Here is a 55,113-nt window from a genome sequence, read left to right as displayed (position 1 = left end):
GACGGCGACGTTGTCGTCCGGGGCCTCGATGGTGACGTCGTAGGTCGCCTTGTCGGTCGGGTGGTCGTTGGCCGGGAACCACCAGGCGGAGCTCTGCGGCTCGTCGACGCCGAGCGCGCCGAAGGAGCCCTTCTTCCACGCGTTGATGCCGTCGACCTTCTCGGTCGACGGGGTGTCCGAGTAGGCGACGACGACGGTCGCGGTCTGGCCCTTGAGCAGCGGCTGCGCCGGCGTGACGACGAGCTCGCCGTTGCCGGTCTGGTTCGTGAACTGCGCGGGCCGGTTGTTCACCAGCACGCTGGACGCCTTGAGCGCGAAGTCCAGGTCGAACCGCGACAGGTCCTGCGTGGCGGTGAGCAGCAGCGTGGTGGTGCCCGCGAGGACGTCGGTCGCGGGCTGGTAGGTCAGGCGGATGTCGTAGTGCAGCACGTCCGTCCCGCCGTTGCCGGCGTTCGGGTAGTACGAGTCACCGACGCCAGGAGCACCGGGCGCCGGGGCCGCACTGGCGGTACCGGCGAGCAGCACCGAGGCGACCCCGGCCGCGAGCACACCGAGGCCGGTGCGAGTTCTTGCACGCATTCGAATCCCTCCAACGGGTGAGGTTCAGCGCGGTCGAACGTAACCAGCCAAGGAGGTGCCAGGTACAGCCAAAGGAAGGTTCTTGCCTACTGGGATCAAGATCGGAAACCGCTTGACGTGGTGGTTTGTCCCGGTCGGCCGACCGGAACCCCAGCCGGTCAGGCCGCCGAGACGGCCGCCCCGACCGCCGCCCGCAGGCGGCCGTGCAGGTCCCGGTGCCGCGACCGGTCCACCCGCACCTCGACCACCCGCAACCCCGGCGCCGGCCGCAGCGCCGCGCGGAACTCCGTCAGCGTCTCCGCCACCACGTGCGGGACCCGGTACCCCGCGCACAACGCGCCCAGGTCCGCGCCGTGCGGTGTCCCGAACACCCGCTCGAAGCTCGCCGAGTGCTCCGGTGCGCCCTGCTCCAGCAGCGAGAAGATCCCGCCGCCGTCGTCGTTGCACACCACGATCGTCAGGTCCGGGCGCTGCTCCGCCGGGCCCGTCAGCAGCCCCGACGCGTCGTGCAGGAACGTCAGGTCACCCAGGAGCGCGTACGACGGCCCGCGGTGGACGTACGCCGCGCCGATCGCCGTCGAGACCGTTCCGTCGATGCCCGCCACCCCGCGGTTGCGGTGCACCAGGACGTCCGGGCGCAGCCGGCCCGCCAGCGCGACGTCGCGCGTCGGGTTGGACGAGCCCACCACCAGCAGCGAGTCGGCCGGCAGCGCGTCCACCAGCTCGGACGCCACCCGCAGCCCCGACGGCCACGGCTCCGCGTCCAGCACCGCCGAAACCGCCGCGGACGCCGCCGCGTCGGCGTGGCGCCAGCTCGCCAGCCACTCCGGGTCGGCCGGCTTGGTCGGCTCGTCGAACCACTGCCCGACCTGCCGGACGTTGTGCGCGGGCGCCGGCCAGTCCGAGTCCGGGCGCACCAGCAGGACCTCGATCGACGGGTCCGAAATCACCTTCTGGATCTGCCGGAACACCGTCGGCCGGCCGAGGCACAGCACCTGCTCGGGCTTGTGCTTCGCGATGAACTCCTCGACGCCCAGCAGCCACGCGCCGGACGAGATCGCCGTGCCGCCGGACAGGCCCAGCCCGCCCGTCTCCGACACCACCGGCCAGCCGTGCTGCTCGGCCCACTCGCTGGCCGCCTGGACGCCGGTGTCGCACGCGATCACCAGGCCGTGGCGCGCCGAAGGCACCACGAACGACGGCAGTGCGCCGAAGTCGGGCAGCTCGGTCCAGCGGGAGCCGTCGGCGCGGCCGTCCAGGGACTCGTACCACTCGCCGTCATCGTCCAAATCGGGCACGAGCGGCTCGCGGAACGGGATGTTCAGGTGCACCGGCCCGCAGCGCCACTCGCCGTAGGCGGCGTTCCACGCCCGGCAGATCTGGCTGCGCCAGTACGAGTTCTGGCCGGCCCGGCGCTCGGCGACGGCCAGCTCGTCGAAGTAGCGGGCGGCGTTGCCGAACAGCCGGTGCTGGTCGATGACCTGCGACGCACCCGCGGCCCGCAGCTCGGGCGGCCGGTCGGCGGTCAGCACGATCAGCGGGACGCCGGCGCGGTCGGCCTCCAGCACGGCCGGGTGGAAGTTCGCGGCCGCGGTGCCGGACGTGCAGAGCACGGCCACCGGGCGGCCGGTGCGCGCGGCGATGCCGAGGGCGAGGAAGGCGGCCCCGCGCTCGTCGATGCGGACGTGCAGCCGGAGTTTCCCGGCGGCGGCCGCGTCATACAGCGCGATCGACAGCGGCGCGTTGCGGGAGCCCGGGCAGAGGACGACGTGCGAAACGGTGTTGCGGACGAGTTCGTCGACGATGACCCTGGCCTGCGCGGTGGAAGGGTTCACCGGCAGGCTCCAGACTGATCGCTTGTGTCCACAGGTTCTATTCTCCCAAACGTGGATGACGCCCGAGTTTCCGAGCTGTTCGACCCCGCCGCGTGGACCGAGGTCGAAGGGTTCGCCTTCACCGACATCACCTACCACCGCTCCGCTGAGAGCCGCGGCGGCAAACGCGTGGTGCGCATCGCGTTCGACCGCCCGGAGGTTCGCAACGCCTTCCGCCCGCACACCGTCGACGAGCTCTACCGGGCCCTCGACCACGCCCGGATGAGCTCCGACGTCGGCTGTGTCCTGCTCACCGGCAACGGCCCCTCGCCCAAGGACGGCGGGTGGGCGTTCTGCTCCGGCGGTGACCAGCGTATTCGCGGACGCTCCGGGTATCAGTACGCGAGCGGCGAGACCTCCGACACGGTGGACCCCGCGCGGGCCGGCCGGCTGCACATCCTCGAGGTCCAGCGGCTGATCCGGTTCCTGCCGAAACCGGTGATCGCGGTCGTGCCGGGCTGGGCCGCGGGCGGCGGGCACTCCCTGCACGTCGTGTGCGATCTCACGCTCGCCTCGGCCGAGCACGCCAAGTTCAAGCAGACCGACGCCGACGTCGGCTCGTTCGACGGCGGCTACGGCTCGGCCTACCTGGCCAAGATGGTCGGCCAGAAGTTCGCCAGGGAGATCTTCTTCCTCGGCAAGGAGTACTCGGCCGAGCAGATGCACCAGATGGGCGCGGTGAACGCGGTCGTCCCGCACGCCGACCTCGAAAAAGAGGCCCTGAGCTGGGCGTGGACGATCGCCGGCAAGTCGCCGACGGCGCAGCGGATGCTGAAGTACGCGTTCAACCTCACCGACGACGGCCTGGTCGGCCAGCAGCTGTTCGCCGGCGAGACCACCCGGCTGGCGTACATGCAGGACGAAGCCGTCGAAGGCCGTGACGCGTTCCTGCAGAAGCGCGACCCCGACTTCAAGGACGTCCCCTATTACTACTGAGCTGCGCCCGATCGAGCTCGACGGCTCTCCGGAGTCGCTCGAAGCCCTGACCAGGGCCGTCGCCGACGCGCTGGGCGGCGGCCCGGCCGTGCTGCCCTTCACCGACCCCGCGCTGCGTGACGCCATGAGGCCTGCCGAGCCCGCCGAAGCGGACACCGCGGTGGTCATCGCCACGTCGGGCTCGACCGGCGCGCCCAAGGGCGTGCTGCTCTCGGCCCGCGCGCTGGGCGCGTCCGCCGAGGCCACGCACGTGCGGCTCGGCGGCCCCGGCCACTGGCTGCTGGCCACCCCGGCGCACTACATCGGCGGCCTGCAGGTGCTGGTCCGGTCGCTGCTGGCCGGCACCACCCCGGCGCTGCTCACCGGCCAGGGCTTCCGGCCGGACGACTTCGCGGCCGCGGCGGCCCAGCTCGAGGGCAGCCCGCGGTACACCGCGCTCGTGCCGACCCAGCTGGTCCGGCTCCTCGACGACGGCGGCGCCGGGCTGGCCGCGGCGAAGGCGTTCGACGCGATCGTGGTCGGCGCGGCCGCGACGTCGGCGGCCCTGCGCGAGCGCGCGGCCGATGCCGGCGTCCGGATCGTGCCCGCGTACGGGATGAGCGAGACGGCCAGCGGCTGCGTCTACGACGGCTTCCCGCTCGACGGTGTCCGCGTCGACGTCGACGGCGGCCGGATCCGCATCGCCGGCGACGTCCTCGCGCACGGCTACCGCCTGCGGCCCGACCTGACCGCGGAGTCGTTCGGCGACGGCTGGTTCACGACGTCCGACCGTGGGGTTCGTCACGACGACGGCCGGATCGAGGTCCTCGGCCGCGCCGACGACATGATCAACACCGGTGGCGTGAAGGTGTCGGCGAACGCGATCGAGCGGTGTCTCGGCGCCCAGCCGGGCGTGCGCGACGCCTGCGTCGTCGGCCTGCCGGACCCGGAGTGGGGCGAGGCCGTGGTGGCGCTGGTCGTCCCGGAGGGTGAACCTCGTGAAGCGGACGAACTGCGCGCCGCCGTCCGGGCGGAGCTGGGCGCGGCGGCCACGCCGAAACGCGTCGAATACGGCGCTGAGCTGCCCCTTCGCGGGCCGGGCAAGATCGACCGCGCGGCGGTGAAGGCGCGACTTCTGTCGGGTTTGGGCGGCTGAATGGCGGCACTTCGTTGACATGCACGGCGTGCACCCGCTTGGCTACTCACCATGACGCGCTGGATGAGAACGGCCCTCGTCGGGACCGCCGTCACACTGGGGCTCCTGCTTCCGGTGGGCGCCGCACTGGCCGATCCGCCCGCCGCGGATCCCAACAGCGGCACGCTCACCTGGCAGCTGCCGACCACGGACTGACTTCGCGGGCTCTCGCCGGGCTTTGATCGACATGGCGTTGAATGACGCCATGGCGAGCTTGAGCGAGTGGATCGAAGGAGCCCGGCCCCGGACGCTGCCGAACGCGGTGGCGCCGGTGGTGGCGGGCGTCGGCGCGGCGATCGCGCTGGACGCGTTCTCGTGGTGGCGCTCGGCTTTGGCACTGCTCGTCTCCCTCTCGCTGATCGTCGGCGTCAACTACGCCAACGACTACTCCGACGGCATCCGCGGCACGGACGAAAACCGCGTCGGGCCGCTGCGGCTGGTCGGGTCCGGGGTCGCGGCGCCGAAGGCCGTGCTGACGGCGGCGCTCGTCGCGCTGGGCCTGGCCGGGGTGCTGGGCCTGCTGCTCGTGGCACTGAGCGGCCAGTGGTGGCTGCTCGCGATGGGCGCGCTGTGCATCCTCGGCGCGTGGTTCTACACGGGCGGCAAGAAGCCGTACGGCTACTACGGTTTCGGCGAGATCGCCGTGTTCGTGTTCTTCGGGCTGGCCGGCGTCCTGGGCACGGTGTACGTCCAGGCCGGGCGGGTCAGCTGGGCGGCGCTGGCGTGCGCGGTCGCGGTCGGCAGCTTCTCGACAGCGGTCCTGACAGCCAACAACCTGCGCGACATCCCGACCGACGTCGAGTCCGGCAAGCGCACGCTGGCGACCCGCCTCGGGGACCGGGGCACCCGCCGCCTGTACCTGATCCTGGTGGCCGTGCCGTTCGTGCTCGCGGTGGTCCTGGGGTTCACCATGCACTCGCTCGCCGCGCTGCCGCTGCTCAGCGTGTCGCTGCTGTTCCAGTCGGTCAGCGCGATCCGCCACAACGCGACCGGCCGCGACCTGATCCCGGCGCTGCGCGACACCGGTCTGGCGATGCTGGCGTGGGCGGTGCTGGCCGCGGTCGGCCTGAACGTCTAGCTCTCCGGGACGAACTTCCCCGTCGTCAGGAACTCCTCGAACAACGCCGTGTGCGGGGCCAGGTCGAGTCCCTGCTGCTCGACCCACTCGTCGTTGTAGTAGGTGTGCGCGTACCGCTCGCCGCCGTCGCACAGCAGCGTCACGACGCTGCCCGCCTGGCCGTCCTCGACCATGCGGGAGATGAGCCGGAACGCGCCGTAGAGGTTCGTGCCCGTCGAGCCGCCCGCCCAGTGCCCGGTGCGCTCGCGCAGCAGCCGGATCGCCGCCAGTGAGCCCGCGTCGGGGATCTGGAACATCTCGTCGATGACGCCCGGCACGAACGACGGCTCGCAGCGCGGCCGGCCGATCCCCTCGATCCGCGACGGCATGCCGGTCGCGTAGTCGAGCGCCCCGGTCTCCCAGGCCCCGAAGAACGACGAGTTCTCCGGGTCGGCCACGCAGATCTTCGTCGTGTGGCGCTTGTAGCGGACGTACCGGCCGAAGGTCGCGCTCGTGCCGCCGGTGCCCGCGCCGACCACGATCCAGGCCGGCACCGGGTGGCGCTCCGAGCGCATCTGCGCGAACACCGACTCGGCGATGTTGTTGTTGCCGCGCCAGTCCGTCGCGCGCTCGGCGTAGGTGAACTGGTCGAGGTAGTGCCCGCCGCACTCGGCCGCGAGCCGCTCCGCCTCGGGGTACATCGCCGGCGCCTGGTCGACGTAGTGGCACTCGCCGCCGTAGAACTCGATGAGCGCGATCTTCTCCTTCGACGTGCGCCGCGGCACGACGGTGATGAAGCGCAAGCCCAGCATGCGGGCGAAGTAGGCCTCGGACACCGCGGTCGAGCCGCTGGAGGCCTCGACGAGGACGGTGTCCGGCCCGATCTGGCCGTTGACGAGCCCGTACAGGAACAGCGACCGCGCGAGCCGGTGCTTCAGCGAGCCGGTCGGGTGGACGGACTCGTCCTTGAGGTACAGGTCGATGCCCCACTCCGGGGGCAGCGGGAAGACGTGCAGGTGGGTGTCGGCACTGCGGTTCGCGTCGGCCTCGATGATCCGGACGGCCTCGCGGACCCAGCTGCGGGCGTGCAGGCGGCTCATTCCGGCCGGCCGGAGACGTCACCGCGCAGCTGCGCACGCAGGTCGGCGCGGGCCCGGGCCCGGTTCTCGTTGCGCTTGGCCAGGCCGGCCGTGACGCGGGCGTTCAGCGGGCGGAACAGCAGGAGGCCCAGCGGCAGCCCGACGACGAGGCCGACGACGAGGGCGACCAGCAGCGGCACGCCGACCAGGGACAGCACCCACGCGATCACCGCGACCAGCACGAACCGCGCCAGCAGGTACAGCGTCAGGTCACGGGCCAGCTGCGGGGCCTTCTCGTCGCTCACACCAAGGCAGGCTACGCGCCGCCCGCCCGGTCCCGCTGCAGGCCCGCGTTGTTCGGGCGCCCCTCGAAGCGGGTCGAAAGCACCACGGTCGTGTTCGTCCGCCCGACGCCGGGGATGCGCCGGAGCCGGCCGAGGCACCGTTCCAGCTCGTCGACGGTCGAGACGCGCACCTTGACGACGAAGGCCTCGTCGCCCGCGACCGCGTAGCAGCTCTCGACCTCGTCGAGCTCGGCGAGCGCGTCGGCGACGTCGTCCTCCGTGGCGGTGTCGGTCGGATGGATGCTGACGAGGGCGGTGACGCCGAGGCCGACCGAGTTCGGGTCGACGACGGCGTGGTAGCCGGTGATCACGCCGGCGGCTTCCAGCTTGCCCACCCGCTCGTGCACCGACGACGCCGAGAGGCCGACCGCCCGCCCGAGATCGGCGTAGGTGGCCCGTCCGTTGATGCGCAACGCTGCGATGATCTTCCGGTCCAACTGATCCACGGGGATCACTCTATGCGGTTGGACAATCCCCCATTGGCACCACGCCTCGCCGCCGTTGACCGGGCCGAATGACATCCGAGCACGTCAGGTCACCGGAAATTAGTTGCACAACGTAAGCAAACTGTCCGTTTTGACCTTTAAGGGCTCTTTACTCTTGGACAACCGTTCGAGTACCCGACGGGTGAAGTGCAACGATTGCCGTGTTGGCTACCCCGGCGGAACGGGCCAGAAGGGCCCGGACGCCTCCGGTATAGCAGTGAGGTCGTTAAGGAGGCGGAAAATGACCGCGACGATGGGCGGACGACTGCTCACCCCTGGTGAGGTGGCAGCCCTGTTCCGGGTGGACCCCAAGACGGTCACCCGGTGGGCGACGGCGGGCCGGATCGGCTCGATCCGGACCCCGGGCGGGCACCGGCGGTTCCGGGAGTCCGAGGTGAACGAGCTCCTCGCGGAGCTGACCACGGACGCCAGCGAACCGGCCCGCAAGGCCTGAACCATCTCGAGCGCCGGGCCGTGTCGGGTACGGGGGACTTTCCCCCGCCCCGCGCGGCCCTTCGTGCTTTGGTGCGCCGCGCGGGTGGGGCGTGGTTCGCTGGCGCTTGCGTGAAAAACCCGCGCCCGCCTGTTTCCCTCGCGGCCGCGCTCGGGTAAAGGCCCGCGCCGCTCCAGCCGACGCCTCAGGGCCGCGCTCGGGTAAAGAACGCAACGCCCGCTTGCAGCCCCACGCCCCGCCGCCGCGCCTGGGTAAAGGCCCGCGCCGCTTCCAGCCGACGCCTCAGGGCCGCCCTCGGTTAGAGAACCGCGCCGCTCCAGCCCACGCCCCAGGGCCGCCCTCGGGTAAAGAACCGCGCCGCTCCAGCCCACGCCCCACGGCGAACCCGCGCCGCCCAGCACCTGAGCCACCCCGGACGGCCGCCGGCTCCAGGTCCGCGCTCGGGTGAAGAACCCGCGCCCGCCTCCAGCCCGGATGGCAGAAGCCGGCGGGGTTCCCCCGAACCGACCGCGCCCCGGATCCGTATCCACCTAAAGGGGAACCACCCCGCCCCGCGCGGCCCTTCGTGTTCTGGTCGTCACCCCGCTCGACGGGGTTCGGGCCGAAACCGGCTCGACGGGTTAACCTCGGGGGACCCACACGGAAGGATCCGGCATGCTCGCTCTGCTCGCGGCGGTCGGCGCGCTGGTCGTCGCCCTGCTCCTGTGGCGGTCGTTCGCCGGTCAGCGGGTCGGGGTCACCTCGCCCCCACGCCGCGCCCTGATCGCCCCGGACGACGACCCCGACTTCCTGCGCCAGCTGTCCGAACAGCAGCGCAAGCGCCGGGACGAAGACGGCTGACGCACTGAAGGCCACCTGCGGGCAGTAGCTCCCCGACGGTGGCCTTCCGCGTCTTCACCTACCGATAGCCCTGCGAAAGCGGGGTCGCGAAGCCGTCGGCCACCGTCGCGGCCAGGTCCAGCAGCGCCAAGCGCGTGTCGCCGGACAGGCGGTCCAGCTCGATCTCCGCGCCCTCCTCCAGGTGCGGGTCGAACGGGACCTTGCACACCGCCCGGACCTTCGCCCCGAAGTGGGCCGACAGCTTGTCGAGGTCGACCGAGCCGCCCTTGGGGCGGACCGAGTTGATCACCGCCACCGAGCGCTTCACCAGCTCGCCGTAGCCGTGGGCCTCGAGCCAGTCGAGCGTCGCCGAGGCGCTGCGGGCGCCGTCGACCGACCCGGACGACACCACGACCAGCGCGTCCGCGACGTCGAGGACGCCCTTCATCGCCGAGTGCATCAGACCGGTGCCGCAGTCGGTGAGCACGATGTTGTAGAAGTGCTCGAGCAGGTTGACCGTGCGCCGGTAGTCGTCCTCGGAGAAGGCCTCGGAAACGGCCGGATCCTGCTCGCTCGCGAGGATTTCCAGCCGGCTGGCCCCCTGGGACGTGTACGACCGGACGTCGCTGTAGCGCGTGATGCGGGCCGCGTCGCGCAGGAGGTGGCGGACCGTCGCCGTCGTCTCCAGCGGGAGCTTCTGCGACAGCGTGCCGCGGTCCGGGTTGGCGTCCACCGCCACCACGCGGTCGCCGCGCAGCGAGGCGAACGTCGCGCCCAGCGTCGTGGTCACCGTCGTCTTGCCGACGCCGCCCTTCAGCGACAGCATCGCGATCTTGTAGCACCCGCGCAGTGGCTGGTTCACGCGCGCGATGAGGTCGCGGCGCTGTGTGTCCGCCGGGCTCTCGCCGGGGTTGATCAGCTTGCCGGACCCGACGTAGACGGCCTTGCGCCAGCCCGACTGCGGGGGCCGCTTGACCTGCTTGACCAGGTGCGCGGTCGACAGGTCGTGCCCGTGGCCCGGCTGCTGCGGCGGCGCCGCGTGCCGGCCGCCCTGGGGCTGCGGAAGCCCCGACGGCTGCTGTCCCGGCTGCTGCGGGTACTGGGCTTGGGCCTGCGCGTACTGCGGCTGCAGCGGCGGGAGGTTCTGGTCGTAGCCGTACTGGGCCTGCGGCACCTGGTGCGGCCCCGAGACGGCCGGGTTCGGCACCTGGTGGGGCCCGGAGACCGCCGGGTTGGGTGGCGGCGTGACCGCCTGCGTCGGCTGCACGTCGAAGGCGCCCGACGTCTCGGGGTGCGGGTGCGAGTCCGTCCGGTCCTCGGCGAACAGGCTGACTTCCGGCTGCTGCGGGGCAGCGGCCGGCTCGGCCTGTTCGGGGTGGCCAGGAGCCGATTCTTCATTGGGTCCGGTCACCGGTGTAAACCTCCGCGCACTCCGCCCGACATCATCCCCCTGAAGACGACGGTAGTCGGAGTACCCGCGGGTTGCTCAGCCCACCCCGGCGTACGAGTGCAAGCCCGCCGTGACGAGGTTCACGAAGAACAGGTTGAAGATCATCGCGGCGAACCCGACGATGTTGATCGCCGCGGCCCGGGCTCCGCGCCAGCCCGCGGTCGCCCGTGAGTGCAGGTAGGCCGCGTAGATCACCCAGGCGATGAACGCGACGGTCTCCTTGGGGTCCCAGCCCCAGAACCGGCCCCAGGCCGACTCGGCCCAGACCGCGCCGCAGAGCACGCCGAAGGTGAAGACCGGGAAGGCGAAGATCGTCGTCCGGTAGGCGATCCGGTCGAGGACGTCGGCCGCGGGCAGCTTCGAGGCGAACCGGGCGAACTTCGTCCCGTCCTTTTCGTACGCCGAGCGGAAGAGGTAGAGCACGCTGGCGACGCCCGGCACGAGGAACACGCCGGAGCCGATGATGGCCGCCGAGACGTGGATGACCAGCCAGTAGGACTGCAGCGCGGGCTGCACCGGCGCCGCGGTCGTGTACAGCAGCGTGCCGTTGATGAACATCAGGATCACGACGGGCAGCAGCAGGAAGCCGGTGAGGTGCCGGACCGGGAACTTCCCCATGACGACGATCCAGGTGACCACCGTGATGAAGGTGACCGCCATGCCGTACTCGTACATGTTGCCCCACGGCGCGCGGTGCACGGCGAGCCCGCGCAGCACGATCGCCGAGAGCTGCAGCAGCGCGCCGAGCACGAGCAGCGACGCGCCCATCTTGCCGATCCGCTCGGGCCGGCCGGCCGTGCGCTGCGCGGCCTGGACCTCCTCGATCGGCGGTCCGCCGGCGCCGACGAGCTCGCGCGCCCGGAGCTTCGCCCGCTCGGTGGCCAGGCGCCCCTTGGCGCCGAAGCCCTGCTCGATCAGCGTCATCATCAGCGCGACCACGTAGATCGCCGCGGCGGTGGTGTAGAGCCAGTCGCTGTACTGCGACAGCGTCTCGTCGATCGGCATTGCCTCAGCCCTTCTGACCACTGATCAGGCGTTCACTGATCCGGTGGAACTCTTCGCCGTACCCGGCCTGGTCGGTGCGGGCCAGTCCGGCGACCTCGATCACCGTACTCGGCTCGTCCTCGGTCCCCGGCTTCACCCGCACCCACAGCCTCCGGCGCTTGACCAGCAGCGACGCGCCGAGGCCGAGGAACATCGAGATGGCGAACCCGAGCACGAAGCCCTGCGTCGGGTCGTGGGAGACCTGCAGGGAAACCCAGTGGTTGACGCCGTCGAAGCGGATCTTCGTGCCGTCGTCGAGCTTGATCTCCTGGCCGACCTTCATGTTCTCGCGGGCGATCTTCTTCAGCCTGCCGTCGTCCACGAGCGACTGGTCGATCTCGAACACCGACTGCCCGCGCCCGGCGTCGAGGCCGAGGTCGCCGCGCATGATGTCGACGGCGACGGCCGGGTCCTTCAGCTCCGGCGCCGACGAGGTCAGGACGTTGCCGTGCAGGAACGACGTCGGCGCGAAGAGCCCGGTGATGGCGAGCTGGCGGGTCCGCCGCTGCACCTCGTCGGTGACGCCGGGCTGGTCGAACTTCGTCGCGCCCTCGGCGAGCATCGTGGTCGGGTCGACCGTGCGCCACTGGGTGTTCTGGGTGCGCTTGTCGCCGTTGGGGAAGGTCACCGTGAACTGCGGCGAGTAGCCCTGGCCGAGCAGGTAGACGCGGTCGCCGGCGGTGCGCAGCGGCGAGTTGACCTCGAGGCCGTACGGGCGCCAGGTGTTCGTGTCGAGGTCTTCGCCGGACTGGTACTGGATGTTCGCGTGGTAGTACTCCGGCTCGCCGGCCGGGGTGTACCGCACGGTGAAGTCGTCGACCTTCACGCAGAACGGGTCGAGGTCGGTGCCGTCGACGCGCAGGCCCGCGTTGAAGGAGTCGTAGTTGTAGATGCCGGAGTTGCAGAAGCTGTCGCCGTCGGCCTGGACGATGACCTGGCCCTCGTAGCCGTAGAGCTTGCCCAGTGCGAAGAACACGATCAGGCCGAGCATGCTGAAGTGGAAGAGCAGGTTGCCGGTCTCGCGCAGGAACCCGCGTTCGGCGGAGATCGTGCGGACGCCGTCGGCCTCTTCGCGCTCCACGCGGCGCCAGCCGGACAGTTGCTTGTGGACGGCCGCGATCTCCGCGCCGACGTCGGACTTGCCGCGCCCGAGCCGGTAGTGCGGCATCCGGGCCAGGTTGCGCGGGGTCAGCACCGGCTTGGCGCGCATCGCCTTGACGTAGTCGAAGCTGCGCGGCGTCAGGCAGCCGACGAGCGAAATCATCAGCAGCAGGTAGATCGCCGAAAACCAGATGCTGGAGTAGACGTCGTAGAACTCGAGCTTGTCGAGCAGGGTGCCCCACCAGCCGTGCGCGGCGATGTACTCGTCGACCTTGGGGGCGTTGAGCTTCCGCTGCGGCAGGAGCGCGCCCGGCAGCGCGGCCAGGGCCAGCAGGAACAGCAGGACGAGCGCGGTGCGCATCGACGTCAGGCCGCGCCAGGTGTTGCGCACGAAGGCGAAGGTGCGCTTGGCGGGAGTGGGCCCCTGCGGTGCCGTGGGAGGCGCCTCGGTGGTCGTCACAGCGGCAGCTCCAAGTTGCCCGCGAGCTCGTTGCGGAGCCAGCCCATCAGGTCTCCCCACACGCCGGTGACCAGCAGGATGCCGACGATCATCAGCAGCACGCCGCCGAAGATCTGCACCTGGCGGCCGTGCCGGCGCACCCAGTCGGTGGCGCGCACGGCCCAGCGGGCGCCGAGCGCGATGAGCAGGAACGGCACCCCGAGGCCGAGGCAGTAGACGGCGATCAGCAGGTAGCCGCGGGCCTCGGCCCCGCCGGTGGCGCTGGCCAGCGTGGTGACGGCGGACAGCGTCGGGCCGATGCAGGGGGTCCAGCCGAGGCCGAAGATCGCGCCGAGCAGCGGGGCACCCCAGACACCGCCGCCGGGGACGCGGTGCGAGCGGACCTCGCGCTGCAGGCCGGGGATCCAGCCGAGGAAGACGAGCGCCATGGCGATGGTCAGGACGCCGCCGATGCGCTGGAGGAGGTCCTGGTTGAGGGTGAGGGTGTCGGCCAGCCAGACGAGGGTGCCCAGCGTGGCGACGAAGACGACGGTGAACCCCAGCACGAAGAGCAGGGCGGCGCCGAGAACGGCCCACCGGCCCTTCTTGCGCTCCTCGTCGGCGCTGACGGCGGGGGCGTCGGCCCCGACGAGCGCGGCGAGGTACGCGAGGTACCCCGGCACCAGCGGCACGACGCACGGCGAGGCGAAGGAGATCGTTCCGGCCAGCAGCGCCACGCCCGCGGCGAGCAGCAGCGGTCCGGAGATCGCCAGCTCGGTCACGGAGTTCACCCCGTTGAGGGTAGGCAGTGAGGTCCTGGTGAGAACTCCGGGGCCGCTTCACAGGACCTCGGTCACAGCAGATCAGGACGTTGGTCCCGCCCGGCCGGACGGCGGCGGTGCCCCCGGACCTCGGGGGCACCGCCGTCACCGGTGGATCAGAAGTGCACCTCGACGCACGGGCGGCCGCGCAGGGCGTGGCCGCCGCCCGTCTGCTCCCAGCCCTCGACGCACAGCACCGAGCCGTTCGGCAGGTCGCGTCCCGGGTAGATCTTGTAGCCGGAGAAGCCCCAGGTCTGCGTCGGGCTGTTGACGTCGATGCCGCCGCCGTAGATGTGGAAGTGGCCGTAGAAGCTGTCCCCCGGGGTGAGGTGGCCCTGGATCATGTCGACCCGGAGCCCGCTCCCGTCCACCTCGATGCAGGTCCGGTCGTTGCAGCCGCCCGCGGACGCGAGCGCGGGTGCCGCCGCCATCGTGGTGGTGGCGGCCGCGATCAGCGCGGCGGCCGCGATCTTCTTCAGCATGGTTCCTCCCCATGGTCGCCCAAAACGATCATGGGAAAACCTAGCCGAACAACCGCGCAAGCCGGTTAAAACCCGGCAAAAGCCCCTCGATCAGGCTTCCTTCTCCAGGCGCTGGGTCACCGGGAGCAGGTCCTGGGCCAGCACCGGCCGCAGGAACACCGCCGCCACGCGGTGCTGCTTGTCGAGGACGATCGTCGACGGGATGATGTTGCGCGGGTAGCCGCTCAGCTTCAGCAGCACCCGGCCGTCCGGGTCGTAGATCGACGGGTACGTCAGCTGCCGGTCGCGCACGAAGTCCTGCGCCACCTCGCGGGCCGGGTCGCGGACGTCGATGCCCACCACCTGCACCCCCGGCGCCTGCTTGGCGAGCGACTCCAGCTCCGGGACCTCCGTGCGGCACGGCCCGCACCACTGGCCCCACAGGTTGAGCACCACGACCTTGCCGGGGAAGTCCGCCAGCGAGAGCTGCTTGCCCTCGTTCATCAGGTCGTCGCCCGCGAGCACCGGGGCCGTCTGGCGCTGGGCGAGGTCGTAGGTGATGTCGACCTTGCCGCCCGGGGACACGAAGCTGAAGCTGCTCCCCTGCACCACCGCGTCCTTGCCGCTGCTGCAGCCGGCCAGCAGACCCAGCGCGAGCAGCCCGGCGACCAGCCGTTTCATGCCCCGGTCACCTTCGGGTCCGTGGTGCCCGCAGGCTCGCTGTAGACGATCTCGCGCAGCTCGTCACCGTCGAAGACCAGCGACGTCAGCGACGCCAGCGAGCACTGGCGGCGACGCGGGTCGTGCCACAGCTTCTTGCCCTCGAGGAACCGCCGGAGCGTCCAGATCGGCAGCTGGTGCGACACGCACAGCGCCTCGTGCCCGACCGCCGCCTCCCGCGCGCGGTGGACCGCGCCGAGCATCCGGTGCGCGATCTCCAGGTACGGCTCGCCCCACGACGGCTTGAACGGGTTGACCAGCTTCGGCCAGTGCTTCGGCTCGCGCAGCGCGCCGTCGCCGACCGCCACGTGCAGGCCCTCGAACTGGTTGCCGGCCTCGATCAGGCTCTCGTCGGTCGCGATGTCGAGCCGGTGCGCCGCGGCGATCGGGCGCGCCGTCTCCTGCGCGCGCTGCAACGGCGACGCGACGACGTGCACGAGGTCGTGCCCGGCGACGGCTTCGGCGACCGTCAGCGCCTGCCGCTGCCCGCGCTCCGAAAGCCGGTAGCCGGGCAGCCGGCCGTAGAGGATCTTCTCGGGGTTGTGCACTTCGCCGTGCCGAAGCAGGTGGACGACGGTGGTCACTTGACCGCCTCCGCCGCCGCGCGAGCCGCCGCGGGCAGCGCCGCTTCGATCACCGAGAACGCGTCGTCGTCCATGGCCGCGTTGACGAACCAGGCCTCGTACGCGCTCGGCGGCCCGTACACGCCCGCGTCGAGCAGCGCGTGGAAGAACGCCGGGTACCGCCACGTCTCGGACGCCTGCGCGCCGGCGTAGTCGCGCACCGGCTGGTCGCCGAAGAACACGCTGACCAGGTTGCCCGCGTACTGGACGTGGTTCTCGACCCCAGCAGCGCTCAGCTCGCGCCGGAAGAGGTCGCCGAGGCGCTTCGCGTTGGCGTCAAGCGTCGCGTACACGGCGTGGTCGGCCGCGCGCAGCGTCGCGAGGCCCGCGGCCACCGCGACGGGGTTCCCGGACAGCGTCCCGGCCTGGTAGACCGGCCCGCCCGGGGCCAGCTTGGCCATCACGTCGGCGCGGCCGCCGAACGCCGCCGCCGGCAGCCCGCCCGACATCACCTTGCCGAACGTGTAGAGGTCGCCGGCCACGCCTTCGAGGCCGAACCAGCCCGCGCTCGAGACGCGGAACCCGGTCATCACCTCGTCCATGACCAGCAGCGCGCCGTTTTCGTGGGCGATCTCGCGCAGGCCGGCGTTGAAGCCTTCGTCCGGCGCGATCGCGCCCATGTTGCCCGCCGCAGCCTCGGTGATCACCGCGGCGATCTCGCCCGGGTTGTCCGCAAAGGACTTCCGGACGGCGTCGAGGTCGTTGTAGGGCAGCACGATCGTGTCCGCGGCCTGGGCGCCGGTGACGCCCGGCGACGTCGGCAGCCCGAGCGTCGCGACGCCGGAGCCGGCCTGGGCGAGCAGCGCGTCGACGTGGCCGTGGTAACACCCGGCGAACTTCACGATCTTCGACCGGCCGGTGAAGCCGCGGGCCAGCCGGATCGCGCTCATCGTCGCCTCGGTGCCCGAGTTGACCAGCCGGACCTGCTCGACGGGCTCGACCCGGCCGATGATCTCCTCGGCCAGCTCGACCTCGCCGATGGTCGGCGTGCCGAAGGACAGCCCGGACGACGCCGCCTCACGCGCCGCCTCGACGACCCGCGGGTGCGCGTGGCCCAGGATCATCGGGCCCCAGGACGACACCAGGTCGACATAGCGGTTCCCGTCGGCGTCCCACAGGTGCGGGCCCTCGCCGCGGACCATGAACCGCGGGGTGCCGCCGACCGAGTTGAACGCCCGGACCGGCGAGTTCACCCCACCCGGGACGGCCGCCTTCGCGCGTTCGAACCATGCCTTGGACTGCTCGGTTCCGTTGCTCACCTGCCCAGTCTCGCAAACCCCCCTAAGATGGCCGGACGCCGCCCGGGAGGGGAACAGCCGGTGACCGAACGTGCGTCACAGCGCAACCCGTGGCTGGTGCTGGCCTGCTTCCTCGGCGTCGTCGCCGTGGTGGCCGTGGTCGGCGCGCTGGCCGCGGCCTCGTCACGTCAGGTCTACGCACGGCTCGAGCTGCCGCCGTGGGCGCCGCCCGGCTCCCTGTTCGGTCCGGTGTGGACGGTGCTGTACGTCCTGATCGCGGTGTCCGGCTGGCTGTACTGGCGCACGGACGGCGAAACCCGCGGGTTCGCCGCGTACGGCATCGGGCTGCTGGCCAACCTGCTGTGGACGCCGCTCTTCTTCGAGGGCGGCGCGGCGACGGCGGCGCTCGTCGACATCGTCGTGCTGGACGTCGTCGTGGTCGTGACGATCGTCCTGTTCGCCCGCCGGTCGAAGCCCGCCGCCGCCCTGCTGGTGCCCTACCTCGCCTGGATCCTCTTCGCGACGGCGCTCAACACCGCGATCATCGCGCTGAACTAGCGCGCCGCCTGCTGGGTGATGGCCTGCGCGGCCACCGTCCCGTCGTCACCCGCCTGCCCCTGAACGACGACCGTCGAGCCCGGCTTGAGGTCCGAGAGCTTGCCCTGCTGGGTCACGCCGACCGTGGTCGAGTCCGAAGTGGACACCTTGACGTCGGTGCCCTGCGCGGTCTTCACGTACACCGTGGTGCCGTCGACGTGGTCGACCGTGCCCGTGGTGCCGCGCCCGCCCGCGCCGCGGAAACCGCCGCCCTGCTGGCCGGTGCCGCCGGTCTGCCCGGTGCCGCCCTGCTGACCGCCTTGCGCACCACCGGTGGGGCGGGTGGGCGTGGCGGAAGACGACGAGCCGAACGCCGCGTGCGTCCAGGCGCCACCGCCGAACGCGATCGCGAGGACGACGAGGCCGGCCAGCACGAGCGTCGTGCGGGAGAACGGCTTCGCGGCGCGCCGCATTTCGGCGTTGAGATCACCCTCGACCGCCGGGCTGGCGACGATCTCCTCCGCCGTCGGCGGGTTCGTGGTGGACGAAGACATGCAAAGGCTCCTTATTCGTGACGCAGGGCGTCGATCGGCCGCAGCTTGGCGGCCCGGTTCGCCGGGAAGCTGCCGAAGAACAGCCCGATCAGGGCGGACACCGCGAAGGCGAGCAGGATCGACGAGGGCACCACGACGGGTTTGATCCCGGAGATGGTGAACCGGCTGCCGATGACCCCGATCGCGACGCCGAGCAGCCCGCCGAAGAGGCTGAGCATGGTCGCTTCGGCGAGGAACTGGCCGAGGATGGCCGCGCGCGGGGCGCCGATCGCCTTGCGGATGCCGATTTCGCGGATCCGCTCGGTGACGGTGACGAGCATGATGTTGGTGACACCGATCCCGCCGACCAGCAGGGAGATCGCCGCGACCGCGGCCAGCAGCACGGTGAACGTCTCGGTCGCCGACGTCCGCGTCGCGAGCAGCTGCTCGGAGTTCTGGATCTGGTAGTCGGCGGTGCCGCCGAGCCGGATGCCGTGGCGGGCGTTGAGGATCGCGGTGATCTCGGACTGCGCCAGCGCGACGGAGTCCGCGCTGGTGGCCTGGACGGCGATCTGGCTGAGGCTGCCGTAGCCGGCCAGGGAGTTCTGCACGGCCGAGATCGGCGCGATCGCGACGTCGTCGGCGTTCTGCAGGCCGGTGCTGCCCTTGGCCTGGAGCACCCCGATCACGGTGAACTGGATGCTGTTGAGCAGCACGTTCTTGCCGACGGCGTCGGTGCTGCTGCCGAAGATCGACTCCGCCGTGGTCGGGCCGAGGACGACGACCTTGCGCGCGGCCGTGACGTCTTCGCTGGTGAACAGCTGCCCCTGGGCGAGGTCGCGGTTGGTCGTCGTGAAGTACGCGGGTTCGGTGCCGGCGACGCTGGAGATGTCGTACGACGTCTGCCCGTAGGTCGCGGTCGCCGTCGTGTTCACCACGGGCGAGGCGGCCTTGACGTCCGGCGCGCCGACGGGGTCGACGAGCGCGTGCGCGTCCTGGACCGTCAGCGGCCGCGCGGACGCGCCCTGCCCGCCGCCGCGCGCCGGGGAGACGTTGACGACGTTGGTGCCGAGGCCCTGGATGCTGGCCGCGATGGCCGCCGACGCGCCGTTGCCGACCGCGACGAGCAGGATCACCGCGGCGACACCGATGGTGATGCCGAGCGTGGTGAGCGCCGAGCGCAGCTTGTTCGCGGTGAGCCCGCGGACGGCGAAGCGCAGGATTTCGAGGAAGTTCACGAGACCGCTCCGACCGCGCGCGTCACTTCGTCCGACACGATGAGCCCGTCGTCGACCCGCACGACGCGGTGCGCGTGCGCGGCGACCTCGTCCTCGTGCGTGATCACGACGATGGTGCGGCCGAGCTGGTTGAGCCGGTCGAACACGCCGAGGACGTCCTCGGTGCTGTGGCGGTCGAGGTTGCCGGTGGGCTCGTCGGCCAGCAGCATCGCCGGGCCGGTGACCAGCGCCCGCGCCACGGCGACGCGCTGGATCTGCCCGCCGGACAGCTCACTGGGCAGGTGCTTGGCCCGGTCGGACAAGCCCACCATCTCGAGCGCCGCGAGCGCGCGCCGTCGGCGTTCGGCCCGGCGCAGTCCACTGTAGACGAGCGGCAGTTCCACATTGGACAGCGCGGACGTCCGCGGCACCAGGTTGAACGACTGGAAGATGAACCCGATCTTCCGGTTGCGCAGCAACGCCAACTGCCGTTCGTTGAGCTTGCCGACGCCGAACCCGTCCAGGAGGTACTGGCCGGACGTCGGGACGTCGAGGCAGCCGAGCATGTTCAGCAGCGTCGACTTGCCCGAGCCCGAGGCACCCATGATGGCGACGTACTCGCCGGGCCACACGGTGAGCTCGACGCCGCGCAGCGCGTGCACGGCCGTCTCCCCGGCGCCGTAGGTCTTGCGCAGCCCGGAGACCGCGATCACCGGGTTCACCCGCGGCCGCCGAAGCCGCCGCCACCGGTGCCCGTGCCGCGCTGGCCGCCGCCGGGGAAGCCGCCGGTCCCGCCGCCCGGGAACCCGCCGGTGCCCCCCGTGCCCCCGGTGCGGCCGTTCCCACCGGTACCGGTCGCGGCCGTCGCGGTGAGCACGACGTTCTCGCCCTCGGTCAGCCCGGAGGTGATCTGCACGGTCGACTCGCCGCGGATGCCGACCTGCACCTGGCGCGGCTCGTTCTGGCCGTTCACCTGCACGGTGACGATGTTGGTGTTGCCGGCCGTCGTCACGGCCGCGGCCGGCACGCTCAGCGCGTTCTCGGCGGACGCGACGGTGATCACGACGCTCGCCGACTGGCCGGGCCGCAGCCCGTCCGGCGGGTCGGTCAGGGCCAGCTGCGCGCCGTAGGACACGACGCTGCCGCTCGTGGTCGGCGTCAGGTTGATGCTCGAAACGGTCGCCTGGACCGGCTTGTCCGGCAGCGCGTTGAGCGTCACGGTGGCCTTCTGGCCCGCCTTGACCTTGCTGACGTCGATCTCGGCGACCGACGTGTTCACGACCAGGCCGGTCATGTTCGTGATGGTGATGAAGCCGCTGCTGCTACTGCTGCTGCTCGACGTCGCGCTGTTCGACGAGCCCTGCCCGCCCTGGCCGCTGCCGCTGCTCGACGTCGACGGGGAGCTGCTGCTCGATGCCGAGCCGCTGGAGGACTGCTGCCCGACCGTGCCGTTGACCGCGGTGACCGTGCCCGCGCCGGGCGCGTAGAGCGTCGTGTTGTCGAGGGTTCCCTGCGCGGTCTGGACGTCGAGCTGAGCCTGGTCCAGCTTCGCCTGCGCCGAGGTGACGTTGTTCGCGGCGGACTGCGCGCTGTTCTGCGAGTTCTGGCTGTTCTGCCCGGTCGCCGGGGTGTCTTCGGCGTCCTCGGCGGAGTCCAGGCTGTCCTGCGCGACCGCGAGGTTCGCCTTCGCGACCTGAAGCTGCTTCGCCGCCTGCGTGCTGTCAATCGTGGCGAGCTTCTGGCCGGCGCTCACGACGTCGCCGACCTTCACGTCGATCGAGGTGACCTTGCCCGCGCTCGAGAAGTTCGCGGCGCCGGTGTAGCTGCTGGCGAGCGTCCCGGCGGCGGAGATGGTCTCGGTGACCGTCGCGCGGCGCACCGGGGTGCTGCGCGTCTGCGCCTGCGCCGTGTTCGGTGCGGGGCTGAATGCCTGATATATCCCGAAAGCCGCTCCGGCCAGCAGTACGACCAGAGCACCGTTGATCACCCATGCCTTCGAGGCACGCACGCGCGTCATGCGGCAACAGTGGTGCCGCCGCTTAGCAATTGACTGTTCGTTCCCTGTGCGGGAGCTGTGTATCAGGCCTTGGGCTTGGGGTGCCGCGCACGGACCGCGAGCGAGAGCTGACGCACCGCGTCGACCAGCAGGATCGCGGCCACCGTCCCGAGCCCGATGGCGGCGGCGAGCATCCCGCCGAAGTACCGGTGCGACTCGAGGACCGCACCGTCGTCGGTGCGCGTGACGACGGTGGCGGACCCGCCGTGCCAGAGCGCGTAGGCGGCCCACCCGGCGGCGACGGCGAGCACGACCTCCACGACGGCGACGAGCGTCCGCCAGGGCTTGTGCAGCCGAGCCTGCGGGCCGGGCTCTTCGGGCGGCCAGAGCTCGGCCCCGGTGGGCTGCGGAAGGTCGATCACGGAAGCGATTTTCTCATGCTTCCTTCGGCGTCGCCCGCACGAGCCGGTCGAGCGCGTCCTGGAGGGCTTCGACGTCCTTCGCCCACGCGAGGACCACCGTGCCGTCCGCCAGCTCCACCGGCAGCGAGTCGTACTTGCGCGGCACCGACCAGCCACCGCCGAGGACCCGCGCGCCGACGGGTGCGCCGACGTCCTTCACCGAGGCCAGCTGGTCCGCCGCGACCTTCTCGCGGCCCTGGCGCAGCTGCTTCGTCGTGACTTCCAGCGAGAGGAACCGGCGCCGCGCGTACACCCACGGCACGGTGATCGCGCACAGCCCGGCGCCGACCATCAGCCAGCCCACGATGTGCACCGGCCCGCCCGTCGCGAGCTCCGCCAAGGCGCCGACCAGTGCGAACACCGGGCCCCACACGATGGCGGCCCAGCTCACGCCGGACTCGGCGTAGAGCCGGTCACTCACGGCTTGCGGCCGGCCTTCGGGAAGTAGCCGGCCACCGACGGCAGGTACATCATCACCAGCGCGATGACGAACAGCAGCACCGCGACCAGCGTCAGGTAGTTGATGATCGGCGCGACGACCATGATCAGCAGCACCATGACGATCGGCAGGATGGTCAGCACGGTCCGGGCCGAGCGCGTGCCTTCGCGGGCCTTGTACGCGAAGAGCAGGAACAGCAGCGTGAAGACGATCGCCCCGCCGAGCAGGTACCAGAGCAGCGCGGTGACGCCGTCCGCGATCATCTGCGGCGTGTACTTCGGGTCCGTCGTGCCCTTGACGTACTGGTCGATGACCGCGGACTTGCTGGTCAGCAGCTGCACGTAGCTGAGAATCAGCACCACGCCGCCGACGAGCCACAGCCAGAACGAGATCGCCACGGGCCGCGGCGGTGTCGCCTTCGGTGCCTTCTGACCCGGCATCAGCGGGTCCGGCGAGCGGCCCTTTTTGCGTCGTTCGTCGTCCGTGAGACCGCTGAGGTCCTCAATGTCGGCTTTTTCGGGGTTGCTGTCCGCCACGCGGGTGAATATAGCTGGTCAGTCCAGCCAGGCAGCGGCCTCGGCGGCCCAGTACGTGAGGATCAGGTCGGCGCCGGCGCGGCGGATCGACGTCAGGACCTCGAGGACCGTGCGCTCGCGGTCCAGCCAGCCGTTCGCCGCGGCGGCCTCGACCATCGCGTACTCGCCCGAGATGTTGTACGCCGCCACCGGGACCGGGGAGATGTCCGCGGCCGCCTTGATGACGTCCAAATAGGACAGCGCGGGCTTGACCATGACCATGTCCGCACCCTCGGCGAGGTCCAGCTCGATCTCGCGCAGCGCCTCGCGGGCGTTGCCCGGATCCTGCTGGTAGGTCTTGCGGTCGCCCTTGAGCTGCGAGTCGACGGCCTCGCGGAACGGGCCGTAGAACGCGCTGGCGTACTTCGCGGAGTACGCGAGGATCGCCTTGTCGTTGTGCCCGACCTCGTCGAGCGCGCGGCGGATGACGCCGATCTGGCCGTCCATCATCCCGGACGGCCCGAGCACGTGCGCCCCGGCTTCGGCCTGCGCGACGGCCATCTCGGCGTAGAGGCGCAGGGTGGCGTCGTTGTCGACCCCGCCGTCGGCGTCGAGGACGCCGCAGTGGCCGTGGTCGGTGAACTCGTCGAGGCAGGTGTCGGCCATCAGCACGGTGGCGTCGCCGAGCTCGTGCCGCAGGTCGCGCAGGGCGACGTTGAGGATGCCGTTCTCGTCGACCGCCCCGGAGCCCTCGGCGTCGCGGTGCTCGGGGACGCCGAAGAGCATGAGCCCGCCGACCCCGGCGTTGACCGCGTCGACGGCGGCCTTCCGCAGCGTGTCACGGGTGTGCTGCACGACGCCCGGCATGCTCGAGATCGCCTTCGGCTGGTCAAGGCCTTCGGCGACGAACATCGGGAGGATCAGCTGGCGTGGCCGCAGCGTCGTCTCACCCACCAGCCTGCGCATGGCCGGGGTGGTGCGGAGCCTGCGGGGACGATGCTCTGGGAACACCCCTCCAAGTTACCCCCGCCCTGCTCGGCGGCGTTCCGCAAGGGTGCTCAGCGGCGCTTTCCGCCCGGTGAATGGCTTGACGCCGTTCGGCCCGGCCGATTCGGTGAAGGGCGTGACCGAGTACGTCGAACGCCTGCCCGTGCCGGAGCTGGCGGACGTCGTGCGGACGGTCTGGTTCCAGCGCACCGGCGCCGCCCCGTACGTCCAGCGGCACCTGCCCACCGGCGGGGTCGAGCTGCACTTCCCGATCGGCGGCCGCCCCCGGCTGCTCGGCCCCTTGACCTCGCCCCTGCTCGAAGTCCTGCCCGCACGCACAGCCCTCGTCGGCGTGCGGTTCCGCCCGGGCGCCGCCCCGCCGCTCCCGGTGCCCCTCGACGCGCTGGCCGGCCGGCACCTCGACCTGGCGGATCTATGGGGGCCCCGGGCCGACCGGCTCGCGGCGGCCGTGAGCCTCGCCGGAACGCCGGAGCGCGCCCTCGCGGTCCTGCAGGCCCGCCTGCCGCGGCAGGCAACGGATCCGCTGGTGGCCGAGGCCGTCGACGCGCTGATGCCGTGGCACCCGGTCGACATCGACTCCCTGGCCGCGCGGCTGGCGCTCTCCCCCAGCCAGCTGCGGCGCCGCTGCCTGCACGCGGTGGGCGTCCCGCCGAAGGTCCTGCAGCGGACGCTGCGGTTCCAGGGTTTCCTCGCGCTGGCCCAGGCCGGGCTCCGGAGCGCGGCCGGGCTCGCCGCCGACGCCGGGTACGCCGACCAGGCCCACCTCAACCGGGAGTGCGTCCGGCTGACCGGCCTCACCCCACGCGGGCTGCTGGGCGGCAGCGTCGAGGAGTGCGCCTGCGGGCACGACCACTCCGCGTCCTACCGGCCGTTCCTGCGCGATTCGTTCAAGAACCCGCTGGAGGGCGTCCCTAGCCTGGCGCGATGATCCTCGTCACCGGCGGCCTCGGCATGATCGGCGCCCACACCGCCCGCGCCCTGCTCGACCTCGGCCACGGGGTAGTCGTCACCGGCCACCGCCGGCTCGACGTCCCGTCGTTCCTCGCGGGCCGGGTCGCGGTGGAGCAGCTCGACGTCACCGACCGGGACGCGTTCCTCGCGCTCGGTTCGCGCCACGACATCAGCGACATCGTCCACCTGGCGGGCAGCATCCCGGGCGAAGACCCGGTGGACTTCTTCCGCACGGATCTGACCGGCCTGGTCAACGCCCTCGACGCGGCCCGCGCCTGGGGTGTCCGCCGGTTCGCCGTGGCGAGCAGCCTCGGGGTGTACGTCGGCCGTCCGGAGATCCCCTGGACCGAGGACCTCTCCCTGCCGACGGCCGCCCTGCCGCACTTGATCATCGCGTTCAAGAAGGCGGTCGAGCCGCTCACGACGCACAGCCTGGCGGGCAGCGGAGTCGAGCCGGTGGTGCTGCGGATCGGCACGATCTGGGGTCCGCTGGTGGATCCGGCGTCGCCGTTCTGCCCGATCCCGTCGCTGGTCAACTCGGCTTCGCCGGCCCCGGACTTGCACGCTGGCGACGGCGGCGACGTCTGCTACGCCCCGGACGCGGGCCGCGCGATCGCCCTGCTGACCACGGCCCCGAAGCTGAACCACGACACGTACAACGTGTCCAGCGGCCGCCCGTTCACGTACGGCGAGTTCGCGGCCGCGCTCGGGATCGACCTCCCGCCGGGCGGCGCGAACGGCCCGTACCTGGACATCTCCCGCCTGACGGCGGACACGGGCTTCAAGCCCCGGTTCGACGTACCGGCCTCGGTCGCCGACTACCGGAAGTGGCGCGAGACCAACCCCCGCTGAACGAGCGAAGGCCGCCCCGGCGGACCGGGGCGGCCTTCGTCACGCAGTGCTTCAGGAGCGGCGGGCCCGCTTAGCCTTCCGCGGCGGCGGCAGCGCGCCCTCCGCGCGGAGCCGGGCAGCGTGCTCGGCCAGCGCGTCCACCAGGTGCGGCACGTCCGCCTTCTCCGGCTGGACGTCGACCCGGAGCCCGAATTCCACCGCGGTCTCCGCGGTCTTCGGGCCGATGCACGCGACCAGCGTGCGGGTGTGCGGCTTGCCGGCGATGCCGACCAGGTTCCGCACGGTCGAAGACGAGGTGAAGCAGACCGCGTCGAACCCGCCGGTCTTGATCATCTCGCGGGTCTCGGCGGGCGGCGGCGCCGCCCGGACGGTCCGGTAGGCCGTCACGTCGTCGATCTCCCAGCCGCGCTCGCGCAGGCCGGCCGACAGCGTCTCGGTGGCGATGTCCGCCCGCGGCAGCAGCACGCGGTCGACCGGGTCGAGCACGTCGTCGTACGGCGGGAACTCGGCCAGCAGGCCTTCCGACGACTGCTCACCGGAGGGCACCAGCTCGGGGATGATGCCGAACGAGCGCACCTTCTCCGCGGTGGCCGCGCCGACGCAGGCGATCTTCACGCCGGAGAACGCACGAGCATCGAGCCCGAACTCCTCGAACTTCTCCCACACCGCGCGGACCGCGTTGGTGGAGGTGAAGACGATCCACTGGTAGCGGCCGTCGACCAGGCCCTTGACCGAACGCTCCATCTGCGCCGGGCTGCGGGGCGGCTCGACCGAAATCGTGGGCACCTCGTGCGACGTCGCGCCGTGGCCGCGCAGGCGCTCGGCCATCTCGCCGGCCTGCTCCTTGGTGCGCGGCACCAGGACCTTCCAGCCGTAGAGCGCGCGCGACTCCCACCACGACAGCTTCGAGCGGTGCCCGGCGGCCTGGCCGATCGTGACGATCAGCGGCCCGACGAGCTCGCCCGCGTCGTTGGCGACCTTCTCGAGCGTGGTGTCGAGGGTGCGCTGGGTGTTGATGGTGCCGTTCGCGGTGACCGCGACCGGGGTCGACGCCGGGACGCCATTGCCGGTCAGGGCCGACGCGGCCTCGGCCAGGTGGGCCGACGTCGCGTGCAGCACCAGCGGGCCCGGCGAAGCCGCCAGGGCCGCCCAGTCGACGTCGCCGCGGACGTCGACCTCGGTGTGCGTGCCGCCCAGCGCGACGCCCGCGTACGCCGGGACGGCCGCGCCCGGCGAGACGCCCGGGATGACGTCGAACACGGCGCTCGTGCGCGCGACCGCCTGCACCTCGGCCACCACGGCCGGGGTGGTCAGCGGGTCGCCCGCGATCAGGCGCAGCACCAGCCGGCCGGCCTTGGCCTCGGCGGTGAGGTCCTTGGCGACCTCGGCGGCCTCGCCGACGGCGGGCCGGACCTCGGCGCCCTCGGCGGCCATGGCCAGCACGGCCTGGGGCACGTCGGGGTCGGTCACCACGACCTCGGCCTTGGCGAGCAGTTCCTGGGCACGGACCGTGAGCAGGCCGGCGTCGCCGGGCCCGGAGCCCACGAACGCTACGCGCCCGGTGGTCTTTCGCGCGGGGGTCATCTGTGCGTTTCTCCTCTTGCGGCGGCCGTGCGGGATCGCACGACCGCAGGTCTCCTACGTCTTCGAAGCGCTCGCGAGAGCGCTACTGAGCGGGACCGGAGAGGGCTCCGGCTCCGAGGTCCAGCAGCTCGGCGGCCAGGTCCTTGCCCAGCTGGGCGGCCTGGTGCTTGTCGGCCAGCGCGATGGCCCGGACCATGTCCACCGCACCTTCCTCGCCCTCGATCGCGGCGGTGCCGCGCAGCGAGATCCGTTCCACGACCTTGCCCTCGGCGTCGAGATCTTCGACGATCTCGGCGAGCGCGCCCACCGGCGCACTGCACCCCGCCTCGAGCGCGGCCAGCAGGGAACGCTCGGCCGTCACCGCGGCCCGCGTGCCCTCGTCGTCCAATGTGGATGCGAGCAGGTGCTCGAGGTCCACGTCGGCGGTCCGGCACTCCACCGCCAGCGCGCCCTGGGCGGGCGCCGGCAGCATCTGGATCGGGTCGAGGGTCTCGGTGATCGCCTCGACCAGTCCGACCCTGGCCAGTCCGGCACGCGCGAGCACCACGGCATCGAGCTCGCCGTCGGTGACCTTGCGCATGCGGGTGTCGATATTGCCGCGAATCGGCACGATTTCCAAACCGAGACCCAGCGCGTTCAGCTGCGCGGTGCGCCGCGCGGCGCCGGTGCCCACCTTCGAACCCGGCGGCAGCTCGCCCAGCGTCAGCCCGTCGCGGGCGATCAGGGCGTCTCGCGGGTCTTCGCGCGGCGGCACGGCGGCGAGCGTGATGCCCGGCTCGGGTGCGGTCGGCAGGTCCTTGTACGAGTGGACGATGACGTCGACCTCGTCGCGCAGCAACGCTTCCCGCAGCGCGGAGGTGAACACGCCGACGCCGATCGTCGCGATGGGCGCCATCGACCTGTCGCCGGGGGTGGTCACCTTGACGATCTCGACCTCGACGCCGGTGGCGCGCAGGGCGTCGGCGACGATCCCGGTCTGGGTGAGCGCGAGCTTCGATCCGCGCGTACCCATGCGAATGACTCTGGTCACTTACTACTTCTTCTCTGGTGGGGGCGTCGGGCTCGCCACCGCGGCGGGTGCCTGCGGGTCGAGGCAGAACAGTTCGCGCAACGCGTTCGCGTAGTCGGTGTCGGCCGTCTCGGCGGCCAGCTGCTTGACCCGCACGGTCGGCGCGTGCAGCAGCTTGTCGACCACCCGGCGGACCGTGCGGCCGACCTCTTCGCGGACGGCGCCGTCGAGGTCGGGCAGCCGGTGGTCCAGCCGCAGCAGCTCGGCGTCGACGACCTCGGCCGCGCGCTTGCGCAGCGCCGTCACGGTCGGGGTGACCTCGGCGCTGCGCTGGCCGGCGAGGTACTCGCGCACCTCGTCGAGCACGATGCCGGTGGCCTTGGCGGTCTGGCGTTCGGTGGTCGGCGTCCCGGCCTCGCGCATGCGGCGCTGGATGGTGGCCAGGTCGACGACGCGCACGGCGGCCAGCTCGCCGACTGCCGGGTCGACGTCGCGGGGCAGGCCGAGGTCGCAGACCACGAGGTCACGGCCGCCGCGCGGGAGCACCTGCGACGGGCCGAAGACGGCGTCCTGCGCGCCGGTGCAGCAGATCACGATGTCGGCGTCGCGCACGGCGTCGGCGACGTGGGACAGCGGGATCGCGCGGGCGGGCACGCCCTGCTCGGTGACGTTCGCGGCGAGCCGGCGGGCGCGGGCGTCGGTGCGGTTGGCCACGGTGATCTCGCCGATCCCGGCCTTGCGCAGCTGCGACGCGCTCAGCGCGCCCATCGAGCCGGCGCCGACGATGACGGCGTGCTTGCCGGTGACGTCCCCGGCCGCGGCGAGCGCTTCGGAGACGACCGACGCGCCGAGCTGGTCGAGGCCGGTCTCGGAGTGCACGCGCTTGCCGACGCGCAGCGTGGTCTGGATCAGCTCGTGCAGCGTGCGGCCGACCGTGCCGGCCTCGCGCGCGGTGGCGTAGGCCGACCGGACCTGGCCGAGGATCTGCGTCTCGCCGACGACCATCGAGTCGAGGCCCGAGGTGACGGAGAAGAGGTGTTCGACGGCCGCACCGGCGTAGTGGACGTACAGGCTGTCGTAGAGGTCCGCCGGCTCCATGCCGGCCTGGCGGGCCAGCACCGCGGAGACGTCGTCGAGGCCGCCGTGGAAGGTCTCGACGACCGCGTAGACCTCGATCCGGTTGCACGTCGAGACGAGCATGACCTCGCTGACGTGCTCGGCCTGCTGCAGCTCGTCGAGGACCTTGCCGACCTCGGGCGCGGGCACCGCGACGCGCTCGAGCGTGCTCAGCTCCGCACTCCGATGCGAGAGGCCGACCGCCAGGACACTCATCCGCGCACCACCATTTCCCGTCCGCCGTCCGGACCCGAACCGTTCCGGCCGCCCTTCCCATTCTCGGACGGCAGGCCCGCACCGGGTAATCCGGAATTGCCCTGATTACCGGCGGCGTCATCCGCGCGGCGGGCCACGTGGAACGAGAGTATCTGCAGCTCCACGGCCAAATCCACTTTGCGGACCTCGATGTGAGCAGGAACTTGCAGCACGACGGGAGCGAAGTTGAGGATGCACTGGACACCGCCCGCGACCAGCCGGTCACAGACCGATTGCGCGGCGGTGGGCGGCGTGGCGATCACGCCGATGGAGATGCCGCGCTCGGCGCACACCCGCGGGATGTCGTCCATGTGCGACACCGGGAGGCCGCCGACCGGCACGCCGATCAGGTCCGCGTCCAGGTCGAACAGGGCTTCGACCGGGAACCCGCGCCCCGGGAAGCCGCCGTAGTTGGCCAGCGCGTGGCCCAGGTTCCCGATCCCGACCACGGCCACTTTGTGCTGCCGGGTCAGGCCGAGGATGCGCTCGATCTGGCTGACCAGGACGCTGACTTCGTAGCCGACGCCACGGGTGCCGTAGGAGCCCAGGTACGAGAGGTCTTTGCGCAATTTCGCGGAATTGACGCCCGCGGCTTGCGAGAGTTCTTCGCTCGAAACGGTCGTCGCGCCCTGCTCGGACATTCCGGACAGCACGCGGAGGTAGACGGCGAGGCGGGCGACCGCCGCCTCGGGGATCTGCTTCGCCCGGACGGCCTCGGGGGCATCCCCGGTGCGGCCGTTGCCGTCGGCGGGTACGGCCGGGATCTCGGCGGTCGGCGCGTTGTCCGCGTCCGGGGTGTCCCGGCGCGACCGGCGCGGCGGCCGGCCCGGGGAGCCCGCTTCGTCGCGCCTCCCCCGCTGTGTCACCACGCCGTCGTCTCCTGCCCGCTGTGCACCCGGCGGCCATCGCCACGGCCGATCCGAACTGTGTCTTGACCCAGGGCGCGGGGTCCGGTTCGATGCGGACCGCCCGGGGGCGATGGTCCTACGGTAGACCACTTGTGAACGCGCGCACAAAGTCACTGGTCGGAGGCGGTTCCCGACGGCTGGGACGGACCGCCGATCATGACACGGCGTCAGAATCCTTGTCCGGCAGGCACTTCCGGGGCTCAGTGGGCGTCGAGGGTCACCGAGTGCCAGCCGGTCGCCCCGTCCGGGACCGGGTCCGCGCGGTTCTCCGTCTGCGTGTAGCCGTCCTGATCGGTCGCCCGGACGAACGCCTGGTGCGTCCCCTTCGGCACGTCCAGCTCGATCCACCACATGCGCCAGGTGTCCTTGCTCACCTCGGCCGAGAGGACCGCCGGCTGCCACGGTCCCTGGTCCAGCCGGACCTCGACCTTCGCGATGCCCGTGTGCTGCGCCCACGCCGTGCCGGCCAGCCGGACCTTGCCCGCGGTCACGCCCGCGAAGCCGGTCGGCGTGTCGATCCGGGACTCCGTCTTGATCGGTGCCTGCTCGGCCCAGCCGCGGCTGAGCCAGTACGCCTGGCGGGCGTCCCACTTCGTGAATTCGAGGGATTCGACCCACTTCGTCGCGGAGACGTAGCCGTAGAGACCCGGGATGACGATCCGCGCCGGGAAGCCGTGCTCGACCGGCAGCGGCTCGCCGTTCATGCCGATCGCCAGCATCGCGCCGCGCTGCGGGTCGAGCGCGACGTTCGCCGGGGTGCCGCACGTCCAGCCGTCGACGCTGGTGGCGAACATCTGCTCGGCGCCCGCCTGCACGCCGGCCTGGTCCAGCAGGTCCACGAGGTCGACGCCGAGCCAGGTCGCGTTCGAGATCAGCGGGCCGCCGACCTCGTTGGAGACGCAGGTGAGCGTGACGCGGCGTTCGACGAGCGGCCGGTTGCGGATGTCGGCGTAGGAGAAGGTGACCTCCTTGTCGACCATGCCGTGGATCTTCAGGCTCCAGTCCTCGGTGCGGATCTGCGGCACGACCAGCGCGGTGTCGATGCGGTAGAAGTCGCCGTTCGGCGTCAGGAACGGCGGCGAGCCGAGCTTCGCGAAGTCGGCGTCCGCGGGCAGCGGTGGCGCGGTCCGCGCGGGGACGAGCGGCCCGACGGCGGCCCGGGAGTCCTCGGCGTTCGAGCTGGTCCCGGCGACCTGGCCGACGACGGCGGCGATCCCCGACCCCGCGGCGACGCCGATCCCGGCGCGCAGGAACTTCCGGCGGTCGAAGCCGCGGTCATGCACCAGGTCAACGGGCAGCGCGAGCCGGTGCAGCTGGGTGAACACGACGAGCCCGGCGACGAGGGCGGCGACCGGCGCGAGCAGCGAGACCTGCCCGAGGTCGCTGCGCGCGTAGACGGCGGCGACCCCGGCGGCCCCGAGCAGGAAGACGAGGATCTGCCCGGCGCGGGGCGTCCGCCGCGAGAGCTGGCCGGCGAGCAGGGCGAGCAGCACGAGCACGACGGCGAGCCCGATCTTGAGGACCGGCTTGTCCCAGGTGCCCAGCGTGCGCTCGGCCCACTTCACGATCCCGGTCGGGCTGTGGTCGACGACGTAGTTGGCGACCGCGATGAACGGCGAAGCGGTGTAGCCGACGAAGCCCGCGACGAGGTGCCCGACCCCGAGGGCGGCGGCCAGCGCGAGGAGCCCGATGAGGGTGGCGACGGGCAGCGAAAGCCGCCTGGGCGCTTCGGGCGGCGCTTCCTGCAGAGTGCTCACGCCTCCATCTTCGGAGCACGCGCTCCGGAAGGCTGCCCGATCCCCCTTACGAGCGTGTTACGGCTTCCGGGTGGCCGGACACATCGGGCGAAAGCGCCCGCGTCAGGCCAGCGCCTTGCGGAAGCGGTCCTCTTCCACCCGCCAGTACCCGTGCTCGGCGCCGTCGACCAGGATCACCGGGACGCGGTCGCCGTACTCCGCGCGCCACTCCGGGTCCGTGTCGACGTCCTCCGTCTTCCACGGCACCGCGAGCTCGCCGCAGATCCGGGCGACGTCCGCCTCCGCGACCTCGCAGAGGTGGCAGCCCACCCGGCTCATGACCGTCACTTCGTGCGTCATGCCGTCCTTACTACCGCAGCCGCATGCGGCGGAGCTTGCCGGTGGCCGAGTGCGGCAGCGACTCGGCGAACTCCACGGCGTGCGGCACCTTGTACCCCGCGAGGTGGGCCGCGCACTGGTCGACGACCTGCTGTTCGGACAGCGACGCCCCGGCGACCGGCACCACGAACGCCTTCACGGCCTCGCCGCTGCGCTCGTCGACGATCCCGACCACCGCCGCCTCCGCGACCTCCGGCAGCAGGGAGATGACCGACTCGACCTCGTTCGGGAAGACGTTGAAGCCGTTGACGATGATCAGGTCGTTGGCCCGGTCGACCAGGTGCAGGTCGCCGTCGACGTCGAGGTAGCCGACGTCGCCGGTGCGGAACCAGCCTTCGTCGTCCGGCCCGTGGCCGCCGTCGGGCCAGTAGCCGGAGAACAGGTTCGCGCCGCGGATCGACACCAGCCCCGTCTCGCCCTCGGCCTCGAAGACGTCGTCGACGTCGTCCGGGTCGAGCGGCACGGCCTGATCGGTGCCGTCGCTGTCGACCAGCCGCAGTTCGACGCCGGGCAGCGGCCGCCCGACCGAACCCGGCTTCGGGTAGCCGGTGACCAGCGTGGACGTCACCACCGGCGCGCACTCGGTGAGCCCGTAGCCCTCGTAGACGTCGAGGCCGGTCGCCTCGCGGATCGCGCCCAGCACCTTCGGGTGCAGCGGCGCGGCGCCCGACGTCATCCGCCGGACGGACGCCAGCCCCCGGCTCAGCTCCTCGGGGCCGAGCGCGGCGAACTCGGAGTACATCGTCGGGACGCCGGTGATCGTCGTGACGCCCTGCTCGGCGCAGTCCTCCAGCGTGCGCTGCGCCTCGAAGCGCTCGGACAGGACCGCCGTCGCGCCGGCCGAGACCGCCTGCAGCAGGCCGGGGCCGAGGCCGTAGACGTGGAAGAGCGGGATGGTGATCAGCACGCGGTCGTCGTGGGTGAGCACGCCCTCGACGCCGCTCAGCTGCGCCAGGTTCGCCAGCAGCGCGCGGTGCGAGAGCATCACGCCGCGCGGCGGGCCGGTGGTGCCCGAGGTGTAGGAGACGACGGCGATGTCCTCGCCGGTGCCCGCCCGGTCGCCGTCGACGAATTCGACTGCTCCATCCGGGTCGGATTCCGGCGTGAGACCCGTCACGCCGGTCGGCAGCACCTCTTCGGCGTCACGCGTGATGACAACCTTGGCACCGCTGTGCTCGAGCAGCTTCTCGAGCTCGGGCCCCGGCGCCTGCGGCGACAGCGGCACGACCACCGCGCCGGCGCGCAGCGCGCCGAAGAACGCGACCACGAAGTCCACCGACGTCGGCAGCCGCAGCGCGACCCGGTCGCCGGGCTCGACCCCGGCGTCCGCGAGCCGCCTGGCCTGCGCCTGCACGACCGCCTCGACCTGGGTGTACGTCAGCCCTCGCCCGGTGCCCGTCTCGCGCACGGCCGGGTGGTCCGGCCACGTGGCCGCGGCCCGCGTGAGCAGCCCGCCGACCCCCGACTGCGTCCCCTCTGGAGCACTCACCCGCGGTCCACCTCTCCTCGCCCGGCCCAAACCGTTGCAAGTCTGTCATTCGGAGCGACGTCATGGGTGCTGACCGCGAGCGTCGCTCCTCTGCAACCCCGGAGCCACTACCTACTTCGCGGTAACTACACGTATGCTGCACTGCGTTGCGGGGTGGTGTTGATCACCGCCGCGACCGGAGAGAGGGAGTCGCCGTGACGAACTTGCCTGCCCACGAGGCCGTGGGGCATGCGAGCCGGCAGGCCCCTGCTCGCCCGGGTTCCGGGGGTACCGTGGCCCAGCACTGGGCCGAAGCCGCCGCCGGAGGTGCCGCCCGATGACCGTGCCGACCGCCGTGAGCCGCGGGCCCGTCTTCATGTTCGCCGAGCGCGTCTTCGGCCGATCGCCGTCCGTGCCGCTGAGCAGGCAGGCGGTCGACGAGGAGCGCGCCGAGGCGGCGAAGGCCGAGGCCTGGGACCTGGTGCGCGCCGCGCAGGACGGCGACTCGTCCGCGTTCGGCCGGCTCTACGACCGCTACGTCGACGTCGTCTACCGGTACGTGCTCTTCCGGCTCGGCGACCGCGACCTCGCCGAGGACGTCACCAGCGAGACGTTCCTGCGCGCCCTGCGCCGGATCACGTCGGTGAGCTACCAGGGACGTGACGTCGGGGCCTGGTTCGTCACCATCGCCCGCAACCTCGTGCTCGACCACGTGAAGTCGAGCCGGTTCCGCCTCGAAGTCGTCACCGACGAGGTGACCGAGCCGGGTTCGGCGCCCTTCAGCGTCGGCGCGAGCGTCCAGGCGGGCCCCGAGCAGGAGGCGATCAGCCGCGCCACCCGCACCGAGCTGCTGCGCTGCGTCGCCGAACTGGGCGATGACCAGCGGGAATGCATCATCCTGCGGTTCCTGCAGGGCCTGTCGGTGGCGGAGACGGCCGCGATCATGAACCGCAACGAGGGCGCGATCAAGGCGCTCCAGCACCGCGCGGTACGCCGTTTGGCACAACTCCTGCCCACCGGATTGCGCTGATCCCGCGAACTTTTCGGCCCATCGACCGAAACCGGTAACCCTCACGCCTTCTTAATCGTTACTCCTGCCAGACCGGTGTCAGGACCGGCCACGGCCCGAGATGGAGCTGCGCAGTGAGGATCGCGCGTGAGCGAGCCGAGATCGACCGGTTCGCGCGTGCCCTGGAGCCGTCCCCGAAGCAGCGGGACGGCGAGTTCGCCGACGAACTGGCCCTCGTCGGCGCCCTGCGCGAGCTCGGTGCGGCCGGGGCCCCGGACCTGGAGACCCGGCAGCGGATCCGCGCGGAGATCGCGGGCCGCTTGGAGACGGCGGCGGCCACCCCGCGTCGGAGGTGGCGGCCGCGGACCGCCGACCTGGTGGCCGCCGCGCTCTTCCTCGTGCTCGTGCTCTCCGGCCTGACCCTGGTGCTCTCGCGCAACGCGTTGCCCGGTGACCCGCTGTACGGCGTCAAGCGGGCCGGCGAGTCGACGGCACTGGGCCTGACCTTCGGCGACCGGGCGAAGGCGCGCAAGCACCTCGAGTTCGCCACCAACCGCGTCACGGAGCTCGGCGAACTGGCCGCGCAAGGCGCGAGCGAAGCGGACTACCGCACCGCGTACGACGACTTCGCGGCCGACCTGCGCGCCGGCGTCGCCCAGATGGCCACCGCGGCGACCAGCGACGGCAGTGGCACGCAGGCGCTGTCCGACGTCCGGCTGTGGGCGCGGAACCAGGCGGCCCGGCTCGCGGCCGACCAGCCGAAGCTCCCGGCGGACGCCGTGCCGGTGTTCGGCGACGTGCGCGACCTGCTCGGCAAGGTCCAGGAGCGCACGAGCGGGCTGGTCGAGCGGATGAACTGCTACCAGATCACCACCGGCACGTCCGACGAGCTCGGCCCGCTCCCGGCGACCGGCGAGTGCACGCAGCGCCCGGCTCCGTCGTCCGGCGGCGAGCCGTCGGCGTCGGTGACCGAGCCGTCGACGTCGGAAAGCACCTCGGTGAGCCCGACGGGCACGCAGCTGCCGCCGTCGGACGCCGCGTCGACGCCCGGCATCCCCGTGCCGACCGGCGGGATCACGCCGCCGCCGGTGTACGGCCAGGACCCGACGACCACGCAGCGGCCCCCGGTGACGTCGACCACGCAGCCGCCACCGCTGGTTTCGATCCCGCCGCTGCTCCCGGGTCTGCCGCCGATCGTGATCGGCTGAGGTCCGGGCCACACCTGCGACACCGCGGTGGGCGGCTCGCTACGCTGTGCGAAGGACCCGGACGTTCGCAGGGACGTGGACAGACGTGGAGGCGGTGTTGCGTGTCAGCGTGGCGTGGCAGGGATAAGAGTCAGGAGCTCGAACGGCTCGCCACGCTCGCGGGCGAAGCGTCGGCCGAGGCCGCCCACGCCCGCGTCGTCGCCGAGCCCCCCGCGCCGCCCGCCCCGCCGGACCTCACGGCGGCCGCGTTCTTCGACGTCGACAACACGATGATGATGGGCGCGTCGATCTTCTACTTCGCCCGCGGGCTCGCGGCGCGGAAGTTCTTCACGTCGTCGGACCTCGCCGGTTTCGTCTGGGGCCAGATCAAGTTCCGCCTCGGCGGCCGCGAGAACAAAGAGGACATCAAGACCCACCGCGAGCGCGCACTGTCCTTTGTGGCCGGCCGCACAGTCGACGAGCTGACCTCGATCAGCGAAGAGATCTACGACGAGCTGATGGCGGACAAGATCTGGTCCGGCACGCGCGCGCTGGCCCAGATGCACCTGGACGCGGGCCAGCGGGTCTGGCTGGTGACGGCGACCCCGATCGAGCTGGCGGCGATCATTTCCCGCCGCCTGGGGCTGACCGGCGCGCTGGGCACGGTGGCGGAGACGCGCGACGGCGTCTACACCGGGCGTCTGGTGGGCGACCTCCTGCACGGCCGCGCGAAGGCGCACGCGGTGCGCGCGCTGGCGTCCCGCGAAGGCCTGAACCTCAAGCGCTGCACGGCTTATTCGGACTCGGCGAACGACATCCCGATGCTGTCCGCGGTGGGCACCGCGGTCGCGGTGAACCCCGACGGCGGCCTCCGGGACGTCGCCCGGGCGCGCGGCTGGGAGATCCGCGACTTCCGGACCGGCCGGAAGGCCGCGAAGATCGGCGTGCCGTCGGTGCTGGGCGCCGGAGCCCTGGCCGGCGCCGTGGCGGCGGGCATGGCCTACCGCCGCCGCTGACCAGCCCGGCCCGGCCCATCACCGTGTCGTCCACCCAAGTACGCGTGTCGTCCCTTAAATCACGCGAGTCGACCCCTCAATCACGCGTGCCGACCCTCTGATCACAGGCGAACCCGCGCCAGCGCGTGTCTGGACGGACGACACGCGTGATCAGGAAGTCGACTCGCGTGATTGGAGCGACGACACGGTGCCGGCTCAGCCGCGGAAGACCGACTTCCGCTGCGAAAGCCGCTGGTACAGCGTCTGCTGGATCGACTCCCGCACCTGGTCCGTCAGCTGGAACACCAGCATCGGGTCGTCCACGGCTTCCGGGCCGTACGAATCCGTCGCGATCGGCTCGCCGAACTCGATGCTCCACTTCGTCGGCAGCGGGATCGCGCCCAGCGCCCCGAACAGCGGGAAGAACGGCGTCACCGGGAAGTACGGCAGCCCGAACATCCGCGCCAGGACCTTGATGTCACCCAGCTTCGGGTAGATCTCCTCCGCGCCGATCACCGACACCGGGATGATCGGGACGCCCGCGCGCAGCGCCGCCGAAACGAAGCCGCCGCGGCCGAAACGCTGGAGCTTGTACCGCGACGAGAACGGCTTGCCGACGCCCTTGAAGCCCTCCGGCCACACGCCGACCAGCTCACCCTTGCCCAGCAGGCGTTCCGCGTCCGCGTTGCAGGCCAGCGTCTGGCCGGACTTGCGGGCGAACGAGCCCACCAGCGGCACCTGGAACACCAGATCCGCGCCGAGGCCGCGCAGGTGCCGGCCGCCCGTCTCGTCGTGGACCGCCACCGCCGTCATCAGCGAGTCGAGCGGCACCGTGCCCGAGTGGTTCGACACCAGCAGCGCGCCGCCTTCCAGCGGCAGGTTCTCGACGCCGAACGTGTCGACGCGGAACCACTTCTTGTACAGCGCGCGCAGCGGCGGCAGGAACACCGCGTCGGTCAGCTCGGCGTCGAACCCGAACTCGTCGACCGTGTAGTCGCCGGTCAGCCGGTCGCGGATGAAGCCGAGCGCCGAGCGCGCGGCGTCCGAAAGAGGTTCCTCGGGGGCCGCCTGGCCCGCGCCCGGGAAGGCGACGACCGGCGCGTCCGCCCGCGCGGCTTCCCCCTCACGGAGGTCGCGGCCGGCTTCCGGCTTCTCCCGGCCCGGTCCGTGCAGGGGGATGACCTGCGCTTCGGCACCGCCCACCGTCTCTGCCTCGCTTCCCGAGTCGTCCAAGTCGTGCGGCCTGCTCATCGGCTCGACTGCCCGGTCGCCGCGGCGACGAGCACCTTGCCGGCCAGGCCCGCCAGCTTGCCGCCGTCGAGCACCGGCCGGAGCCCGCGTCCGACGATGTAGTCGTCGAACGCCTCACGCGTCGTCCACCGCGGGGTGTAGCCGAATTCGCCCTTCAGCTTGGCGATGTCGACGACCCGGCCGAAGTTCAGCAGCCGGACCTGGTCGGCGGAGAAGTCCACGACGCGAGCGCCGCGCAGAACCTTTCCGACCGACGGCACCACGCTCCGCGGCATGGGCAGCTCGACCCGGCCCGCTCGCCGGATCGCCTGCGAAAGGGTGAGTACCCCTTCCGAGCCGACGTTAAAGACGCCGGGGTGGTCGTTCAGGGTCGCGCGCTCCAGCACGGCCAGCGCGTCCGAAGAGTGCAGCAGCTGGATCCGGGCGTCGTAGCCGAAAACGGTCGGCACGACCGGCAAGGCGAAGTAGCGCGAAAGGACGGTGTCCGTCGCCGGCCCGATGATGTTGGCGAAGCGGAACAGCGTCGTGGTGATGTCGGGACGGCGCCGCATCAGCCCGCGCACGTACCCCTCCATCTCGACGGCGTCCTTCGCATACCCGCTGGACGACGTCGGGATCAGCTCGGAGTCCTCGGTGAACACCGCCTGCGAGCGCGCGCCCGCGCCGTACACGGCCGCCGTCGACTTGACGACCAGCTTGCGCACCAGCGGCGAGCGCTGGCACGCGGCCAGCAGCCGCATGGTGCCGATGACGTTGACTTCCTTGATGGCGGTGCGGCGCCCGGGCCCGGCCGGGTGCGCGGTGCACGACGCGTGCACAACGGTGTCCACTTTGGCGGTGCTGATCACCTTGGCGATCAAGGGGTTCCGGATGTCCGCGCGGACGAACTCCGCGTGTCCCATGCGCTGCAGGACCGTCTTGTCCGGAGCGACCGTGTCGACACCGATGACCCGTTCGAAATCGGGGTTGTTGCCCAGCCGGGCGAGGAGTTTCCCGCCCAGTTCGCCGGCTACCCCGGTGACGAGCACGATGTTCGACGGCATGCGACTCCCTGCGGCGTAGGGCGTGGTGGGGGTGGACGATCACCCGAAGTGCGCGGGCCTGCACTCACTGGAAGCATCGCGCGGACACCCTTGAGATGTTACCGCTCTTCAGTGGTAGCTCCGGGTTGTCTTACGTGCTATTAACCGCTACGCCCCGGAAAGCGACGAACGCCTCACTCGAACGGGGGGAACCGGCCCACCACATGGACGTGGCCCGTCCAGAGACTGGACGGGCCACGGCTACGCACGGCTGAGGCTTACTTGCCGGCCTTACGACGCTGCACTCGCGTGCGGCGCAGCAGCTTGCGGTGCTTCTTCTTCGACATGCGCTTGCGGCGCTTCTTGATCACAGAGCCCATGGGCGCTCCTTAGGTCGTCGTCGGTAACGCTGCCCGGCGCAGCGTCCAACGGGTGGAGCGCACAGGCACGAGCGGTCTTCCAGGTTACCCGTCACCCCGCGCGGGCCGGTCAGCGGGCACGTCGTAGGGCGGCGCGCCGCTGGCCGGGGCGTGGATCAGCCCACGTCGTAATAGGCGCCCTGGAGGTACTCGTGCACTGCTTTTTCCGGCACCCGGAACGACTTGCCCACCCTGACGGCAGGCAGCTCACCCGAGTGCACGAGACGGTAGACGGTCATCTTGGAGACCCGCATCAGCGTGGCCACTTCGGCGACCGTCAGGAACTGGACCTGCCCGACAGCCGGCAGATCCTCCTTCTTGTTCGGCGACATGTTTACCGCGTCCTTCGACACGCGTCGCGCCACGAGGCTTCCCCACCTGTGGTACCGACACGCACGTGCTCTATCGAGAGTAGCGGGACTGGTGGGACTAATGCGACGCCTGTCACCGAGATGGGCTCCTACCAGCGCTAACGCACGGGCACTCGCGCGTGCAATACCGCCGGAATCGCCCATTACGGCGAATCCGGGCGCTCGGTACCCGGTTCGAGGGGCAGCCGCAGCGCCCGGACGGTGAACGAGATGGCGTGGCACCAGCCGCAGGCGAGCAGCAGGTCGAGCGCGCCGTCGTCGCCCACGGCGGCCACGAGGTCCGCCGGGGACCAGCAGCCGTCGGCCGGGCTCCCGCCGGCGAGCGAGCGGACCTGCGTCGCGTCGAGGCCGGCTTTGCCCGCGAAGGCGGCGATGTGCACGCCCCATTCGCCGCCGGCGCCGCACAGCGCGATCGTCCGGTCGATGACCAGCTGACGACCGGGCGCCCCGATCATGGCGCTGCTGGGCCGGCGCTGGACGCTGCGGATGATGTGGGAGCTGCGCGACGGCTACGCGCTCACCGAGCAGGGGAAGTCCCTGTTCGAGACGCTCGTGCGGCTCGACGCCTGGGCCGCGGACTGGCGGCCCCGTCAGTCTTCGTGAGCCTTGCCCAGCGCCTCGGACCGGTCTTTCGCCGCCTCGATCGCGTCGAGCAGCGCCGCCCGGACGCCGTGCTTCTCGAGTTCGCGGATGGCGTTGATGGTCGTGCCGGCGGGCGACGTGACGGCCTCGCGCAGCAGCACGGGGTGCTCGTCGGACTCGGCCAGCATCTTCGCCGCGCCGACGGCCGACTGGATGATCAGCTGCCCGGCCAGCGCGCGCGGGAGGCCCAGCAGGATGCCGGCGTCGATCATGGCTTCGACCAGGTAGAAGAAGTAGGCCGGGCCGGAGCCGGACAGGGCGGTGACGGCGTCTTGCTGGCCTTCGGGCACCTCGACGACCTTGCCGACATGCGAGAGCAGATCGCGCACGACGGCGAGGTGCTCGGCGGTGGCGTGCCGCCCGGCCGAGATGGCGCTCATGGCCTCGTTGACCAGCATCGGTGTGTTCGGCATGACCCGAACGACCGGAACGCCCTCGGCCAGCCGCCGCTCGTAAAGCGACGTCGGCAGGCCCGCGCAGAGCGACACGACGAGCGACGACGGGTTCAGCAGCGGCGCAAGCTCATCGAGCACGGGCTCGATGTCCTGCGGCTTGACGGCGACAACCAGGACATCGGCCTGCTTGGCGGCGTCCTCGACCTCAACACCCCGGATGCCGTAGCGCGCGGTGAGTTCTTCGACACGCGCCGGGTACCGCTCGGTGAAGAGCAGATCGCCGGGCTCGTGGCCGCCGTGCAGCAACCCCGAGAGCAACGCCTCACCGATCTTGCCCGCACCCAGCACCGCGATGACCGTCATGCGGTAAAGCGTGCCAAACGCGTGTCAGCCACCCGGTGCCGGGGCGAGGCCCAGCTGCCGGGCCTGGCACACCAGCCGCCCCTGGGAGTCGACCACCGTTGCGTCCGAGTCGAACCACGACTCGTGGACCGACCTCGACTCCACCACCACCCGCAGCCACCCCGGGGCCGGGCGCGTGCGCAGCAGCGCCGTCAGCTGGACCGTCGGGGCCCAGCCGATGCGGCCCAGGTTCATCACCACCGGCGGGTTCACGTCGGACGCCAGCAGCGTGAAGTACGGGTCGACCAGGCCGTGGCGCGGGCGGACCCACAGCCGCATCCGGGGTGGCTCGCCGGTGCGCCCCGAAAGGTAACCCGCCGTTGCCGGGTCGAGGCGGACCTCGCAGCCCTTGGCCAGGTTGAACGGCCCCTCCGTGCTCTCCGCCATCGCGAGCGCGCCCGGTGCCGGCTCGGCGGGCATCGACGGCACGTCCGTCCACTCCGGGCGCCGCATCGGCAGCCGCCCGGTCGTCACGCGTGCCTCGACGCAGCTGCGGCCGCGCTGCTCCAGCCGGACCTCGACGACCGTCGCGCGGCGGCCGACCTTGCGGACGTCCGTGCGCAGCAGCACCGGGCCGAGCGCCGGCGCGTGCAGGAACTCCGCGCTCACGACGAGCGGCTCCGCGTGCGGCTCACCCCGTTCGTGCAGCGCGGCGATCGCCGCCTTGGCCAGCAGGGCCAGCAGGAAACCCCCGTGCGGGTGCGAGCCGATGGCCCACTCCGCACGCAGCACCGCGGTGAAGGTGCCGTCCCCCAGCGACCGCGCCGCACTCGCCGTGTCGAAGGACACGGCGGTGCCGTCCGTTCCGCTCACGAACGCGCCGTGCCAATGGGGGAATCCGGAGAGGTGGCGATCAACGCGCGCGACGGTTTCACAGTCGGAACTTTACGTGTTCGATCCCGGTAAATGGACCCGGGAGTAGTCGTGTCCGCACCGCAAGTGCGCAATTACTGCCCGAGGTGGAATCGCGCGAACAGCAATGCCTCCGCCAGATCCCGGACCCGCTGTGCGCCGGTGCCGGCGTGCCGGGTGTTGATCTCCAGCACGATCTGCCCGGCGAAACCGCTGCTGACCAGCTTCTCCAGGAGTTCGGCGCAGGGCTGATCACCCCGCCCGGGCACCAGGTGTTCGTCCTTCGGGAGGCCGGTGCCGTCCGCCAGATGGACGTGCGAGAGGCCTTCGCCCATCCGCTGCGCCAGCGCGAGGGCGTCCATCCCGGCTGCCGCTGTGTGGGACAGGTCGAGCGTGTAGTGCCGGAAACCGACGTCCGTCGGGTCGATCGAGGGCCGGAACGCGGAGACGCGGGAATTCTTCGAACCGCCCGGTGGGCGCACCTTGAACATGTTCTCGACGGCGATTTCGATCCCGCTGGACTCCTCCAGCTCGTCGACGAGATCACCGAAGGCATCGCCGTAGCGCCGTTGCCACCGGAACGGCGGGTGGACGACGACGGTCCGCGCGCCGAGCTCGGCCGCGGCTTCGACGGACATCCGCAGCCGCACCACCGGATCGGGCGACCAGATCCGCTGGGTGATCAGCAGCGACGGCGAGTGGATCGACAGCACGGGCACCCCGGTCCGGCGCGACCACCGGCGCAGGGCGCTGACGTCCTGGCTGACCGGGTCGGCCCAGACCATGACCTCGACGCCGTCGTACCCGAGCTCGGAGGCGAGCTCGAAGGCGGTGCCGGCCTTGAGGGGCCACACGGACGCCGTGCTGAGCCCGACGGGGACCGGCTTCTCGTCTGTCACGCGCGCCATCCTGCCTCGTCACCGAGGGCGCGGAGCAGGGGCGTGCGCCGAACGGGACGCGGATCTCAGTGCGCCCGCCCGGCAGCCCGTGGGCGTCAGCGGCCGACGAGCAGCAACGCCGCCGGGGACACCGTCACGACCAGGCCGACCAGCACCGCCAGCACCGTGGTCTGCAGGTCTTCGGCCCGGCGGATCTTCCGCACGATCCAGACCAGCGCGACCACCACCAGCAGCGCCGCCACCAGGGCGGCCGCCGGGATGTTCACCCACAGCCAGTTGAAGCCCAGCCACACGGCCGCGCCGCCGACGACACCCATCGCCAGCTGGCCGGCCAGCGCCAGCCACGCCTTGCCGGGCGAGGTCGCGGGCTCCGGCTCCGCGACCGGCTCGGGCGCGTCGTCGTACTCGTCGTCCTCGTAGCCTTCGCCCTGTTCGTAGCCGTAGTCGTCCTGCTCGAAGTCCGGGCCGTCGGCCGGGTAGCCGTCGGCGAACTCGCGCTCGTAGGGCTCGAGGTCGTCCGGGATCGGCGCGCGCGAGGCGCGGTCGCCGGGCGCGAACGGCATCGGCGGCGGGTAGGTGCCGGTCGGCGGCCCCGCGTCGTAGGCGGCCTGGTAGCCGCTGCCCTCCGGCGCGAAGCCCTCGGGCTCGAAGTCGTCTTCGGGGTAGCCGTCGGCCGGGGCGTCGGTGGGCACCACCGGCATGACGCCGATCTCGGTGTCCTCCAGCTGCTCCTTCTGCCGGCGCTTGCGCCAGTTCGCGAGCCCGCCCGGCGACGACGGCGGGGGCGAGTCGGGCTTCTTCTTGCCCGGCGCCGGCGGGAGCAGCGGCTCGCCGGCCACGGCGTCGAACTGCTCGGTGTACGCCTCCTGCTGCGGCTGCGGACGGCGCGCCGGGCCCCGGCGCGGCCGCCCGGGCGCGGCCGACGGCGTCGAGAACGTGCCGCTGGCCATCGGGCCGGGCGGGCCGTCGACGTCGGCGTCCGGGGTGCCGTTGAGGCCGTCGAGCCGGGCCGACAGCGGTCCGCCCGGGGGCGGCGTCGGCAGCTGCTGGGACGGCTGCGGCGGCGGGGTCGGCAGCTGCTGCGAAGGGGGCGGCGGGCGGCGCCGGACCGGCGGGACCGCCCCCCGGGTCTCCTCCGCCGCGGGCGGCGGCGGGGTGGGCAGCTGCTGGGACGGCTGCGGGGGCGGCGGCTGACGCCGGGGCGCGCGCGGCGGCACGGGCAGCTGCGCGGACTCCTGCGGGCTCGCGTACTGCCCGGAGTCCTGCGGCGGCCGCGGCGGCGGGCTCGCGAACTGCCCCGACTCCTGGGGTGGCCGGGCGTACTGGCCCGACTGCTGCGGCGGCGCCGGGGGCCGCTGGTACTGGCTGGACTCGGCGCTACCGGGGGCGGGCCGGGCCGGGGGCGGCGGAACCGGCCGCGGCAGCGGCTGGGAGTCCTGCGGGACCGCGCGGGGCGCGGGCGGCGGCGGGGGTGGCGGCTCGGCGCGGCGTCGTCCGGCGGGCCGGTTCGGCGGCGGGGGCGTGCCTTCGCCCGCGACCCGGTCGATGATCGCCTGCGGGCCGGTGTCGGTCACGCCGGGGCGCCGGTGGGAGCCGGTCGCGCCGGGCGGGGTCTCCGGGGTGGCGGGCTCGTCGTCGTCCTCGGCCGCGCGCCGCCGGCGACGGCGGCTGCCGCCGTCGACCTGGGCACCGTGCTGGGCGAGCAGCTCAGCCACGGTCTTCTGCGGCTGGCCGTCTCCGGTCTGGTCCGTCATACCTGGTAGTCCCCTGCGCGCTCCGGTTCCTCGGCACCTCGCGAGGAGGTACCCGACGGCATCCTGGCCGCGCAGCGCGCGCTGTACGCCGACCTCTGCATGTCCGTCACCTCTCCACCGTGCCCGTTGTCCGTCCGGGAAGTCCAGCCGGGTGCTTTCACCGGTCCTCCTGTGCGCCGAAGCGCGCCACGAGGGCCGCTCCAGTTTCATCCGCGCCGGTGGAATGGTCCAGCCGCCGCAGGATGACACCTTCTCGCAGAGCCCACGGGCAGATCTCGAGTTCCGGCAATCCGAGTGCCCGCATCGTGGCCTGCGCGACGAGCGCGCCCGCCACCAGCTGGTGCGACCGGCTCGAGCTGACGCCCTCGAGCTGCGCGAGGTCGGCCGACGGCATCCGCGAGATGAAGGCCAGGAGCTGGCGCAATGCGGTGTCCGTGAGCGTACGTCGCACGCGCGGGCCCGCCGCCGAGGGGGCGGCGCCGGTCAGCCGGGCGAGGGACCGGAACGTCTTCGACGTTGCCACGACGCGGTCGGGTTCACCCCATTTGGTGACCTTCCGCGCGAGCTCCGTGAGCTGGTCGTCGAGCCACGCCGACGTCGCGACGAGCTCGGAGCGCGTCGGCGGGTCGTGCTTGAACCGGGTGCGCGTGGTGCGGCCCGCGCCCAGGGGCAGCGACTCGGCCAGGACGGGCTCTTCGTCACGGCCCATCGCGATCTCCAGCGAGCCGCCGCCGATGTCGAGCACGAGCAGCTGGCCCGCCGACCAGCCGTACCACCGGCGGACGGCGAGGAAGGTGAGGCGGGCTTCGTCGGTGCCGGAGAGGACCTGCAGGTCGACGCCGGTCCGGTCGGCCACGCGAGCCAGCACCTTCGCGGAGTTCTTCGCTTCGCGGACCGCGGAGGTGGCGAAGGCCATGACCTCTTCGCAGCCGAGCCGCGCGGCGGCGTCCTTGGCGGATTCGACGGCGGTCACGAGGTCGTCGGCGCCGGCCTTGCTGAGCTCGCCACCCGGGGTCAGCTGCTCGGCCAGGCGGAGCACGGACTTTTCGGAATGCATCGGCGTCGGGTGGGCGCCACGGTGGGCGTCGACCACGAGCAGGTGGACGGTGTTGGAACCGACGTCGAGTACCCCTAGGCGCACGGGGGTCCAGGGTACCGGGCCCAGCGCCAGGTCTCGAACTTGTAACCAACAACACTCGGTGCGGTACCGCCCCGGCGCGCCTCCACGCCCGGGCGATACCGCCCAAAGTGGACGAAAGCGCCAGCCGCCCCCCGAAAAGAGAGCGGCTGGTCATCCCGTCGCCTGAGGCCGCAAAAATCACTTTGAGCCAGGCCCGCAACCCACAGCCCGACAGCGGGCCGAGTACGCAACCTTGCGGGCCTGGCTCAAAGTGATAGGCCTCGTTCAGGCGACGGGATGACCAACCGCGACCCAAACGCGAAGGTGAGCCGAAAGCGGCCCCGAGGTCATCCCAGAGCCTGCCCGTCCGGCGAGGACAGTCTTTAAGACAGCAGGCTCACGTCTCGAACTTGTACCCGAGACCGCGGACCGTCACGAGGTGCCGGGGCGAGCCCGGGTCCGGCTCGATCTTCGAGCGCAGCCGCTTCACGTGGACATCCAGCGTCTTCGTGTCGCCGACGTAGTCCGCGCCCCACACCCGGTCGATCAGCTGCCCGCGCGTGAGCACCCGGCCGACGTTGCGGAGCAGGTACTCCAGCAGGTCGAACTCCTTGAGCGGGAGCGAAACCTCGCCGCCGTCCACCGTCACCACGTGCCGCTCGACGTCCATCCGGACCGGGCCCGCCGACAGCACCAGCGGGGCCAGCTCGCCCTCCGAGCCCGGCTCGCCGCCGCGCCGCAGCACCGCCCGCACCCGCGCGATCAGCTCGCGCGCCGAGTACGGCTTCGTCACGTAGTCGTCCGCGCCCAGCTCCAGGCCGACGACCTTGTCGATTTCGCTGTCGCGCGCGGTCACCATGATCACCGGCACGGCCGAGCGCTGGCGCAGCTGCTTGCAGACGTCGGTGCCGCTCATCCCGGGCAGCATCAGGTCGAGCAGCACGATGTCGGCGCCGTTGCGGTCGAACTCCTCCAGCGCGGCCTGGCCGGTGCCGGCCACGGCCGCGGTGAACCCTTCCTTGCGCAGCAGGAAGGCGAGGGGGTCGGCGAACGACTCCTCGTCCTCGACGATGAGAACCCTGGTCACAGGTTTCCTCCATGATCTGGGCTGTCCTGCCCGGTAACCACGAGCCTGGGGGTGCGCTCGGGGGTCTTCTCCTGCCGTGGTGCCGGCGAGGTCTTGGCGGCCCGCGCCGGCTCGGGGGCCGGTTCGGGGCTGACGTGCGCAGGGATGCGCAGGGTGAACGTCGAGCCGGTGCCGGGGCGGCTCCACAGCCCGACCGAGCCGCCGTGGTTGGCCGCGACGTGCTTGACGATGGCCAGGCCGAGCCCGGTGCCGCCGGTGGCGCGCGAGCGGGCCTTGTCGGCGCGGTAGAAGCGCTCGAACACCCGCGTCTGCTCGTCCTCGGGGATGCCGATGCCGCGGTCGGTGACGGCGACCTCGACCATCCCGTCGGCGAGCCGGCGGGAGATCGACACCGGGCTGCCGGCCGGCGAGTACGCGACGGCGTTCTCCAGCAAGTTCGACAGCGCGGTGACCAGCAGCGTCCGGTCGCCCTCGATGAGCAGGCCGCTGGGGGTGTCGGTGGTGATCCGGATGTCGGCCGACTCGGCCGAGAGCGTCGTCCGGCCGAGTGCTTCGCGGACGACCGCGTCGACCTCGACGACGTTGAGGTCCGGCAGCCGCTCGGCGCCCTGCAGCCGCGAAAGCGCGATCAGCTCGGTGACGAGCTGGCCGAGCCGGGTGGACTCGCGCAGGATCTTGCCGCCGAAGCGGCGGACCTCCTCGACGTCCTCGGCGGCGTCGAGCACGGCCTCGGTGAGCAGCGCGATCGCGCCGACCGGGGTCTTGAGCTCGTGGCTGACGTTGGCGACGAAGTCGCGGCGCACGGCCTCCAGCCGGATGGCCTCGGAGTGGTCGACGGCCTCGACGACCGTGAAGCCGTCGCCGAGCGGCCGGACCTGGCCGAGCACCGCCTCCGGCTGGCGGCCGCGCGCTTCGAGCGGCGAAAGGTCGATCTCCATCGGCTCGTCGGTCTCGACGACCTGCTCGGCGGCCTTGCGGGCCCGCGGGTCGGCCTGGTTGACCTTCACCAGGCCCAGCTCGTAGGCGCGCGGGTTGTGCAGCACCATGTCGCCGAACTTGTTGAGCACGACGACGCCGTTGTGGGACGACCGGACCAGCCGTTCGAGGAGCTCCGCGACGGTCGGGCCCGGCGGCCGGGCCTCTTCGCGGCGGGTTCGCGCCCGCGCGACGAGGTAACCGACCACCGCACCGGCCACCAGGGTTCCGATGGCCAGTGCGAGTGAAACAGGCGTGGTCACAGGCCGATCGTAAGCTGAGAAGTGGCCCTTCGGCCTAGCGTTGTCCGCCTTGTCGTGAGCACCGCGACACCTGGGGAGGACATGTTCGCCGCCGCTTCAGCCGGCGTTCACCCGATCGATTCCCCGGCGAGACATTCCGGGTGAATCACGCATCGCCGTCGAGGGTCTTCAGGTCCTCGTCCGTGAGCCGCAACGCCGCCGCCGCGACGTTCTGCTCGAGGTGCGCGACGTCGCCGGTGCCCGGGATGGCGAGCACGTGCGGTCCCTGGTGGAGGGTCCACGCGAGCCGCACCTGGGCCGGGGTGGCGTCGTGCCGGCGCGCGACCTCGGCGACGCGGGCGTCCTCGCCCGTCCCGCTCGCGACGGCGAAGAACGGCACGAAGGCGATCCCGCGCTCGGCGCACATCCGGACGATCTCGTCGTCCTCGCGGCGCGCGGTGAGGCCGTACTGGTTCTGGACGCAGACGACCGGCGCGATCTCGAGCGCCTCGGTCAGGTGGTGCGGCGCGACGTTGGAGATGCCCAGCTCGCGGATCAGGCCCTCCTGCCGCAGCTCGGCGAGCGCGCCGAAGCCGTCGGCGAGCGAGCCTTCCCCGCGGTCGAGGCCCTCGCCGATCCGGTAGTTGGCGACGTCGAGGTGCTCGAGGCCCAGCTCGCGCAGGTTCTCTTCGACCTGGGCCCGCAGCTGGTCCGGCCGGGCGGTGTAGAACGCGCCGGTGAAGTCGCGGCCCGGGCCGACCTTGGTGGTGATCGTCAGGTCGTCGTACGGCGCGAGGGCGCGGTTGATCAGCTCGTTCGCCGAACGGGGGCCGGCGAAGTAGAAGACGGCGGTGTCGATGTGGTTCACGCCGAGCTCGACGGCGCGGCGGAGCACGGCGATCGACGTCTCGCGGTCGCGGATGCCACCGTCCGAAGTGGACATCAGGCGCATGGCGCCGAACCCGAGCCGGTTGACTTCGAAGGAGCCGAGCTTCCAGGTGCCCGCCGCGGCGGCGGGGAGGGTGTTCGTGGTCATGGCTCCAGCTTTGCGGCGCGGGCTCACCACCACCGGTTTTGGCAATTTGCTGCCACACTGGAATGCGTGGAGAGAGTCAGTGACGTCGTCGTGGTGCGCGGCGAAGCGGAGCTTTTCGAGCGCACCAAGCACCTGTTCGCGACCGCGACGGAGGTTTCGTGCGCGGCCCGCGACCTGCACACGTGGTCGGTGGCGCACCCGACGGCGCCCGAGCGGGAGCAGGCGGTGCGTGACACGAACGTCCGCAAGATGTACCTGCCCGGCGTGCTGTTCGACCCGAAGCTGGCCGAGCACCTGCGGTTCATGGCCACGCACGGCGCGCGCATCCGGATCACCGAGCGCGAGGTCAACGAGACGATCCTGCTGGACCGCCGGATCGCGATCGTGGCCGGCGACAACGTCGGCGGCGTCCGCAGCTACACGGTCGTCAGCAGCCCGGAGCTGGTCCAGGGCATCCAGTCGCTGTTCGAGGCGGCCTGGCACGGCGCCACCGACCTGGAGTCCTACCAGGCCCGGTTCACCGAGCTGGGCGCGCGCGAGATCCTCGAGCAGCTGGCGTCCGGCTGCAAGGACGAGACGGCGGCCCGCGCCCTCGGCGTCGGCCTGCGGACCTACCGGCGGCGGGTGGCGGAGCTGATGGACATCCTCGGCGCGTCGTCCCGCTTCCAAGCCGGGGCCCGGGCCCGCGAGGCCGGGCTGCTGTGAAGCGAGCGCTGCCGGCGCTGGTCCTGGTCCTGGCGACGTCGGCGTGCACGTCGGCGGTCTCGGGCACGGCCAAGCCGCTCGACGGCAACCTCGCGGTCGTCAACGGCCCCGGGACGGCGACCGCGCTCGACGCGGTGAAGACGGCGGCCGAGGCGGTGTTCAGCTACGACTCCACGAACCCGGCGGCTTGGGAGAAGGCCGCCGGGGACAACGTCACCGGCGACGCGAAGACGCAGCTCACGACGTTGTTCGAGGACGTACGGAAGAACCCGCGGCCGGTGCGGCTGACCACCCGCGTGCTGCGGTCCGCCGCGCTCGAGCTGGCGGGCGACCGGGTTCAGGCGCTGGCCGCGCTGCAACAGGTCAACGGCGCCACGAAAGCCCTGGCCACGGTAGCCTTCACCGCGGTGCGTGGGGACGGTCACTGGCGGATTTCCGACATCAAGGTGAACCCCGCGCTGCCGCCGCTCACGACCCGGCCGGACGACGGCGGCCCGGTCGGCCTGCGCGACTCCGCGCTGGCCGGCGCGCGAGCGGACGCGACAGCGTTGTTCACGGTGGACCGCGCCGACCCGGAAGGTTCGTACGCACGGGCCGAAGCCGTCATCGCCGAGCCGCTGCTGAGCGATTACCGGGCGAAGAAGGCCGCGTTCCTCCAGGGCGTGCACGACAACGGCACCGGGGTCGCCGTTCCGGCATTGGTGGCGGGTCTCACGACCGTCACCGCCGAGAAGGCGTCCGCGCTCCTCTTCACGACGCTCAAGGTCACCAACGCCACGGGGACGACCGACAAGCCGCTCACGGTCACGCTCGACCTCGTTCGCGAGGGCGGGGTCTGGAAGGCGACCCGCATCGAGGCGGTCACGGCGTCCTGAGAGCCGTGACCGGCACCGCGCGTGCCGGTCACGGCGAACGCGTCAGCGGCCCTGGTTGGCGACCGCGGCGGCGGCTTCCTCGGCGGCCTCGGGGTCGAGGTACTCGCCGCCGGCCTTGACCGGCTTCAGGTCGGCCGTGAGGTCGTAGCGCAGCGGGATGCCGGTGGGGATGTTTAGGCCGGCGATGTCGGCGTCGGAGATCCCGTCGAGGTGCTTGACGAGCGCGCGCAGCGAGTTGCCGTGCGCGGCGACCAGCACGGTCTTGCCCGCGCGCAGGTCCGGCACGATCTCGGACTCCCAGTACGGCAGCAGCCGCTCGACGACGTCCTTGAGGCACTCGGTCAGCGGCGCGGCGTCGCCGAGGTTCGCGTACCGGGCGTCGTCGGCCTGGCTCCACTCGTCCTTCGGGTCGATCGCCGGCGGCGGGGTGTCGTACGAGCGGCGCCAGAGCATGAACTGCTCTTCGCCGAACTCGGCCAGGGTCTGCTTCTTGTCCTTGCCCTGCAGCGCGCCGTAGTGGCGCTCGTTGAGGCGCCAGTCGCGCTTCACCGGGATCCAGTGCCGGTCGGCGGCGTCCAGCGCGATGTTCGCGGTGGAGATCGCCCGCCGCAGCAGCGAGGTGTGCACCACGTCCGGCAGCAGCCCGGCGCCGGACAGCAGCTGCCCGCCCTGGCGGGCTTCGCCCTCGCCCTGTTCCGACAGCGGCACGTCCACCCAGCCGGTGAACAGGTTTTCCGCGTTCCACGTGCTCTGCCCGTGGCGGAGCAGCACCAACGTCCCAATCTCGGCCATGGGGAACAGCCTGCCAGACCGGACCACTCGATCGACCGGTGACCTCGCGTCCTACGCAGAGTGTGTTACCGCGGAGTAACACCTCACCCTTCGACAAGTCCAAGTGCCAACAACGCGCAAAATTCGGGGATCAAACTGCACTCCGTTATCGTCGCGAGCGAAGTTCACCCGAACGGACTAGTGGGTAGTCTTGTGATTACAGGTCGAGATCTGACAGGTTGACTTACGTCCCGAGCGGCCGGATTCCACGCACTCCCCGGCCGGTTTCGGGCTTCGACCGCGGCTCGTCTCCCCCCTGCCGAGCCGCGGCCCGCCGGCCCCGTTGGCATCCCCCTCGTCACCGGGTCCTGATCGGCGGGAACTTCAGCGGGGCGGCTCGAGATCGCGACTCCCCCCTCCCTCGAGCCGTCCCGCCTGTTCCGCTCACCCCTCGGTGTGCACCGGCGCCGGCTTCACCGGACGCCGACGGCGGTTCAGCCGCCAGCCCAGCCACCCCAGCGGCACGACGATCAGCAGGAACGGCGCCACGGCCCCCAGGACCGTCAGCAGCCCGCCGCCGAAGGTCAGGAACGCGTCCCACCCGCCGGCCAGGCCACCGAGGAAGCCGCTGCGGTCCTCCTGCACCGGGGCCGGCGCCGCGACGCTGCGGATGCTCATCGCCACCGTCGCCATCGCGACACTGCCCGCCAGCGAGTTCCGCTGCTGCTCCAACGACTCGAGCGCCGACTCGCGGCTCGTCAGCTCGCTCTCGATCGACGTGATGTCCGACACCGAAGTCGCCTGCGAAAGCAGCGCCCGGATCCGCTCGACCGACTTGCGCTGCGTCGCCAGCCGCGCCTCGACGTCGACGACCTGCTCGGTCACGTCCTGGGTGTTCAGCTCGCGCTTGACCAGCGAAGAGCCCAGGTGCGACAGCTGGTCGAGCACCGGGTCGAGCTTGTCCGCGGGCACCGCGAGCGACAGCGTCGCCGAGTCCTCGCTGGTGGCTTCCTGCCCGGTGTACCCGCCCGCGCCCAGCGCGACCCCGCGGGCCTGCGCGACGACGTCGACGACCTTCGTGGCCGTCAGCTCCAGCCGGGCGCTGCGCGAGAGCTTGCGGTCGGTGGCGCCGGCCTGCGGCGGCGTCACCTTCGAGTTCTGCTCGGCCTTACCGGTGCCCTGCTGTGGCGCGGCAGGCACGCGCCCCGAGCCTGCACTGTCCGCCGTGGACGATGCCCCGTTCTCCGCCGCCGAGCAGCCGGCCAGCGCGAACGCCACCGCGGTGATCGCCAGCGCCGCTCTCCATCGAGTCCGCATCCTGGTCTCCCTCCAGTTTCGACTGGCGGTGAGACGGATGTCCGGTTCAGGGCCGTTGCACGGCTTGGGTCACGAGTCGGTCAAGCCCGGCTCGTGCGGCTGAGCGGGCGCCACGAGGTGCTTGAACGCCGCCAGGTTGGCCAGCGACTCGCCGCGGGAGACGCGCCAGTCCCACTCGCGCTTGATCGACGTCGCGAAGCCGATCTCCAGCAGCGTGTTGAAGTCGCCGTCGGCGGCTTCGAGGACCTGGCCGAGCACCTTGTCGAGCTCGTCGGCCGACATCGTGTCCTTGCCGAACCGGCCGACCAGGTAGATGTCGCCGAGACTGTCCACTGTGTAGTGCACGCCGTAGAGCTTCGCGTTGCGCTGCAACAGGAACCGGTAAACGTCCTCATGGGACTCGTCGGGACGACGGCAGACGAAGGCCTCCACCGAAAACGCGTGGTCGCCGTCGACGAGCCAGGCGTTCGTCTGCAGCTTCTTCGTACCGGGCAGCGTGACGAAGTACTTGCCTGGACCGCGTTTGTCGTACTTCAGCTCCGCTGAGTCCAAAGTAGACTGGATCAGCTCGTCCAGGCTCACACCGCCACCTCCGCGCGCAGGTCCAGCGCGTGCCGGAAAGCGCTGGTGGCCTGAGCATAGATGTCGAGCAGCGCGTCCGTCGTGCGGCGCCAGGAGAACCGGCCCGCGTGCACGACGGCGTTGGCACCGAGCTCGGCACGCCGGTCCGGGCGCAGGGCGACCGCGGCCAGCGCGTCCGCCCACTCCTCCGCGCCGTGCCCGGGAACGAGCAGGCCGGACACGCCGTGCGGCACCGCCACCGGCAGCCCGCCGACCTCGGCCGCGACCACCGGCGTCCCGCAGGCCTGCGCCTCCAGCGCGACCAGCCCGAACGACTCGTTGTAGCTGGGCACCGCGACGACGTCGGCGGCGCGGAACACCCGCGCGAGCGCTTCACCCGGTTGCGGCGGCAGGAACCGGACCTGCCGCTCGATGCCCAGCGAAACCGCCAGCTCGCGCAGGGCCTGCGGCTGCTCCAGCCCGGTGCCGGACGGCCCGCCGACGATCAGCACGACCAGGCGCGGCGCCAGCGAGGGGCGGCGGCGCAGCATGGCGGCCGCGGCGTGCAGCAGCACGTCCGGCGCCTTCAGGGGCTGGATCCGGCCGGCGAAGGCCAGCACGACGTCGTCGTCGGCCAGGCCCAGCTCGGCCCGCGCGACGGCCTGCGAGCCCGGCGTGAAGCGTTCGAGGTCGACGCCCGGCGGCACGGCGTGCACCGCGTGCGGCTCGGCGTCGTAGAGGTCGATGAGCTGCCGCGCCTCGACCGCGGTGTTGGCGACCAGCCGGTCGGCCTCGGCGACCACCTGCTCCTCGCCGATCACGCGGACGCGCGACTCGGGCCGGTCGCCCTCGGCGAGCGCGGCGTTCTTCACCTTCGCCAGCGTGTGCGCGGTGTGCACCAGCGGCACCGACCACCGGTCGCGGGCGAGCCAGCCGACCTGGCCGGAGAGCCAGTAGTGCGAGTGGATGAGGTCGTAGTAACCGGGCTCGTGGAACGCCTCGGTGCGCAGCACGCCGGAGGTGAACGCGCACAGCTGCGCGGGCAGCTCGTCGCGGCTCAGCGGCTCGAACGGGCCCGCCTGCACGTGCCGGACGGTCACGCCCGGCGCGAGCTCGGCCACCGGCGGCTGGTCCGACGCCGTCGCGCGGGTGAACACCTCGACCTCGACCCCCAGGCGGGCCATCTCCGTCGCCGTCTGGCTGACGTAGACGTTCATCCCGCCCGCGTCGCCGGTCCCCGGCTGTTCAAGCGGCGATGTGTGCACGGACAGCACCGCGACCCGGCGCGGCACCGCTGCTTTCGGGGGGTCCAGGGGGGCTCGCCCCCCGGCCGGGGTCTGGGGCTCGGCCCCGGAAAACCCAGCACGGAACCCCCGGACGGAGCTGGTCACCTTGGTCGTCTCCCGCGTTACGTCAGCATTCCTCGGCGAACTGCCGGAGTACCGCGTCGAACTCCTCCGCGGACTCGGCGAAGGGCGCATGCCCCCCGTCAAGGAACCAACGCCCGGTGGCACCCGGAATCTTCCCGATCGTGTGCTCGGCCG

61 protein-coding genes (2 of these 61 only partly in view) are annotated in these 55,113 nt (G+C 71.9%); 15 read left to right on the top strand and 46 right to left on the bottom strand.

Going from position 1 to position 55,113, the window contains the following annotated elements:
• Together QSK39_RS35350 and menD are read right to left on the bottom strand one after the other, a co-directional pair.
• Positions 1-579, bottom strand: the 5' portion of a protein-coding gene (locus QSK39_RS35350) for a M1 family metallopeptidase (RefSeq protein WP_285482203.1). Its footprint begins 942 nt before the window's first position; only the first 579 of its 1,521 coding nucleotides appear in the window; its start codon is at positions 577-579; its stop codon lies off the left edge, out of view.
• Positions 580-737: 158 nt separating this feature from the next.
• Positions 738-2,414 carry a 2-succinyl-5-enolpyruvyl-6-hydroxy-3-cyclohexene-1-carboxylic-acid synthase gene (menD, locus tag QSK39_RS35345; RefSeq protein ID WP_285482202.1) on the bottom strand — a complete coding sequence of 559 codons (1,677 nt, stop codon included), beginning with the start codon at positions 2,412-2,414 and terminating at the stop codon, positions 738-740.
• Positions 2,415-2,465: 51 nt separating this feature from the next.
• Here menD and QSK39_RS35340 point away from each other — a divergent pair, with 51 nt between their 5' ends.
• The 4 genes from QSK39_RS35340 (at position 2,466) to QSK39_RS35325 (ending at position 5,641) form a co-directional block, all read left to right on the top strand.
• Positions 2,466-3,389 carry a 1,4-dihydroxy-2-naphthoyl-CoA synthase gene (locus tag QSK39_RS35340; RefSeq protein ID WP_285482201.1) on the top strand — a complete coding sequence of 308 codons (924 nt, stop codon included), beginning with the start codon at positions 2,466-2,468 and terminating at the stop codon, positions 3,387-3,389.
• 1 nt (position 3,390) lies between these two features.
• Complete coding sequence (menE, locus tag QSK39_RS35335; RefSeq protein WP_285482843.1) at positions 3,391-4,524, top strand: o-succinylbenzoate--CoA ligase; 1,134 nt, start codon at positions 3,391-3,393, stop codon at positions 4,522-4,524.
• 63 nt (positions 4,525-4,587) lie between these two features.
• Complete coding sequence (locus tag QSK39_RS35330) at positions 4,588-4,719, top strand: hypothetical protein (RefSeq protein WP_285482200.1); 132 nt, start codon at positions 4,588-4,590, stop codon at positions 4,717-4,719.
• A gap of 49 nt (positions 4,720-4,768) precedes the next feature.
• Entirely contained in the window at positions 4,769-5,641 is an 873-nt protein-coding gene (locus QSK39_RS35325; RefSeq protein ID WP_285482199.1) for a 1,4-dihydroxy-2-naphthoate polyprenyltransferase, read from the top strand.
• On the opposite strand, the gene cds1 is transcribed toward QSK39_RS35325, so the two are convergent.
• From cds1 to QSK39_RS35310, 3 genes are read right to left on the bottom strand one after another with little or no spacing between them, the layout of a single operon-like run.
• The gene (gene cds1, locus QSK39_RS35320) at positions 5,638-6,720 is read right to left on the bottom strand and encodes an L-cysteine desulfhydrase Cds1 (protein ID WP_285482198.1); all 1,083 of its coding nucleotides are present in this window, start codon (positions 6,718-6,720) and stop codon (positions 5,638-5,640) included. The two genes, QSK39_RS35325 and cds1, sit on opposite strands and share 4 nt — an antisense overlap.
• Entirely contained in the window at positions 6,717-7,004 is a 288-nt protein-coding gene (locus QSK39_RS35315) for a DUF4229 domain-containing protein (RefSeq protein WP_285482197.1), read from the bottom strand. The genes cds1 and QSK39_RS35315 overlap by 4 nt, the downstream gene beginning before the upstream one ends.
• Before the next feature lie 11 nt (positions 7,005-7,015).
• Positions 7,016-7,489: an Lrp/AsnC family transcriptional regulator gene (locus QSK39_RS35310; protein ID WP_285482196.1), complete on the bottom strand. Its 474-nt coding sequence runs from the start codon at positions 7,487-7,489 to the stop codon at positions 7,016-7,018.
• Between the two features lie 280 nt (positions 7,490-7,769).
• On the opposite strand from QSK39_RS35310, the gene QSK39_RS35305 reads away from it, so the two are divergent.
• Positions 7,770-7,982: a BldC family transcriptional regulator gene (locus tag QSK39_RS35305; RefSeq protein WP_072474890.1), complete on the top strand. Its 213-nt coding sequence runs from the start codon at positions 7,770-7,772 to the stop codon at positions 7,980-7,982.
• Between the two features lie 654 nt (positions 7,983-8,636).
• The gene (locus QSK39_RS35300; RefSeq protein WP_285482195.1) at positions 8,637-8,822 is read left to right on the top strand and encodes a hypothetical protein; all 186 of its coding nucleotides are present in this window, start codon (positions 8,637-8,639) and stop codon (positions 8,820-8,822) included.
• Between the two features lie 58 nt (positions 8,823-8,880).
• Here QSK39_RS35300 and QSK39_RS35295 read toward each other — a convergent pair whose 3' ends face one another.
• The 8 genes from QSK39_RS35295 to hemL form a co-directional block, all read right to left on the bottom strand.
• Positions 8,881-10,212, bottom strand: coding sequence for a nucleotide-binding protein (locus QSK39_RS35295; RefSeq protein ID WP_285482194.1), 1,332 nt, complete (start codon positions 10,210-10,212; stop codon positions 8,881-8,883).
• Between the two features lie 75 nt (positions 10,213-10,287).
• Positions 10,288-11,256 (bottom strand): c-type cytochrome biogenesis protein CcsB, encoded by a 969-nt coding sequence (gene ccsB, locus QSK39_RS35290; RefSeq protein WP_284748098.1) that lies wholly within the window; start codon positions 11,254-11,256, stop codon positions 10,288-10,290.
• 4 nt (positions 11,257-11,260) lie between these two features.
• Entirely contained in the window at positions 11,261-12,856 is a 1,596-nt protein-coding gene (gene resB / locus QSK39_RS35285) for a cytochrome c biogenesis protein ResB (RefSeq protein ID WP_285482193.1), read from the bottom strand.
• The gene (locus QSK39_RS35280) at positions 12,853-13,626 is read right to left on the bottom strand and encodes a cytochrome c biogenesis CcdA family protein (RefSeq protein WP_285482192.1); all 774 of its coding nucleotides are present in this window, start codon (positions 13,624-13,626) and stop codon (positions 12,853-12,855) included. The genes resB and QSK39_RS35280 overlap by 4 nt, the downstream gene beginning before the upstream one ends.
• A gap of 146 nt (positions 13,627-13,772) precedes the next feature.
• The gene (locus QSK39_RS35275) at positions 13,773-14,138 is read right to left on the bottom strand and encodes a hypothetical protein (protein ID WP_285482191.1); all 366 of its coding nucleotides are present in this window, start codon (positions 14,136-14,138) and stop codon (positions 13,773-13,775) included.
• Between the two features lie 90 nt (positions 14,139-14,228).
• Positions 14,229-14,798 (bottom strand): TlpA family protein disulfide reductase, encoded by a 570-nt coding sequence (locus QSK39_RS35270; protein WP_285482190.1) that lies wholly within the window; start codon positions 14,796-14,798, stop codon positions 14,229-14,231.
• Positions 14,795-15,421 (bottom strand): histidine phosphatase family protein, encoded by a 627-nt coding sequence (locus QSK39_RS35265; protein ID WP_285482189.1) that lies wholly within the window; start codon positions 15,419-15,421, stop codon positions 14,795-14,797. Before QSK39_RS35265 ends, QSK39_RS35270 begins: the two co-directional genes overlap by 4 nt.
• Positions 15,418-16,719: a glutamate-1-semialdehyde 2,1-aminomutase gene (hemL, locus tag QSK39_RS35260; protein ID WP_285482188.1), complete on the bottom strand. Its 1,302-nt coding sequence runs from the start codon at positions 16,717-16,719 to the stop codon at positions 15,418-15,420. Before hemL ends, QSK39_RS35265 begins: the two co-directional genes overlap by 4 nt.
• A gap of 60 nt (positions 16,720-16,779) precedes the next feature.
• Between hemL and QSK39_RS35255 the strand changes: the two genes are divergently transcribed.
• The gene (locus QSK39_RS35255) at positions 16,780-17,256 is read left to right on the top strand and encodes a TspO/MBR family protein (protein WP_285482187.1); all 477 of its coding nucleotides are present in this window, start codon (positions 16,780-16,782) and stop codon (positions 17,254-17,256) included.
• On the opposite strand, the gene QSK39_RS35250 is transcribed toward QSK39_RS35255, so the two are convergent.
• The 8 genes from QSK39_RS35250 to hemB all read right to left on the bottom strand — a co-directional run bounded on the left by QSK39_RS35250 (position 17,253) and on the right by hemB (position 23,407).
• Complete coding sequence (locus tag QSK39_RS35250) at positions 17,253-17,789, bottom strand: hypothetical protein (RefSeq protein ID WP_285482186.1); 537 nt, start codon at positions 17,787-17,789, stop codon at positions 17,253-17,255. The two genes, QSK39_RS35255 and QSK39_RS35250, sit on opposite strands and share 4 nt — an antisense overlap.
• Before the next feature lie 11 nt (positions 17,790-17,800).
• Positions 17,801-19,006, bottom strand: coding sequence for an ABC transporter permease (locus QSK39_RS35245; RefSeq protein WP_285482185.1), 1,206 nt, complete (start codon positions 19,004-19,006; stop codon positions 17,801-17,803).
• Entirely contained in the window at positions 19,003-19,707 is a 705-nt protein-coding gene (locus QSK39_RS35240) for an ABC transporter ATP-binding protein (RefSeq protein ID WP_285482184.1), read from the bottom strand. Before QSK39_RS35240 ends, QSK39_RS35245 begins: the two co-directional genes overlap by 4 nt.
• Positions 19,704-21,002 (bottom strand): efflux RND transporter periplasmic adaptor subunit, encoded by a 1,299-nt coding sequence (locus tag QSK39_RS35235; protein WP_285482183.1) that lies wholly within the window; start codon positions 21,000-21,002, stop codon positions 19,704-19,706. Before QSK39_RS35235 ends, QSK39_RS35240 begins: the two co-directional genes overlap by 4 nt.
• Positions 21,003-21,064: 62 nt before the next feature.
• A complete protein-coding gene (locus QSK39_RS35230) occupies positions 21,065-21,403 on the bottom strand; it encodes a hypothetical protein (protein WP_285482182.1) in 339 nt (112 codons plus the stop codon).
• 13 nt (positions 21,404-21,416) lie between these two features.
• Complete coding sequence (gene mce1N, locus QSK39_RS35225) at positions 21,417-21,863, bottom strand: transport-regulating membrane protein Mce1N (protein WP_285482181.1); 447 nt, start codon at positions 21,861-21,863, stop codon at positions 21,417-21,419.
• Positions 21,860-22,417 (bottom strand): heme-copper oxidase family protein, encoded by a 558-nt coding sequence (locus QSK39_RS35220; protein WP_285482180.1) that lies wholly within the window; start codon positions 22,415-22,417, stop codon positions 21,860-21,862. Before QSK39_RS35220 ends, mce1N begins: the two co-directional genes overlap by 4 nt.
• Positions 22,418-22,435: 18 nt before the next feature.
• On the bottom strand, positions 22,436-23,407 hold the full coding sequence (hemB, locus tag QSK39_RS35215) for a porphobilinogen synthase (protein WP_285482179.1): 972 nt from the start codon (positions 23,405-23,407) through the stop codon (positions 22,436-22,438).
• A gap of 112 nt (positions 23,408-23,519) precedes the next feature.
• Between hemB and QSK39_RS35210 the strand changes: the two genes are divergently transcribed.
• The gene (locus tag QSK39_RS35210) at positions 23,520-24,332 is read left to right on the top strand and encodes a helix-turn-helix domain-containing protein (protein ID WP_285482178.1); all 813 of its coding nucleotides are present in this window, start codon (positions 23,520-23,522) and stop codon (positions 24,330-24,332) included.
• Positions 24,329-25,207 (top strand): NAD-dependent epimerase/dehydratase family protein, encoded by an 879-nt coding sequence (locus QSK39_RS35205; RefSeq protein ID WP_285482177.1) that lies wholly within the window; start codon positions 24,329-24,331, stop codon positions 25,205-25,207. Before QSK39_RS35210 ends, QSK39_RS35205 begins: the two co-directional genes overlap by 4 nt.
• Before the next feature lie 51 nt (positions 25,208-25,258).
• Here QSK39_RS35205 and QSK39_RS35200 read toward each other — a convergent pair whose 3' ends face one another.
• The 7 genes from QSK39_RS35200 to QSK39_RS35170 form a co-directional block, all read right to left on the bottom strand.
• Complete coding sequence (locus QSK39_RS35200) at positions 25,259-26,791, bottom strand: bifunctional uroporphyrinogen-III C-methyltransferase/uroporphyrinogen-III synthase (RefSeq protein WP_285482176.1); 1,533 nt, start codon at positions 26,789-26,791, stop codon at positions 25,259-25,261.
• 82 nt (positions 26,792-26,873) lie between these two features.
• Positions 26,874-27,803 (bottom strand): hydroxymethylbilane synthase, encoded by a 930-nt coding sequence (hemC, locus tag QSK39_RS35195; protein ID WP_285482175.1) that lies wholly within the window; start codon positions 27,801-27,803, stop codon positions 26,874-26,876.
• Positions 27,804-27,824: 21 nt separating this feature from the next.
• Complete coding sequence (locus QSK39_RS35190) at positions 27,825-29,132, bottom strand: glutamyl-tRNA reductase (RefSeq protein WP_285482174.1); 1,308 nt, start codon at positions 29,130-29,132, stop codon at positions 27,825-27,827.
• Positions 29,129-30,040, bottom strand: coding sequence for a redox-sensing transcriptional repressor Rex (locus tag QSK39_RS35185; protein ID WP_285482173.1), 912 nt, complete (start codon positions 30,038-30,040; stop codon positions 29,129-29,131). The genes QSK39_RS35190 and QSK39_RS35185 overlap by 4 nt, the downstream gene beginning before the upstream one ends.
• 239 nt (positions 30,041-30,279) lie before the next feature.
• Positions 30,280-31,836, bottom strand: coding sequence for a molybdopterin-dependent oxidoreductase (locus QSK39_RS35180; protein WP_285482172.1), 1,557 nt, complete (start codon positions 31,834-31,836; stop codon positions 30,280-30,282).
• A gap of 102 nt (positions 31,837-31,938) precedes the next feature.
• Positions 31,939-32,175 carry a glutaredoxin family protein gene (locus QSK39_RS35175; protein ID WP_285482171.1) on the bottom strand — a complete coding sequence of 79 codons (237 nt, stop codon included), beginning with the start codon at positions 32,173-32,175 and terminating at the stop codon, positions 31,939-31,941.
• A 10-nt stretch (positions 32,176-32,185) separates the two neighbouring features.
• Complete coding sequence (locus tag QSK39_RS35170) at positions 32,186-33,703, bottom strand: long-chain-fatty-acid--CoA ligase (protein ID WP_285482170.1); 1,518 nt, start codon at positions 33,701-33,703, stop codon at positions 32,186-32,188.
• Positions 33,704-34,019: 316 nt separating this feature from the next.
• On the opposite strand from QSK39_RS35170, the gene QSK39_RS35165 reads away from it, so the two are divergent.
• The 3 genes from QSK39_RS35165 (at position 34,020) to QSK39_RS35155 (ending at position 36,894) form a co-directional block, all read left to right on the top strand.
• The gene (locus QSK39_RS35165; RefSeq protein WP_285482169.1) at positions 34,020-34,712 is read left to right on the top strand and encodes a sigma-70 family RNA polymerase sigma factor; all 693 of its coding nucleotides are present in this window, start codon (positions 34,020-34,022) and stop codon (positions 34,710-34,712) included.
• Positions 34,713-34,825: 113 nt separating this feature from the next.
• On the top strand, positions 34,826-35,899 hold the full coding sequence (locus QSK39_RS35160) for a DUF5667 domain-containing protein (protein ID WP_285482168.1): 1,074 nt from the start codon (positions 34,826-34,828) through the stop codon (positions 35,897-35,899).
• Between the two features lie 101 nt (positions 35,900-36,000).
• Complete coding sequence (locus tag QSK39_RS35155) at positions 36,001-36,894, top strand: HAD family hydrolase (protein WP_285482167.1); 894 nt, start codon at positions 36,001-36,003, stop codon at positions 36,892-36,894.
• Positions 36,895-37,089: 195 nt separating this feature from the next.
• Here QSK39_RS35155 and QSK39_RS35150 read toward each other — a convergent pair whose 3' ends face one another.
• From QSK39_RS35150 to QSK39_RS35130, 5 genes are all read right to left on the bottom strand, one after another.
• A complete protein-coding gene (locus QSK39_RS35150) occupies positions 37,090-38,124 on the bottom strand; it encodes a lysophospholipid acyltransferase family protein (protein WP_285482166.1) in 1,035 nt (344 codons plus the stop codon).
• Positions 38,121-39,167 carry an NAD-dependent epimerase/dehydratase family protein gene (locus QSK39_RS35145; RefSeq protein WP_284748127.1) on the bottom strand — a complete coding sequence of 349 codons (1,047 nt, stop codon included), beginning with the start codon at positions 39,165-39,167 and terminating at the stop codon, positions 38,121-38,123. Before QSK39_RS35145 ends, QSK39_RS35150 begins: the two co-directional genes overlap by 4 nt.
• 257 nt (positions 39,168-39,424) lie before the next feature.
• Positions 39,425-39,526 (bottom strand): 30S ribosomal protein bS22, encoded by a 102-nt coding sequence (locus QSK39_RS35140; RefSeq protein WP_007030867.1) that lies wholly within the window; start codon positions 39,524-39,526, stop codon positions 39,425-39,427.
• A 155-nt stretch (positions 39,527-39,681) separates the two neighbouring features.
• On the bottom strand, positions 39,682-39,897 hold the full coding sequence (locus tag QSK39_RS35135; protein WP_013222402.1) for a helix-turn-helix domain-containing protein: 216 nt from the start codon (positions 39,895-39,897) through the stop codon (positions 39,682-39,684).
• A 182-nt stretch (positions 39,898-40,079) separates the two neighbouring features.
• A complete protein-coding gene (locus QSK39_RS35130) occupies positions 40,080-40,391 on the bottom strand; it encodes a hypothetical protein (RefSeq protein ID WP_285482165.1) in 312 nt (103 codons plus the stop codon).
• Here QSK39_RS35130 and QSK39_RS35125 point away from each other — a divergent pair.
• Positions 40,390-40,539: a hypothetical protein gene (locus QSK39_RS35125; RefSeq protein WP_285482164.1), complete on the top strand. Its 150-nt coding sequence runs from the start codon at positions 40,390-40,392 to the stop codon at positions 40,537-40,539. The two genes, QSK39_RS35130 and QSK39_RS35125, sit on opposite strands and share 2 nt — an antisense overlap.
• On the opposite strand, the gene proC is transcribed toward QSK39_RS35125, so the two are convergent.
• The 8 genes from proC to QSK39_RS35085 form a co-directional block, all read right to left on the bottom strand.
• Entirely contained in the window at positions 40,527-41,336 is an 810-nt protein-coding gene (gene proC, locus QSK39_RS35120) for a pyrroline-5-carboxylate reductase (RefSeq protein ID WP_285482163.1), read from the bottom strand. The two genes, QSK39_RS35125 and proC, sit on opposite strands and share 13 nt — an antisense overlap.
• Positions 41,337-41,360: 24 nt before the next feature.
• Positions 41,361-42,188: a thioesterase family protein gene (locus tag QSK39_RS35115; RefSeq protein ID WP_285482162.1), complete on the bottom strand. Its 828-nt coding sequence runs from the start codon at positions 42,186-42,188 to the stop codon at positions 41,361-41,363.
• A gap of 134 nt (positions 42,189-42,322) precedes the next feature.
• A complete protein-coding gene (locus QSK39_RS35110) occupies positions 42,323-43,135 on the bottom strand; it encodes a sugar phosphate isomerase/epimerase family protein (RefSeq protein WP_285482161.1) in 813 nt (270 codons plus the stop codon).
• An 86-nt stretch (positions 43,136-43,221) separates the two neighbouring features.
• Complete coding sequence (locus QSK39_RS35105; protein ID WP_285482160.1) at positions 43,222-44,880, bottom strand: Rv0497 family membrane protein; 1,659 nt, start codon at positions 44,878-44,880, stop codon at positions 43,222-43,224.
• 157 nt (positions 44,881-45,037) lie between these two features.
• A complete protein-coding gene (locus QSK39_RS35100) occupies positions 45,038-46,021 on the bottom strand; it encodes a Ppx/GppA phosphatase family protein (RefSeq protein WP_285482159.1) in 984 nt (327 codons plus the stop codon).
• A 376-nt stretch (positions 46,022-46,397) separates the two neighbouring features.
• Positions 46,398-47,087, bottom strand: a complete 690-nt coding sequence (locus QSK39_RS35095; protein ID WP_285482158.1) for a response regulator — start codon at positions 47,085-47,087, stop codon at positions 46,398-46,400.
• Positions 47,084-48,325 (bottom strand): sensor histidine kinase, encoded by a 1,242-nt coding sequence (locus tag QSK39_RS35090; RefSeq protein WP_285482157.1) that lies wholly within the window; start codon positions 48,323-48,325, stop codon positions 47,084-47,086. Before QSK39_RS35090 ends, QSK39_RS35095 begins: the two co-directional genes overlap by 4 nt.
• Positions 48,326-48,470: 145 nt before the next feature.
• Positions 48,471-49,340, bottom strand: a complete 870-nt coding sequence (locus QSK39_RS35085) for an oxidoreductase (protein ID WP_285482156.1) — start codon at positions 49,338-49,340, stop codon at positions 48,471-48,473.
• A gap of 66 nt (positions 49,341-49,406) precedes the next feature.
• On the opposite strand from QSK39_RS35085, the gene QSK39_RS35080 reads away from it, so the two are divergent.
• Together QSK39_RS35080 and QSK39_RS35075 are read left to right on the top strand one after the other, a co-directional pair.
• Positions 49,407-50,045 carry a helix-turn-helix domain-containing protein gene (locus tag QSK39_RS35080; protein ID WP_285482155.1) on the top strand — a complete coding sequence of 213 codons (639 nt, stop codon included), beginning with the start codon at positions 49,407-49,409 and terminating at the stop codon, positions 50,043-50,045.
• Positions 50,042-50,920, top strand: coding sequence for a hypothetical protein (locus tag QSK39_RS35075; RefSeq protein WP_285482154.1), 879 nt, complete (start codon positions 50,042-50,044; stop codon positions 50,918-50,920). Before QSK39_RS35080 ends, QSK39_RS35075 begins: the two co-directional genes overlap by 4 nt.
• A 42-nt stretch (positions 50,921-50,962) precedes the next feature.
• Here the strand turns inward: QSK39_RS35075 and QSK39_RS35070 are convergent, their stop codons facing one another.
• The 5 genes from QSK39_RS35070 to QSK39_RS35050 all read right to left on the bottom strand — a co-directional run.
• Positions 50,963-51,712, bottom strand: coding sequence for a phosphoglyceromutase (locus QSK39_RS35070; RefSeq protein ID WP_285482153.1), 750 nt, complete (start codon positions 51,710-51,712; stop codon positions 50,963-50,965).
• Positions 51,713-52,135: 423 nt separating this feature from the next.
• Complete coding sequence (locus QSK39_RS35065; RefSeq protein WP_285482152.1) at positions 52,136-53,008, bottom strand: DUF4349 domain-containing protein; 873 nt, start codon at positions 53,006-53,008, stop codon at positions 52,136-52,138.
• A gap of 69 nt (positions 53,009-53,077) precedes the next feature.
• The gene (locus QSK39_RS35060; protein WP_285482151.1) at positions 53,078-53,590 is read right to left on the bottom strand and encodes a type III secretion system chaperone family protein; all 513 of its coding nucleotides are present in this window, start codon (positions 53,588-53,590) and stop codon (positions 53,078-53,080) included.
• Positions 53,587-54,882 (bottom strand): D-inositol-3-phosphate glycosyltransferase, encoded by a 1,296-nt coding sequence (gene mshA / locus QSK39_RS35055; protein ID WP_285482842.1) that lies wholly within the window; start codon positions 54,880-54,882, stop codon positions 53,587-53,589. The genes QSK39_RS35060 and mshA overlap by 4 nt, the downstream gene beginning before the upstream one ends.
• A gap of 100 nt (positions 54,883-54,982) precedes the next feature.
• On the bottom strand, positions 54,983-55,113 hold the final stretch of the coding sequence (locus tag QSK39_RS35050; RefSeq protein WP_285482150.1) for an alpha/beta fold hydrolase. It continues 685 nt past the right edge of the window; 131 of the gene's 816 nt are visible here — the last part of the coding sequence; the start codon falls outside the window, past its right edge; it ends in the stop codon at positions 54,983-54,985.

The sequence above is a fragment of the Amycolatopsis sp. NBRC 101858 genome, from assembly GCF_030269325.1.
Classification (GTDB): Bacteria; Actinomycetota; Actinomycetes; order Mycobacteriales; family Pseudonocardiaceae; genus Amycolatopsis; species Amycolatopsis ponsaeliensis.
Note: the sequence above shows the minus strand (reverse complement) of the source record. Positions and strands in the feature narration are given on the sequence as shown.

What these genes read in the sequence shown, in the direction of transcription:
- QSK39_RS35330 (WP_285482200.1), top strand. Translation starts at nt 4,588, where the DNA reads ATGAGAACGGCCCTCGTCGGGACCGCCGTCACACTGGGGCTCCTGCTT.
- QSK39_RS35325 (WP_285482199.1), top strand. Translation starts at nt 4,769, where the DNA reads ATGGCGAGCTTGAGCGAGTGGATCGAAGGAGCCCGGCCCCGGACGCTG.
- cds1 (WP_285482198.1), bottom strand. Translation starts at nt 6,720, where the DNA reads ATGAGCCGCCTGCACGCCCGCAGCTGGGTCCGCGAGGCCGTCCGGATC.
- QSK39_RS35305 (WP_072474890.1), top strand. Translation starts at nt 7,770, where the DNA reads ATGACCGCGACGATGGGCGGACGACTGCTCACCCCTGGTGAGGTGGCA.
- QSK39_RS35300 (WP_285482195.1), top strand. Translation starts at nt 8,637, where the DNA reads ATGCTCGCTCTGCTCGCGGCGGTCGGCGCGCTGGTCGTCGCCCTGCTC.
- ccsB (WP_284748098.1), bottom strand. Translation starts at nt 11,256, where the DNA reads ATGCCGATCGACGAGACGCTGTCGCAGTACAGCGACTGGCTCTACACC.
- QSK39_RS35275 (WP_285482191.1), bottom strand. Translation starts at nt 14,138, where the DNA reads ATGCTGAAGAAGATCGCGGCCGCCGCGCTGATCGCGGCCGCCACCACC.
- QSK39_RS35270 (WP_285482190.1), bottom strand. Translation starts at nt 14,798, where the DNA reads ATGAAACGGCTGGTCGCCGGGCTGCTCGCGCTGGGTCTGCTGGCCGGC.
- QSK39_RS35250 (WP_285482186.1), bottom strand. Translation starts at nt 17,789, where the DNA reads ATGTCTTCGTCCACCACGAACCCGCCGACGGCGGAGGAGATCGTCGCC.
- QSK39_RS35235 (WP_285482183.1), bottom strand. Translation starts at nt 21,002, where the DNA reads ATGACGCGCGTGCGTGCCTCGAAGGCATGGGTGATCAACGGTGCTCTG.
- QSK39_RS35205 (WP_285482177.1), top strand. Translation starts at nt 24,329, where the DNA reads ATGATCCTCGTCACCGGCGGCCTCGGCATGATCGGCGCCCACACCGCC.
- QSK39_RS35200 (WP_285482176.1), bottom strand. Translation starts at nt 26,791, where the DNA reads ATGACCCCCGCGCGAAAGACCACCGGGCGCGTAGCGTTCGTGGGCTCC.
- hemC (WP_285482175.1), bottom strand. Translation starts at nt 27,803, where the DNA reads ATGGGTACGCGCGGATCGAAGCTCGCGCTCACCCAGACCGGGATCGTC.
- QSK39_RS35190 (WP_285482174.1), bottom strand. Translation starts at nt 29,132, where the DNA reads ATGAGTGTCCTGGCGGTCGGCCTCTCGCATCGGAGTGCGGAGCTGAGC.
- QSK39_RS35175 (WP_285482171.1), bottom strand. Translation starts at nt 32,175, where the DNA reads ATGACGCACGAAGTGACGGTCATGAGCCGGGTGGGCTGCCACCTCTGC.
- QSK39_RS35165 (WP_285482169.1), top strand. Translation starts at nt 34,020, where the DNA reads ATGACCGTGCCGACCGCCGTGAGCCGCGGGCCCGTCTTCATGTTCGCC.
- QSK39_RS35150 (WP_285482166.1), bottom strand. Translation starts at nt 38,124, where the DNA reads ATGAGCAGGCCGCACGACTTGGACGACTCGGGAAGCGAGGCAGAGACG.
- QSK39_RS35145 (WP_284748127.1), bottom strand. Translation starts at nt 39,167, where the DNA reads ATGCCGTCGAACATCGTGCTCGTCACCGGGGTAGCCGGCGAACTGGGC.
- QSK39_RS35140 (WP_007030867.1), bottom strand. Translation starts at nt 39,526, where the DNA reads ATGGGCTCTGTGATCAAGAAGCGCCGCAAGCGCATGTCGAAGAAGAAG.
- QSK39_RS35135 (WP_013222402.1), bottom strand. Translation starts at nt 39,897, where the DNA reads ATGTCGCCGAACAAGAAGGAGGATCTGCCGGCTGTCGGGCAGGTCCAG.
- QSK39_RS35125 (WP_285482164.1), top strand. Translation starts at nt 40,390, where the DNA reads ATGGCGCTGCTGGGCCGGCGCTGGACGCTGCGGATGATGTGGGAGCTG.
- QSK39_RS35130 (WP_285482165.1), bottom strand. Translation starts at nt 40,391, where the DNA reads ATGATCGGGGCGCCCGGTCGTCAGCTGGTCATCGACCGGACGATCGCG.
- proC (WP_285482163.1), bottom strand. Translation starts at nt 41,336, where the DNA reads ATGACGGTCATCGCGGTGCTGGGTGCGGGCAAGATCGGTGAGGCGTTG.
- QSK39_RS35110 (WP_285482161.1), bottom strand. Translation starts at nt 43,135, where the DNA reads ATGGCGCGCGTGACAGACGAGAAGCCGGTCCCCGTCGGGCTCAGCACG.
- QSK39_RS35105 (WP_285482160.1), bottom strand. Translation starts at nt 44,880, where the DNA reads ATGACGGACCAGACCGGAGACGGCCAGCCGCAGAAGACCGTGGCTGAG.
- QSK39_RS35085 (WP_285482156.1), bottom strand. Translation starts at nt 49,340, where the DNA reads ATGACCACGAACACCCTCCCCGCCGCCGCGGCGGGCACCTGGAAGCTC.
- QSK39_RS35070 (WP_285482153.1), bottom strand. Translation starts at nt 51,712, where the DNA reads ATGGCCGAGATTGGGACGTTGGTGCTGCTCCGCCACGGGCAGAGCACG.
- QSK39_RS35065 (WP_285482152.1), bottom strand. Translation starts at nt 53,008, where the DNA reads ATGCGGACTCGATGGAGAGCGGCGCTGGCGATCACCGCGGTGGCGTTC.